General features: G+C 29.7%; 51 protein-coding genes and 1 pseudogene (1 of these 52 running past the window's edge). 8 read left to right on the forward strand and 44 right to left on the reverse strand.

Translation table 11 applies throughout. The features are described from left to right. Positions 1-337: 337 nt before the first annotated feature. From FYJ26_RS07580 to FYJ26_RS07605, 6 genes are all read right to left on the reverse strand, one after another. Complete coding sequence (locus FYJ26_RS07580) at positions 338-1,564, reverse strand: S1C family serine protease (RefSeq protein ID WP_154541189.1); 1,227 nt, start codon at positions 1,562-1,564, stop codon at positions 338-340. A 496-nt stretch (positions 1,565-2,060) separates the two neighbouring features. Next, positions 2,061-2,903 carry a 3-hydroxybutyryl-CoA dehydrogenase gene (locus FYJ26_RS07585; RefSeq protein WP_154541191.1) on the reverse strand — a complete coding sequence of 281 codons (843 nt, stop codon included), beginning with the start codon at positions 2,901-2,903 and terminating at the stop codon, positions 2,061-2,063. 111 nt (positions 2,904-3,014) lie between these two features. Continuing rightward, complete coding sequence (locus tag FYJ26_RS07590; protein ID WP_154541193.1) at positions 3,015-4,352, reverse strand: acetyl-CoA hydrolase/transferase C-terminal domain-containing protein; 1,338 nt, start codon at positions 4,350-4,352, stop codon at positions 3,015-3,017. Between the two features lie 108 nt (positions 4,353-4,460). Then, positions 4,461-5,465, reverse strand: coding sequence for an electron transfer flavoprotein subunit alpha/FixB family protein (locus tag FYJ26_RS07595; protein WP_154541195.1), 1,005 nt, complete (start codon positions 5,463-5,465; stop codon positions 4,461-4,463). A gap of 12 nt (positions 5,466-5,477) precedes the next feature. Continuing rightward, the gene (locus tag FYJ26_RS07600) at positions 5,478-6,290 is read right to left on the reverse strand and encodes an electron transfer flavoprotein subunit beta/FixA family protein (protein WP_154541197.1); all 813 of its coding nucleotides are present in this window, start codon (positions 6,288-6,290) and stop codon (positions 5,478-5,480) included. 35 nt (positions 6,291-6,325) lie between these two features. After that, on the reverse strand, positions 6,326-7,462 hold the full coding sequence (locus FYJ26_RS07605) for an acyl-CoA dehydrogenase (RefSeq protein WP_154541199.1): 1,137 nt from the start codon (positions 7,460-7,462) through the stop codon (positions 6,326-6,328). A 520-nt stretch (positions 7,463-7,982) separates the two neighbouring features. On the opposite strand from FYJ26_RS07605, the gene FYJ26_RS07610 reads away from it, so the two are divergent. Next, positions 7,983-9,407: an FAD-binding oxidoreductase gene (locus FYJ26_RS07610; RefSeq protein ID WP_154541201.1), complete on the forward strand. Its 1,425-nt coding sequence runs from the start codon at positions 7,983-7,985 to the stop codon at positions 9,405-9,407. Between the two features lie 499 nt (positions 9,408-9,906). Here the strand turns inward: FYJ26_RS07610 and FYJ26_RS07615 are convergent, their stop codons facing one another. From FYJ26_RS07615 to FYJ26_RS11060, 9 genes and pseudogenes are all read right to left on the reverse strand, one after another. Next, positions 9,907-10,302, reverse strand: a complete 396-nt coding sequence (locus FYJ26_RS07615; protein ID WP_154541203.1) for an ATP cone domain-containing protein — start codon at positions 10,300-10,302, stop codon at positions 9,907-9,909. A 91-nt stretch (positions 10,303-10,393) separates the two neighbouring features. Then, complete coding sequence (locus tag FYJ26_RS07620) at positions 10,394-12,196, reverse strand: cytidylate kinase family protein (RefSeq protein ID WP_154541205.1); 1,803 nt, start codon at positions 12,194-12,196, stop codon at positions 10,394-10,396. A 378-nt stretch (positions 12,197-12,574) separates the two neighbouring features. Then, complete coding sequence (guaB, locus tag FYJ26_RS07625) at positions 12,575-14,026, reverse strand: IMP dehydrogenase (RefSeq protein ID WP_154541207.1); 1,452 nt, start codon at positions 14,024-14,026, stop codon at positions 12,575-12,577. 20 nt (positions 14,027-14,046) lie between these two features. After that, positions 14,047-17,518, reverse strand: a pseudogene (locus FYJ26_RS07630) (phosphoribosylformylglycinamidine synthase); the annotation flags it as partial. A 21-nt stretch (positions 17,519-17,539) separates the two neighbouring features. After that, positions 17,540-19,045: a bifunctional phosphoribosylaminoimidazolecarboxamide formyltransferase/IMP cyclohydrolase gene (gene purH, locus FYJ26_RS07635; RefSeq protein WP_154541209.1), complete on the reverse strand. Its 1,506-nt coding sequence runs from the start codon at positions 19,043-19,045 to the stop codon at positions 17,540-17,542. Positions 19,046-19,079: 34 nt separating this feature from the next. After that, positions 19,080-19,244 carry a hypothetical protein gene (locus FYJ26_RS10825; protein ID WP_176269668.1) on the reverse strand — a complete coding sequence of 55 codons (165 nt, stop codon included), beginning with the start codon at positions 19,242-19,244 and terminating at the stop codon, positions 19,080-19,082. 98 nt (positions 19,245-19,342) lie between these two features. Continuing rightward, on the reverse strand, positions 19,343-19,810 hold the full coding sequence (locus FYJ26_RS11050; RefSeq protein ID WP_229771226.1) for a DinB/UmuC family translesion DNA polymerase: 468 nt from the start codon (positions 19,808-19,810) through the stop codon (positions 19,343-19,345). Then, positions 19,803-19,994, reverse strand: a complete 192-nt coding sequence (locus FYJ26_RS11055) for a hypothetical protein (RefSeq protein WP_229771227.1) — start codon at positions 19,992-19,994, stop codon at positions 19,803-19,805. Before FYJ26_RS11055 ends, FYJ26_RS11050 begins: the two co-directional genes overlap by 8 nt. Positions 19,995-20,121: 127 nt before the next feature. Then, positions 20,122-20,592 (reverse strand): DNA polymerase Y family protein, encoded by a 471-nt coding sequence (locus tag FYJ26_RS11060; RefSeq protein ID WP_229771228.1) that lies wholly within the window; start codon positions 20,590-20,592, stop codon positions 20,122-20,124. 153 nt (positions 20,593-20,745) lie between these two features. On the opposite strand from FYJ26_RS11060, the gene FYJ26_RS07645 reads away from it, so the two are divergent. Genes FYJ26_RS07645 through FYJ26_RS07665 form a run of 5 tightly spaced genes read left to right on the forward strand, consistent with a single transcriptional unit; the run spans position 20,746 to position 24,216 of the window. Then, positions 20,746-21,147 carry a helix-turn-helix domain-containing protein gene (locus tag FYJ26_RS07645; RefSeq protein WP_154541211.1) on the forward strand — a complete coding sequence of 134 codons (402 nt, stop codon included), beginning with the start codon at positions 20,746-20,748 and terminating at the stop codon, positions 21,145-21,147. Positions 21,148-21,150: 3 nt separating this feature from the next. After that, positions 21,151-21,699, forward strand: coding sequence for an ImmA/IrrE family metallo-endopeptidase (locus tag FYJ26_RS07650; RefSeq protein ID WP_154541213.1), 549 nt, complete (start codon positions 21,151-21,153; stop codon positions 21,697-21,699). After that, complete coding sequence (locus FYJ26_RS07655) at positions 21,665-22,243, forward strand: tRNA (mnm(5)s(2)U34)-methyltransferase (RefSeq protein WP_229771229.1); 579 nt, start codon at positions 21,665-21,667, stop codon at positions 22,241-22,243. Before FYJ26_RS07650 ends, FYJ26_RS07655 begins: the two co-directional genes overlap by 35 nt. Positions 22,244-22,284: 41 nt before the next feature. Continuing rightward, on the forward strand, positions 22,285-23,607 hold the full coding sequence (locus tag FYJ26_RS07660) for a S41 family peptidase (RefSeq protein ID WP_154541217.1): 1,323 nt from the start codon (positions 22,285-22,287) through the stop codon (positions 23,605-23,607). Between the two features lie 54 nt (positions 23,608-23,661). Continuing rightward, complete coding sequence (locus FYJ26_RS07665; RefSeq protein ID WP_154541219.1) at positions 23,662-24,216, forward strand: manganese efflux pump MntP; 555 nt, start codon at positions 23,662-23,664, stop codon at positions 24,214-24,216. A gap of 14 nt (positions 24,217-24,230) precedes the next feature. Here the strand turns inward: FYJ26_RS07665 and FYJ26_RS07670 are convergent, their stop codons facing one another. The 18 genes from FYJ26_RS07670 to FYJ26_RS07755 all read right to left on the reverse strand — a co-directional run bounded on the left by FYJ26_RS07670 (position 24,231) and on the right by FYJ26_RS07755 (position 43,575). After that, positions 24,231-24,983 (reverse strand): iron ABC transporter ATP-binding protein, encoded by a 753-nt coding sequence (locus FYJ26_RS07670; RefSeq protein ID WP_154541221.1) that lies wholly within the window; start codon positions 24,981-24,983, stop codon positions 24,231-24,233. After that, entirely contained in the window at positions 24,980-25,987 is a 1,008-nt protein-coding gene (locus FYJ26_RS07675; protein WP_154541223.1) for an iron chelate uptake ABC transporter family permease subunit, read from the reverse strand. The genes FYJ26_RS07670 and FYJ26_RS07675 overlap by 4 nt, the downstream gene beginning before the upstream one ends. Then, positions 25,980-26,951 carry an ABC transporter permease gene (locus FYJ26_RS07680; RefSeq protein ID WP_154541225.1) on the reverse strand — a complete coding sequence of 324 codons (972 nt, stop codon included), beginning with the start codon at positions 26,949-26,951 and terminating at the stop codon, positions 25,980-25,982. Before FYJ26_RS07680 ends, FYJ26_RS07675 begins: the two co-directional genes overlap by 8 nt. A 3-nt stretch (positions 26,952-26,954) precedes the next feature. Next, complete coding sequence (locus tag FYJ26_RS07685; protein ID WP_154541227.1) at positions 26,955-28,019, reverse strand: siderophore ABC transporter substrate-binding protein; 1,065 nt, start codon at positions 28,017-28,019, stop codon at positions 26,955-26,957. 212 nt (positions 28,020-28,231) lie between these two features. Then, complete coding sequence (locus FYJ26_RS07690; RefSeq protein WP_154541229.1) at positions 28,232-28,657, reverse strand: MarR family winged helix-turn-helix transcriptional regulator; 426 nt, start codon at positions 28,655-28,657, stop codon at positions 28,232-28,234. 83 nt (positions 28,658-28,740) lie between these two features. Further along, positions 28,741-29,277, reverse strand: coding sequence for a phosphoribosyltransferase family protein (locus FYJ26_RS07695; protein ID WP_154541230.1), 537 nt, complete (start codon positions 29,275-29,277; stop codon positions 28,741-28,743). An 8-nt stretch (positions 29,278-29,285) separates the two neighbouring features. Then, positions 29,286-30,341 carry an NCS2 family permease gene (locus tag FYJ26_RS07700; protein WP_154541231.1) on the reverse strand — a complete coding sequence of 352 codons (1,056 nt, stop codon included), beginning with the start codon at positions 30,339-30,341 and terminating at the stop codon, positions 29,286-29,288. Between the two features lie 107 nt (positions 30,342-30,448). After that, the gene (locus FYJ26_RS07705) at positions 30,449-30,967 is read right to left on the reverse strand and encodes a peptidylprolyl isomerase (RefSeq protein WP_154541233.1); all 519 of its coding nucleotides are present in this window, start codon (positions 30,965-30,967) and stop codon (positions 30,449-30,451) included. An 8-nt stretch (positions 30,968-30,975) separates the two neighbouring features. Then, complete coding sequence (locus FYJ26_RS07710) at positions 30,976-31,767, reverse strand: hypothetical protein (protein WP_154541235.1); 792 nt, start codon at positions 31,765-31,767, stop codon at positions 30,976-30,978. A gap of 68 nt (positions 31,768-31,835) precedes the next feature. Then, on the reverse strand, positions 31,836-34,340 hold the full coding sequence (mprF, locus tag FYJ26_RS07715; protein ID WP_154541237.1) for a bifunctional lysylphosphatidylglycerol flippase/synthetase MprF: 2,505 nt from the start codon (positions 34,338-34,340) through the stop codon (positions 31,836-31,838). Positions 34,341-34,541: 201 nt separating this feature from the next. Further along, a complete protein-coding gene (gene tuf / locus FYJ26_RS07720; RefSeq protein WP_154541239.1) occupies positions 34,542-35,738 on the reverse strand; it encodes an elongation factor Tu in 1,197 nt (398 codons plus the stop codon). A gap of 18 nt (positions 35,739-35,756) precedes the next feature. Continuing rightward, entirely contained in the window at positions 35,757-37,829 is a 2,073-nt protein-coding gene (gene fusA, locus FYJ26_RS07725; protein ID WP_154541241.1) for an elongation factor G, read from the reverse strand. A gap of 8 nt (positions 37,830-37,837) precedes the next feature. Next, entirely contained in the window at positions 37,838-38,308 is a 471-nt protein-coding gene (gene rpsG / locus FYJ26_RS07730; protein ID WP_176269672.1) for a 30S ribosomal protein S7, read from the reverse strand. Positions 38,309-38,443: 135 nt separating this feature from the next. Beyond that, positions 38,444-38,854: a 30S ribosomal protein S12 gene (gene rpsL / locus FYJ26_RS07735; protein WP_154541245.1), complete on the reverse strand. Its 411-nt coding sequence runs from the start codon at positions 38,852-38,854 to the stop codon at positions 38,444-38,446. A 291-nt stretch (positions 38,855-39,145) separates the two neighbouring features. Further along, a complete protein-coding gene (locus FYJ26_RS07740) occupies positions 39,146-39,907 on the reverse strand; it encodes a MurR/RpiR family transcriptional regulator (RefSeq protein ID WP_154541247.1) in 762 nt (253 codons plus the stop codon). Next, positions 39,897-40,580, reverse strand: a complete 684-nt coding sequence (locus FYJ26_RS07745) for a MurR/RpiR family transcriptional regulator (protein ID WP_154541249.1) — start codon at positions 40,578-40,580, stop codon at positions 39,897-39,899. The genes FYJ26_RS07740 and FYJ26_RS07745 overlap by 11 nt, the downstream gene beginning before the upstream one ends. Positions 40,581-40,664: 84 nt before the next feature. Beyond that, entirely contained in the window at positions 40,665-41,990 is a 1,326-nt protein-coding gene (locus FYJ26_RS07750) for a 6-phospho-alpha-glucosidase (RefSeq protein WP_154541251.1), read from the reverse strand. 10 nt (positions 41,991-42,000) lie between these two features. Next, positions 42,001-43,575 (reverse strand): alpha-glucoside-specific PTS transporter subunit IIBC, encoded by a 1,575-nt coding sequence (locus FYJ26_RS07755; protein ID WP_154541252.1) that lies wholly within the window; start codon positions 43,573-43,575, stop codon positions 42,001-42,003. Positions 43,576-43,814: 239 nt separating this feature from the next. On the opposite strand from FYJ26_RS07755, the gene FYJ26_RS07760 reads away from it, so the two are divergent. Then, on the forward strand, positions 43,815-44,954 hold the full coding sequence (locus tag FYJ26_RS07760; protein ID WP_154541253.1) for an aldehyde ferredoxin oxidoreductase N-terminal domain-containing protein: 1,140 nt from the start codon (positions 43,815-43,817) through the stop codon (positions 44,952-44,954). 127 nt (positions 44,955-45,081) lie between these two features. Here FYJ26_RS07760 and FYJ26_RS07765 read toward each other — a convergent pair whose 3' ends face one another. The 9 genes from FYJ26_RS07765 to nuoE are packed head-to-tail and all read right to left on the reverse strand — an operon-like array spanning position 45,082 to position 55,698. After that, positions 45,082-46,980: a molybdopterin biosynthesis protein gene (locus FYJ26_RS07765; protein WP_154541254.1), complete on the reverse strand. Its 1,899-nt coding sequence runs from the start codon at positions 46,978-46,980 to the stop codon at positions 45,082-45,084. After that, entirely contained in the window at positions 46,977-48,194 is a 1,218-nt protein-coding gene (locus FYJ26_RS07770) for a molybdopterin molybdotransferase MoeA (RefSeq protein ID WP_154541255.1), read from the reverse strand. The genes FYJ26_RS07765 and FYJ26_RS07770 overlap by 4 nt, the downstream gene beginning before the upstream one ends. Positions 48,195-48,201: 7 nt before the next feature. Further along, positions 48,202-48,906: a formate dehydrogenase accessory sulfurtransferase FdhD gene (locus tag FYJ26_RS07775; protein ID WP_154541256.1), complete on the reverse strand. Its 705-nt coding sequence runs from the start codon at positions 48,904-48,906 to the stop codon at positions 48,202-48,204. Next, positions 48,887-49,507 (reverse strand): molybdenum cofactor guanylyltransferase, encoded by a 621-nt coding sequence (gene mobA, locus FYJ26_RS07780; RefSeq protein ID WP_154541257.1) that lies wholly within the window; start codon positions 49,505-49,507, stop codon positions 48,887-48,889. Before mobA ends, FYJ26_RS07775 begins: the two co-directional genes overlap by 20 nt. Next, positions 49,507-50,004, reverse strand: coding sequence for a ferritin family protein (locus FYJ26_RS07785; RefSeq protein WP_154541258.1), 498 nt, complete (start codon positions 50,002-50,004; stop codon positions 49,507-49,509). The genes mobA and FYJ26_RS07785 overlap by 1 nt, the downstream gene beginning before the upstream one ends. Beyond that, complete coding sequence (fdhF, locus tag FYJ26_RS07790) at positions 49,997-52,693, reverse strand: formate dehydrogenase subunit alpha (protein ID WP_154541259.1); 2,697 nt, start codon at positions 52,691-52,693, stop codon at positions 49,997-49,999. The genes FYJ26_RS07785 and fdhF overlap by 8 nt, the downstream gene beginning before the upstream one ends. A gap of 1 nt (position 52,694) precedes the next feature. Next, positions 52,695-53,645, reverse strand: coding sequence for a 2Fe-2S iron-sulfur cluster-binding protein (locus tag FYJ26_RS07795; RefSeq protein ID WP_154541261.1), 951 nt, complete (start codon positions 53,643-53,645; stop codon positions 52,695-52,697). A 4-nt stretch (positions 53,646-53,649) separates the two neighbouring features. Further along, complete coding sequence (locus tag FYJ26_RS07800) at positions 53,650-55,188, reverse strand: NADH-ubiquinone oxidoreductase-F iron-sulfur binding region domain-containing protein (RefSeq protein WP_154541263.1); 1,539 nt, start codon at positions 55,186-55,188, stop codon at positions 53,650-53,652. Positions 55,189-55,197: 9 nt separating this feature from the next. Beyond that, positions 55,198-55,698 carry an NADH-quinone oxidoreductase subunit NuoE gene (gene nuoE, locus FYJ26_RS07805; protein ID WP_154541265.1) on the reverse strand — a complete coding sequence of 167 codons (501 nt, stop codon included), beginning with the start codon at positions 55,696-55,698 and terminating at the stop codon, positions 55,198-55,200. Between the two features lie 361 nt (positions 55,699-56,059). On the opposite strand from nuoE, the gene FYJ26_RS07810 reads away from it, so the two are divergent. Next, on the forward strand, positions 56,060-56,314 hold the full coding sequence (locus FYJ26_RS07810) for a transposase (protein ID WP_154541267.1): 255 nt from the start codon (positions 56,060-56,062) through the stop codon (positions 56,312-56,314). A gap of 420 nt (positions 56,315-56,734) precedes the next feature. Here FYJ26_RS07810 and FYJ26_RS07820 read toward each other — a convergent pair whose 3' ends face one another. After that, positions 56,735-57,364 carry an ABC transporter ATP-binding protein gene (locus tag FYJ26_RS07820; protein ID WP_154541269.1) on the reverse strand — a complete coding sequence of 210 codons (630 nt, stop codon included), beginning with the start codon at positions 57,362-57,364 and terminating at the stop codon, positions 56,735-56,737. Continuing rightward, a protein-coding gene (locus tag FYJ26_RS07825) for a hypothetical protein (protein WP_154541271.1) crosses the window boundary here: on the reverse strand, positions 57,361-57,671 show its final stretch. Its footprint extends 430 nt past the window's final position; only the last 311 of its 741 coding nucleotides appear in the window; its start codon lies beyond the right edge, outside the window; the stop codon is at positions 57,361-57,363. The genes FYJ26_RS07820 and FYJ26_RS07825 overlap by 4 nt, the downstream gene beginning before the upstream one ends.

Here is a 57,671-nt window from a genome sequence, read left to right on the forward strand (position 1 = left end):
AGTTCGTATAAAATTAAGATAAGCTCCATTCCTATAGGAATGGACAGATATTGATACATAAAAAATTGTATCAACCCTTACCCATTGATCAGGATTTAGGTTGATACACAAAACTATTTACAGACCCATCAACCCTTACCCATTGATCAGGATTTAGGTTGATACACAAAACTATTTACAGACCCCAGGGTCTTGTTAGATATATTATTTTGAATAGCAAAAAGGCTATGAGTTTGAATGCTCATAGCCTTTTATTTTTCGACCTAAAGTTTCCTTATTAAGTTAATTAAGTTTTCATTCTAATCCCTAATTCAGACAGCCTTTCTAGGAGTCTTTATTAAGGTCTTAACCAATCTGGAAGTGTCTCTTGATTTTCTTCATTTTTCTCACTATTTTCTTTGTCTTTAGGCTTTATTTCCTTATATTCATCAAGACTTGATGAATCCAAGGTGAACTTGAAGTCAATTTTTTCTTCTTTTCCTTTTCTAATAACAGAAATATTCGCACTATCTCCAACCCTATAGTTAAGTAAAATTTTCTTAAGTGATGACATATCCTTAACTTTTTTATCATCTATAGCAGTTATAATATCACCCTTTTGGAAATAATCACTGGCGTTATCGGAAACTGATTGAATATATACACCTTCACTTCTCCCAACCTTTTTCTCATCAATATTGTTGGATTTAAGTAAAAGGTCAAGATTTATACCAGTTATACCAAGATATACTGAGTTAAATTTACCAGTTTTCGAAATCTCATCTATAACAGTTTTTGCAAGATTAACAGGAATAGCAAAACCTATACCATCAGAATTACCTGCCTTTGCTGTATTTATTCCTATAAGTTCACCCTTATTGTTTAAAAGTGCACCACCTGAATTTCCTGAATTAATAGCTGCATCGGTTTGCATCAATCCATCCATTTGGGCTCCATTTTGGAATGATACTGTTCTATTTAAACCTGATATTATGCCACTTGTAACTGTAGATTGGAGTTCAAGTCCTAGAGGATTTCCTATAGCAACTGACCTATCTCCTACCTTAACCTTATCACTATCTCCTAAGGCAATAGCCGGAAGATTATTCTCTTCAACTTTTATAACAGCAAGATCAAGTGTGGTGTCATTCCAAATAAGCTTAGCTGGAAGAGTCTTATTGTTTGATAATAATACATTTATCTCACCAGCGTCGCCATCATCTACAACATGAGAATTAGTTAAAATATAACCATCTTTAGTTACTATGGAACCTGAGCCTACTCCTTCAACATAACCTGTTTGAGGACCAAAAATAGTATTTTGTGTAGCCTTAGTCTTGGTTGTAATACCTACAACAGAATTTATAGATTTCTCGACTACTGCTCTTTCCATAGTCATATCATCACTAGGTGATATATTTACAACACTTTCTTTTTCATTGCTATTATTACTCTTTATGGTATTATTGGAATTTTTAATAGAGCTACCTAAGAGTGTAAAAACTAAAAATCCACCCAAAATAGCTCCTATAAGGCCTGATAAAAAATTAGAAAATCCACCAGAACCATTATATCTTTTTCTCATATTTCCTCCTTGTATTTAATTAAACTTTTATTATATTATGTTACAGAAAAATGTAAATAATATGTTATAATATAAATCCATATTTAAAATTATATATAAATAAATATAATCATATCAGTATTATATTAGTTTTATACCTATTTTCAAGTTCTACTTATTTTTTTAGTAACTAGATATTTTAAACAAGGCATCATATAATAAATAAAAAATTATAAACAAAAATAAGAAACTGAATTTAAATGATATTATCGAGTTTTTATTCTAAATATCTAAATGATTGTAAATATGTCTATGGCTTAATTTCATATATAATTTAGTGATATTAACATTCCAACATATTGATTAGGTTAAGATAATTTGCATATCTAGAATTCATTGAAAAATATTTATAATTTTATATTTTACAAATAAAAGCATCGACAAAACCAATAATTAGTAATTGTCGATGCTCTAAGTAACTGCCATAAGCAAGATTCTTATACTATTTTATCTTATCTTATTTTGAATAGTCGTAGAATCCTTTACCAGTTTTTCTACCTAAATCTCCAGCCCTTACCATTTGTCTTAATAATGGACTTGGACGATATTTGCTATCACCAAATTCATTAAATAATACTTCCATTATAGCAAGACATGTATCAAGTCCTATAAGATCGGCTAAAGCTAAAGGTCCCATTGGATGATTTGCTCCAAGTTGCATTCCCTTATCAATGTCTTCTACACTTGCAAGACCATCATATAAAACTCCAATTCCCTCATTAATCATTGGAATAAGAAGTCTGTTTACAACAAATCCTGGTCCTTCTTTAACTTCAATAGGTTGTTTACCTAGTTCTTCTGCTAATTTAAAGATTTTTTCATTTGTATCATCACTTGTATGGAGTCCTCTAATAACTTCAACAAGCTTCATCACTGGTACTGGATTAAAGAAGTGCATTCCAATGACATTTTCAGGTCTATTTGTAGATGCTGCTATATCTGTAATTGATAAAGATGATGTATTAGATGCAAGAATTGCTCCTTCTTTTACTACTTCATCTAATTCTTTAAAAATATCTTTTTTAAGACTTGGGTTTTCTGTAGCTGCTTCGATAACTACATCACATTCAGCTAAGTCTTTGATATCTGTTGTATAACTGATGTTTTTTAAAGCTTTTTCTTTTTCATCTTCGCTCATTCTTTCTTTAGAAACTTGTTTGCTATAGTCTTTTTCGATTCTAGCTTTTGCCTTTTCTAAGAATTCATCTTTGATATCTCTTACTACAACCTCATGGAATTTGGCACATACTTCAACAATGCCGCCTCCCATAATTCCTGAACCAATTACTCCGATTTTCATATTTGCTCCTTTTTTTAATTAAAGTTTCGATTTGTTTGTTAAATTAATAACTTATATTATTATTATAACATGACTTTATTATTTTGACAAGGTATATTGATTTTTTTTTAACTATTTGTTAGATTTTCTCCAAATCTTCATTTTTTCAGCTTCTTTTATAAGTTCATCTCTTACATCTGGGTGGGCAATTGATATCAATTTTTCAGTTCTTTCCCATAAAGATTGTCCTTTAAGATTAACTATACCATATTCTGTAGCAACATAATGTGTATTTGCTCTTGTCCCTGTAGGTTGTGTTCCCAATTTTAAGGTTGGTACTATGTTTGAATGTCTCTTACCTTCCTTATCTACTCTTGATGAAAGAAGTGTTACAAATGATTTACCTCCCTTAGAATTATATGCCCCAAGCATAAAATCTAAAGCTCCACCTGAGCCTGAGATATGTTTAGTTCCAGAACTTTCAGCTGAAACCATACCATTAAGATCAATTTCTAGAGCTGAATTTATTGACATAAAATTATCTAAAGCAGATATTTGTTTCATTCCATTACAGTAATCAACTGGGGCTGCCATTAATTCTTCATTATTGTCTATATAATCATATAATTCTTGGCTACCTGCAGCAAAGGCATAAACTTGCCTACCCCTATCGATGTTTTTCTTATTACCTGTTATAATTCCAGCTTTTGATAATTCAACAAAACTATCTACATACATTTCAGTATGTACTCCTAAATCTTTAAGATCAGACTTAGCTATTTCATTTCCTATAGCTGTTGGAAGACCTCCTATACCAATTTGAAGTGTTGCTCCATCCACTAATTCATCTACTACAAATTTTGCAACCTTTTTATCAAGTTCATTAGGTGTTGGTTGAGGTATTGTTTTCATAGCTGGGTTTGAGCCTTCTATTATATAATCAACATCTTTTATATTTATATAATTTTCAAAACCACCTAGTCCTCTTGGTACATTTTTATTTACTTCAACTATGACTACATCTGAGTTTTCTATAGCTGCATGTAAATGTGATGCTGAAATACCAAAGTTGAAATTTCCATGATCATCTATTGGTGTTGCTTGAGTTATAAAGACATTTGATTTTCTTATAGATGTTCTATAATAATTTGGAAGTTCTGAGTATTTTATTGGTGCATAAAAAGCACGTCCTGCATTTACTAATTTTCTTAAAATACCAAGTGAATGCCATGAATTATAAACAAAGTGTTCATTGTTTGGATCAGCATCAAATATTTTGAACTGTTCGAGTTCTACTCCTGCTCTGACAACGATATCATTTAGATTTGTAATTTCCTTTGCAAAGGCTTCATCAAAATCATGTGGTGTAATAACACCCCAAGAATAATCTACAACATCCCCATCCTTAACAAGCTTAGCAGCGTCTTCAGCACTAATTAGCTTTTCTTTATATTGTTTACTAAAATCCATCTTACTCCTCCTAATCTTAATAAAATTTAAGGATGAGATTGATCTCATCCTTAATCATTTGAGATACCCTTAAAGATATACCCATTATTGAAAAAAATATTTAATTATTTATTGAGCTTTTCTTTTATTAATTGCTTCTGTAAGTTTTGGAACTACTTCGAATAAATCCCCTACTATACCATAATCAGCTCTTGCAAAAATAGGAGCTTCTGGGTCTTTATTAATAGCAATTACAGTATCAGCAGCATTAATTCCAGCCAAGTGTTGGATAGCTCCAGATATACCTACAGCTATATATATTCTAGGTCCTACAGTTTTACCTGATTGTCCTACTTGGTGAGAGTGTGAAATCCAACCAGCATCTACTGCAGCACGGCTTGAGCCAACTGTACCACCTAATGCATCAGCTAAGTCTTTGATTATTGAGAAATTTTTAGGATCTCCTAATCCACGACCTCCAGAAACTATAAATTCAGCTCCTACTAAGTCTACTTCTTCTCCTTCTTCTCTAGGAATAAAATCAAGTATTTTAGTTCTTACTTCCCCATCAAATGTTATATCTTCATCTATAATATCAATTTCATCTTTTGCACCAACAGCCTCTTTTTTAAATACTCCTGGTCTTACTGTACCCATTTGTGGTCTATGTTCAGGACATAAAATCATAGCCATAAGGTTACCACCAAAGGCAGGTCTTGTCCATCTTACATCCTTTGTTTCTGTATCTATATCAAGTTCTGTACAGTCTGCTGTAAGACCTGTATGAAGTCTTGCTGCTATTCTTGGTCCTAAATCTCTTCCTAGGTTTGTAGCTCCAATTAAAATAATATTAGGATTATGTTTTTTAACTAATTTTTCAATTGCATCTGTGTAAACTTCTGTATTATAATCTTTATAAACTTCATTATCAATTGTGATAATTCCGTCTACACCATATTCTTTAACTTCTTCTTTTGCCTTATCAACACCAGAACCAATTATAACTGCATAAAGTTTTTCGCCTATAGCATCAGCCATTCTTCTTCCTGGATTCATAAGTTCAAGGCCTACATTTACAGCCTTTCCTTCTTGATTTGTTTCAACAATTACCCAAAGATTTTTGTTATCTGACATTTCTAAATCCTCCTAAATAAGTTTTGCATCTGCAAGAGCATTTACTAACTTATCTACAGAATCACTAGCATTTTCTTCATTGAAGATTTCTCCTGCTTTATTTTGTTCAGGTGTATAAGATTTCTTAACTCTTGTTGGTGAACCATTAAGACCTATTGCTGTTTCATCAATATTTTCTTTAAGATCTTCAAAAGTAATTTCTTCTATTGTAGCTTTTTTAGCCTTCATTTTGTTTTTGATTTTAGGATATCTAAGCTCTTCATCTCCGTATTTAGTAAATGTTACTAAAGCTGGCATTTTGACTTGAAGATTTCTTGCTCCACCTTCAACTTCTTGTAAAACTTTAATACCTTCGTCATTAACTTCTGCAGTATAGCCATAAGTTACTTGTGGAAGATCTAAATGTTCAGCAATTTCAGGTCCTACTTGAGCTGTATCACCATCTATGGCTTGGAGACCACAGAAGATTAAATCATAGTCACCTTCTCTTTTAGCTACTTCCTTTAAAGCTTCAGATATAATATAACTTGTAGCAAGTGTATCAGAGCCACCAAATTTTCTATCTGTAACTAAGTAAGCCTTATCAGCCCCAACAGCTAATGTATCTCTTAACATTGATTCTGCTTGATTAGGTCCCATAGATACAACAACTATCTTAACATTTTCAGGATCTTTATCCTTTATTCTCAATGCTTGTTCTAGTGCAAAAGCATCATAAGTATTTAGAATACTTGGCACACCCTTTCTAATTAATGTGTTAGTTTCAGGATTAATTTTTATCTCATTAGTATCTGGAACTTGTTTAGCACATACAAAAATATTCATTTCATTCCCCCTAATTTAAAATTCAGTGTAATCTATTATCTTAAAAGTGCTCCTGATACTACCATCAGCATAACTTCTGAAGTACCTTCATAGATTTCTGTAATTTTGGCATCTCTCATCATTCTTTCAACATCATATTCCTTGATATATCCATATCCACCAAGAATTTGAACTGCTCTATTAGCTACAAATGATGCTGTTCTAGATGCTTTAAGTTTTGCTGCAGCAGCTGCTACTGTATAGCTTTCTCCAGCATCTTTTAACTTAGCTGCATTATAAACTAAGTTTCTTGCTGCTTCTATTTCAATAGCCATTTCAGCTAATTTAAATTGTGTATTTTGGAATTTTGCTAAAGGACGTCCAAATTGTTCTCTTTCTTTAGAATATTGAACAGCTTTTTCTAAAGCACCTTCTGCTATTCCTAAAGCTTGAGCTGCTATACCAATTCTTCCACCATCAAGAGTAGCCATAGCTATCTTAAATCCTTTACCAAGCTCTCCTAGTAAATTTTCTTTTGGTATTCTGCAATCTTGAAAGATTAATTCCCTTGTAGATGAACCATTGATTCCCATTTTGTTTTCTAAAGTACCAAAGTCAAATCCCTTTGTTCCTTTTTCAACTATGAACGCAGAAATTCCTCTAGTTCCTTGTTCCTTATCTGTCATAGCAAATATTACATAAACATCGGCATATCCACCATTTGTTATAAATATTTTTGTTCCATTTAATACATATTCATCACCATCAAGCTTTGCAACTGTTTGTTGTCCTGATGCATCAGTACCTGCATTAGGTTCTGTAAGACCAAATGCACCTAATTTTTCTCCACTTGCAAGTGGTGCAAGATATTTTTTCTTTTGTTCATCATTTGCAAATTTATTAATGCAATCTGCACATAATGATGTGTGAGCAGAAAGGATTACACCTGTTGAAGCACAATATTTTGAAATTTCTTCAACTGCTAATATATATGTAAGTGTATCTGCACCTTGTCCACCATATTCTTCATCGAATGGTATACCAAAGAAACCTAATTCTTGCATTTTTTTAATGGTTTCTTCTGGAAACATATGTTCTTCGTCAACTTTTTGTGCTAATGGTTTTACTTCTGCTTCAGCGAAGCTATGAAACATCTCTCTCATTTCTTCATATTCTTCTGATAATTTATACATGTTTTCTCCTAAATAATTTTCCTTATTTTGCGTTCAGTATCAAGAAAGCAATCTCTAGAAACATTTTAATACTCATGTTATTATATTAACAATCGTAACCAAGCTTGTCAAGTCTAAAAGCTAAAATTTTATCAAGTTTTTTAGAAATGACTTGAATTTACTGTATTTTTTTTAACTAACATTACGTCATAGATAGCTAAATCCAAAACCCAATTCATTATTATGATATCATAAATACCTTATCAGTCAAATTATTATCAAATATATAAAAATCAATCTGAAAATGTTTTATATATTATTTTATTATTTGCTATTATTTTATTAGATTACTTTAGAGTTTTCTAAAAATTTTACCTTTTATAATTAAGAAAAATAACATTGTTTATCTATATTTGCCCATGTAATATATTTCTTTATTTTCCTAACATTTAGTACAATTATGTAAAAACTTTAATTTTATTTTATCAAGTGTTATAATCAGTATACAAAATTTACATATCTATATTAGGTAGGAGGATTTATGGATTATAACAAAATCAATGACAATATTATTGAAAAAATTAAAAGTGCAGTCAAAGGAGCAGTTTATGTTGGAGATGAAGTTAACGAAGACTTCTTTCATGATGAGATGCCAATATATGGAGAAGGTATTCCCGAGTGTCTAGTTGATGCTACTTGCAAAGAGGATGTAGCAAATATTATGAAAATCTGTAATGAAGAAAAAATACCTGTCATTGCAAGAGGTGCTGGAACTGGTCTTACAGGAGCAGGCGTGGCAATTAAAAATGGCATCATGATTAATATGCAATCTATGAATAAAATTCTAGAATTTGATGAAGAAAATATGATTGTAAGGGTAGAACCAGGCGTTTTACTTAATGATTTAGCTAAAGCTTGTCTTGATAAGGGCTATCTTTATCCACCAGATCCAGGTGAAAAATTTGCTACCTTAGGTGGGAATGTTTCTTTGAATGCTGGAGGAATGCGTGCAGTAAAATATGGTACAACCAGAGATTATGTAAGAAAAATGGAAGTTGTTCTTCCAACAGGAGAAATTACAGAATTTGGATCTATTGTTTCAAAATCATCTACCGGATATTCTTTGAAAGATTTAATGGTAGGAAGCGAAGGTACACTTGCCATAATTACAGAATTAACCTTAAAAATTGTACCAAATCCAAAATATATTGTTAGCTTAATTGTGCCTTTTGAAAGCTTAAACAATTGTATCTCTACCGTTCCAAAGCTATTCCAAAACAACCTAAATCCACAAGCTATTGAATTTATGGAAAGAGATATAATTATAGCTAGCGAAAAATACATAGGAAAGGAAACTTTTCCTAAAAAACTTGATAGTATTGATGTTGGAGCCTATCTTCTTATAAGCTTTGATGGTGATGATGAAGATTTAATCGATAATACTCTAGAGCAAGCCGCAGAAATTCTAATCAAAAATGGAGCGATAGATGTCTTAGTCGCAGATACTCCAAACTCTATAAAAGATGCATGGGCTGCAAGGAATTCTTTTTTGGAAGCTATTGAAAGCCAATACAAACTATTAGATGAGTGTGATGTTGTAGTTCCTGTTACAAAAATTGCTGATTATATTAACTTTGTCAATAAGGAGAGCAAATCTTATATCTTTGATGTTAAGTCATTTGGTCATGCTGGTGATGGGAACCTTCATATATATACTCTTTCAAATGAAGTTGATAAGATTAAGCAATTTAAAGAAGAAGTTGACAAATTCATGTCTATAATATATGAAAAAGCCTATGAAATGGGTGGTAAAATTTCTGGAGAACATGGTATAGGTTTTGGAAAGAAAAAATATCTTAAAAATTTTGAAGGTGACGTTAATATTAGACTTATGAGAGCTATAAAAAAAGCTTTTGATCCAAATATGATTCTAAATCCTGATAAAGTAATAGCTATATCAGAATGATTACCGATAGATAATTAAGAGAGTTCGCATTTTTACACATATAACTTTCTAAGATATATATAAGTATAAATATATTATAAGGGCTGTTGCAAAATGAATTAATCATTACAAACCCCTCCACGACAATTTGACCTCCATAGGCTGTCAGGCTATTGTCAATTATCTATGGGTAACTTGTAATGGTGGAACATAGAAATTCATAATTTTGCAACATCCCCTTATACATAATATTGCAATCTACAGATAAATTATAATATTAAATATTATACTAAATAATTTATAAAACATTTAAACTTATTTTGATATTAAGTAAATTCACATATTATTTAAATTAATTTCTAATTTTATAATATTTAATTGATTCTTTGTATAGTTTTATTAGATTTTACAATAAGACTCCTATTAAATTACTTTCATCTTTAATTAACTTAATTATAGAATTTATATACAAAAAATTTTTATACTTTATGATAGTAAACTTTAGATTATTAAAAATCTCCTAATTTAGTTTCTTCATATAATTTCTATATGACTCATATACCTTAGTATAGCCATCTTTTTTTAGGATATCTTCTACATAAGCTCTAATGGTTTTAGTTGATATAATTTTTTTCCATTCTTTTTTCACTATCTTTTCTATATCACCTTTTATAATTTCCAAATCAGAACTATTAAGTGGTGACTCTACTTCTTTTGCTGCGTTTTCAACAGATAAAGCTATCTTATCAATGCTAAAGGGTTCAATCTTTGTGCTCTTCTTTTTTACATATAATTCATCATCTATAAAATTTTCTATAACTTCTAATTTGGCCTTATCGAGTTGACTTGACATTTCTTCAATTGATAAGTTTTTTTTATCATAGTAGCTTAAAATTAATTTTGTTATATCTAACATAACTTTCCCCCTTATTTACTTTTTATATATTTACCCTAATTCTAAAAAATGAATGAGTTAAAATAAATAAATTCTAATACAAATTTAATTTCTATCGTTTTTTAGACATATAAATATCTTTAATAATACTTATACAATTATTAATTCCTATAGAAGAACTATCTAAGCAAATATTATAATTATTTGCATCTCCAAATCTTTTTTTAGTATAGTAATTATAAAATGTACTTCTCATTTCATCGACTTTTTCCATCTCTTCTTTAATATTACCCTTAATCTTATATTGGACTTTTACCCTTTCAACCCTACTTGGAAAATCTGCAAATATAAAAACTTTTATTAAGTTGTCCTTATTTTTAAGTATATCATCAGCGTTTCTTCCTAGGAAAATACAATCCTCTTTATTTGCTAAATCTATTATTTCTTTTTCAACATATTGATATTCTTGTTGTTGTATAGCTGACTGTATAGTACTGAGAGAAAGGCTATCTTGAAATAATTGCAAACTTTTACTAGGCTCATTATTTGATTCTATATGTTTTTTATATAGATAGTCTTTATCATAATAAGGTATATTTAATTCTTTTGAAAGCTTTTGTGCAATTTCTAAACCTCCACTTCCATATTTACTACTAATTGTAATAACTACAGAATTATCTTTACTACTAGTTAATGATTTATTATTTAATTCATTTGCCCATTCAAAACCCTTTTTTGCCATTAAAACTGCAATGATTTCATTAATTACTGCTGCAGCTGCTATAGTACCTTGTAGAATCTTTGCACTTTCTGGTGCTGGATTCTTTAAAGCATTAACTGCTATACCAGTAAATACTAAAGAAACTCCTGAATGTGGTAATAAGGTAAAACCCAAATATTTTTTAACCGTATTAGGTAATTTTGTTATGCTCGCTCCAAAATATGCTCCAAAATATTTTCCAATGGCACGTGCAAGAATATAAATTACAGTATACAATCCAGCTCCCGTAATCAAGGCATAATCAAGTGGCATCCCTAAATTAAGAATGACAAATATAAGAGCTATTCCTAATATTGGATTAAAATATGAGATCATATGATCTAACCTATCTTCTTGAACCATATTTGAAAATGTGGCAGAAAACGCCATACCAATTATCATAAAGTTGAGCATAGGTCTTGGCATAATAAAATAATTAAAGAAAAGGCCAATTATTGAAGTTAAAATAATTGATAATATCATTACTATAAGTGTATTTTTTCTATTTGTTTTTTTCTTTAATAGAGGACTAAATAATAATCCACACCCTATCCCTATTATTACAGGAAGTAAAACAGTCAAAACTATAATATATGATGGTAATCCAGTTTGTGAAAAATTGCTCATTACAAACGCCATAACTGAAAAGAAAACAACCACACCTACCATATCATCAAGAACCGCCATTGGAATCAATGTCCTAGTTACTGGTTCATTTGTTTCATATTCACGAACAACAGACAAGGCTGGTGCTGGTGCTGTTGCTAAGGCAATTCCACCAAAAATTATACTCAGATATATAGGAATATTAGTCATATAAAATATAATTGCAAACATTAAAGATACAAATAAAAAAGTTCCCAAAGACTGTGTTAATGTTGTAATAATAATTGATATTCCATACTTTTTTATTCTCTTGAATACCAGTTCTGTCCCAATCATTAAACCAGCTGTACATTCCAAAATATTTATAAAGACCTTATACCAAGTTTGCTCTAATATTGATTCATTCATTAGAGACAAGGCATGTGGTCCTAAAATCATACCTGCAATAAGCCAACCCAATATTGCTGGCATCTTTATTTTTGTAATAATTTTTCCAAATAAATAAGCCAATATAAAAGTAATTAATAATTGCAAAATTGAAATAACCATAAAAACCTCCTAGTACTTACTATCTATATAAAATTATCTTTATTACTTACATCATATTTTTCTAAAATTAATCAATATTTTTCTCTTTAAATAGATTATAAAAAACATAATTAAAATATATTTATAAATGATTAAACAATATATATCACCCTCTATCTTTACTTCTTATCTTATTTACTTTTGATAGTAATATCTTTTGATTTCCATATCTCTTTCTTTAAAGTTTAAAAAGTAAATTATACTATCGAAAAAGTTTCTTTTTTATTATCTATTAATTAATACATGTTAACAATTTTTCATTTTTAGGTCAATATCAAAACAAAAAAGATATCATCATTTTTTGCTATGATGATATCTTTTTTCTTAATTTTTAATTTCTTATTTTTTTGTATAATTCGGTGATTCTCTTGTAATTTGGATATCATGAGGATGATTTTCTACAAGAGTTGCAGGAGAAATCTTAATAAATTTAGATTTTTCTTCTAATTCATTTAAATTAGAAGCCCCAACATACCCCATACCAGAACGAAGTCCTCCAAGTAATTGATAGATTACATCTCCTACAAATCCCTTTAGAGCAACCCTTCCCTCTACTCCTTCTGGAACAAATTTTTTGGTATCATTTTGAAAATATCTATCACTTGAGCCTGATTTCATAGCAGAAAGTGAACCCATGCCTCTATATTCTTTGTATTGTTTACCTTCAAACATTATTGTCTCACCCGGAGATTCTTCTGTTCCTGCAAATAATGAACCTGCCATTATTACACTAGCTCCACAAGCTAAAGCCTTTGTAATATCTCCAGAATATTTGATACCACCATCGGCAATTATTGGTGTATTTGATTCTTTAGCTGCTTTTACACATTCAATTATTGCAGTAATCTGTGGCACACCAACACCTGTTACAACTCTAGTTGTACAAATTGAACCTGGTCCTATACCTACCTTAACTGCATCTACTCCTGCTTTTATTAAATCTCTTGTAGCATCTCCTGTAGCTACATTACCAGCTATAACTTGAAGATCTGGATAAGATAATTTAATCTTTTTTATAGCTTCAAGAACTCCTTTTGAATGACCATGAGCTGTATCAACAGTAACAACATCAACATTTGCCTCTGTCAAAGCTCTAATCCTATCCATCATATCACGAGTTATTCCAACTGCAGCGCCAACTAAAAGCCTGTCTTTGTCATCTCTTGCAGAGTTTGGATATTGCCTAGATTTTTCTATATCTTTTATAGTTATAAGTCCTTTTAATTTATAATTATCATCAACGATAGGAAGTTTTTCTACCTTACCAGATTCCATTTTTTTGACAGCTTCTTCCATACTAATTCCTTCATAACCTACAATTAATTTATCTTTGGTCATTATGTCTCCGATTACAACATTTACGTCATTTTGGAATCTTACGTCTCTATTTGTCAAAATACCCTTAAGGGTCATTTCATCATCAACTATAGGCACACCTGATATTTTATAGTTTGACATTATTTCAAGAGCATCTTTTAACAAGTTCTCAGCTTTTAGATAGAAAGGATCAGTGATTACACCATGCTCACTTCTTTTAACTCTGTCAACTTCTTTGGCTTGTTCTTCTATTGACATATTTTTATGAATTATTCCAATACCACCTTGTCTTGCCATTGCTATAGCCATTTTTGACTCTGTAACTGTATCCATTGAGGCTGACATCAATGGTATATTAAGCTTAATCTTTTTAGTTAAATTTGTTTTAAGATCTACCTCATTTGGTAGGACTTCAGATGGTCCTGGAACTAGTAGCAAATCATCAAATGTTAAACCTTCTCCAATTATTCTCATGTATCCTCCATATTTCTAACTTATTTCTTAAAATATTCTACTGCATTTTAAATAATTCTTGATTATTTTTTTCATAAATATTCTTGTAAAGATCATCATCTAATCTTTCTAAATGACCCATTCTTCCTAATATTTTGCCATCTTTTGATAAGATTCCTTCTATATTATAATCTGAACCATTTGGGTTTATATCATATACTGAAAATATTTGACCATTTTTTAACAGTTCTTTATATTTTTCTTCATTTATTATAAACCTACCTTCTCCATGAGATATAGGTATTTTATATATTTTATCTAATTTTAAGCCTCTTGTCCATTGACTTTGATTATTTATAACTCTTGTATCAACAAATCTTGAAATATGCCTGTTATTAGTGTTGTAGGTTAAAGATGGATCATCTTCTGTAATTTCTTTTATCTTACCATATGGTAAAAGTCCAGTTTTACAAGAGCTTGGAATCCATTGCAAATACCTATTATAAGAGCATCATTCTCATCTAGTAAATAATTAATAGCATCTTTAATTTTTTTATTTCTAATAATATTGGCTAAAAATTTTGCAGATCCATCTTGCTAATCAGCCATAGAAACCCCCAGGAATAGCAAAAATTTGTGAATTTCTAATTGAATCTGCAAGTTTATCTATAGAATTATCTATATCTTTTCTATCCTTATTTCTAAATAAGTTTATAGAAACTTCTGCTCCATTTTCACTAAATACATCCATTGTATCCCATTCACAGTTGGTACCTGTTACAGCAAGTATTGATACTTTAACCTTATCCACTGTTTTCTTTGATTTTAGATTTAAATTCATCTTGTTTTGTTTTATATCAATTGGATCAATCTCTTCTTTTGCTGCAAATATTTCATCTAAAGAATGTAACTAATCATTTTTAAGTTTTTTATCATTTAATTTTTCACCATTTACTATTAAGTCTTTAGAAAATTCTCCAATATTTTCAACAAAATCCAAATCTTCAAGATATTCCACAACAAATAAACCAAACATAGCTTTATAAAGATTATCATATTCTAAACTGAAGTTTGAATTTCCTAAAGCTTGTTCATATATGTTTGCCAAAAGATCCTTATTATCCAAACTTATTGTAGTAATAATAGAGCCTTCTCTCATTACTTTTATAAGCTTTTCTAATATTTTCTTATATTTATTTAAATCAAGGCTTCCATCTTCTTTGTATGGGCTTTTATTATACCTAGCTTTCCCTTAGCCTTAAGGTCATTTGATTTTATATTTTCTATATCTTCATGTGTTACTGCAAATGATATAAGGGTTGGTGGTACTTTTAATTCTTCAAAACTTCCACTCATAGAATCTTTTCCACCAATTGGTGGTATTTTAAAGAAGTTTGTTACTTCAAAAGCACCTAGTAAAGACTTAAGTGGCTTTGCCCAAGCTTTTTCATTATCCATCTTTTCATAATATTCTTGAAATGATAGTCTTATCTTATTAAGATCACTACCTACTGATACAAGCTTTGCAATTGATTCTATTACTGCATAATAACCACCAAGATATTGACTTTTTTCTGAAAGATAGGGGTTAAATCCATAACTCATTATAGATACGGTTTTTGATTTTCCATCCTTTACTGGAATTTTTGAAACCATTGCTTGAGATGGATTTAATTGTTTTTTTCCACCTAAAGGTTTCAATACTGCATTCTTTCCTATAGTAGAATCAAAGATTTCTATTAAATTTCTTTGACTTGTTATATTTAAGTCAGATACTTTTTCATAAAACTTTTTAGGATCATCTTTTTTATTATTTTTTTAGGAATATATTCACTTACAACAAGGACTTTTGCCTTTCTATCTGCACCATTAGTATTTATGAAATCATAAGATATATCTGCAATCTTTAAATCTTTATAGAACATTCTCATCCTATTTGTGTAAGTTACTTTGCCAACTAAAGAGCTTTCTACATTCTCTTCAAGACAATATTGTTCAAATTCTTTAATGTATTTTTTATCTATTACTACAGCCATTCTTTCTTGAGATTCACTTATAGCTATCTCAGAAGGCTTCAATCCTTCATATTTTAATTTAACTCTAGAAAGATCAATATCCATTCCATTGAAGATCTCTCCAATAGCAACAGATACTCCACCCACACCAAAGTCATTACATTTTTTTATAAGCCTTGAAACTTCACTTCTTCTAAATAGCCTTTGAAGTTTTCTCTCTTCTGGAGCATTTCCCTTTTGCACTTGGGCAGATTCTGTTTTTATTGATGAAACTTTATGAGATTTTGATGAACCTGTTGCTCCACCTATACCATCTCTTCCAGTTCTTCCACCAATCAATAAAACAACATCTCCTGGTTTTGCTCCCATTCTTTTTGCCTTATAACCTTCATGAAATATTTCCTTTACAAAGCCAGTAGCAAGACCTATTTGGTTACCATATGATGAATAACCTTTTGTAGCAAGTTTTGTTATTTTTCTTTATGGAAGTTTTCCTTCAATTGTATCATCAACTTTTTCAAGTATATTCCCAGCTCCTGTTATTCTCATAGCTTGATAAACATAGCTTCCTCCAGAAAGTGGATCTCTTATAGCTCCACCAAGGCAGGTTGAGATTCCACCGAAAGGCTCTATCTCTGTTGGATGGTTGTGAGTTTCATTTTTAAACATTAAAAGATAATCTTCAAGTTCCTCTTTGCCATCTTTTTCTACTCTCACCTTTACATAAACCGAGCAAGCATTAATTTCACTTGATATTTCCAGATCATCAAATTCATTCCTACTTTTCATATATTTAGAAAGAATTATACCAAAGCTCATTAAAATTATTGGATTTTTGATATTGAGCTCTTTTCTCATTTCCATATATTTATCAAAAGATTTTTTTATTGCCTTATCAAGAAGACTTTTTGTTTCAAATTCTATATCAAGACTTGTATTAAAAGTAGTATGTCTACAATGATCTGACCAATAAGTATCTAGGATTTTAATTTCTGTTTCATTAGGGTCCCTATTTTCTTTTTTAAAGTAATCCATAACCATTTTCAAATCAGCAAAGTCCATGGCAAGAGATTTATTTTCCAAAAACCTAGAAATTTCTTCATCGCTATAATTTATAAAACCATCAGATATATCACTAAATTCATATATTGTAGCTGTCTTGCAATCTATATGTTCATCAAGGACTAAATTCAAAGTATCTATTACTCCTTGTCTTCTTTGGTCAAATTGTCCTGGTAGGTATTCAACTCCAAAAGCTTTTTCAAAAGAATCTTCGAGTTTAATAGCCTCATCTTTTGTAAAAAACATAATCTAGGCTTCTTTCAGATAGGACATTATTTATAGCCTTATCCAGCTTATCATCTGAAATTTTAATATCATATCTATTGTAAATATTAAGCTTTTCCAACTTGATTTTTTATAGATTTTCTATTTCATTTTTTACTTCCTTTGACTTAGAATCAAACCTATCTTTTTTTCTTACATAAACTCTTTTAACTTATTTTTCCATTTTTAACCCTTAATGTCTAAAATGTCTATTGTTAGTAAATACCATAGATATTCCATATTCATTACACTTATCAATTGAATCTTTATCTCTTATAGAACCACCCGGTTGGATAATTGACTTCACCCCAATTTTGTGAGCATATTCAACACAATCATCAAATGGGAAAAAAGCATCAGATGACATAATTGAATCAGTAAAATCTACATCTGGATGGTTGTTTTTAATGGATTCTAGTGCCCAAATTCTAGAAGTTTGTCCACAACCTACTCCTAAAGTTTTCCCATCCTTAACTATAACTATAGCATTTGATTTGACATATTTCACTACAGTCATAGCAAATTTCAAATCACTTATACAGGACTTTTCTGGAGATTTTTTTGTAACTACTTCAAAATCATCTTCCTTTTTATCCTTATCTTGGACTAGAACTTTTCCATCTAAGTATTTTACATCTTCTGTTGTAGTATCCTTGCTTAAATCAACTTTTATAAGACGAACATTTTTCTTTCTTTCTAGTACTTCCAAAGCCTCTTTGGTAAAGTCATTAGCTGCAATTATTTCAAGGAATATCTCACTCATCTTTGATGCAGTTTTCTCATCAATTATTCCATTTATTACAACAATTCCTCCAAATATAGATAAAGAATCTGCTTCATACGCCTTTTTATACGCATCATATACATCCTCTCCTATTGCTACTCCACATGGAGATTGATGCTTTAGTGCTACACAAGAATTTTCTCCTAACTCTTTAGAAAGTTCTAGGGCAACATTTAAATCATTATAATTATTAAAGCTCATTGACTTACCATGTAAAATTTCTATATCTTTTAAAAGACCTTTAGCATAGGTATCCTCATAAAGAGCTGCTTTTTGGCTTGGATTTTCACCATATCTTAAATCTTCAATTTTTCTTAAACCATATGTCTTATATTGACAATCTTTTTTACTTAAGTCTTTAAAATATCTTGAAATCACAGAATCATAATATGCTGTTAAGGAATAAGCCTTCATAGCTAAATATCTTTTATACTCTATATCAAAATTTTGAGTATTTAATCTTTGTAAAAATTCCTCATAATCATTAGGATCTGTAAGAATTATTACATCTTTATGATTTTTGGCAGCTGACCTTATTAAAGTGGGTCCGCCTATATCAATATTTTCTATAATATTGTCTGAGTCATTAGTTTTAAGTGCTTCTTCAAATTTGTATAGGTTAACAACAACTATATCTATATCCTTTATATTGTTCTTTTTCACAGTATTTTTATGGTTTTGATCATTTCTTTTATAAAGAATTCCACCATGAACATAAGGTGATAAAGTCTTAACCCTGCCATCTAAAATTTCTGGAAAGTTGGTTATCTCTTCAATTTCAATTGCATCAATGCCACATTCTCTAATTTTTTTGTATGTACCACCTGTAGATACAATTTCCACACCAAAGTCGCTTAGGCCTTTGGCAAGCATTCCAATATTTTTTTTATCTGTTACAGATATTAAAGCTCTCATTAATTCCTCCATAGTAAGCTTTTTTGCCTAAACTTTAGACAAGAAAAGGGAAGCCAAAAATTAGCTTCCCTAAAAACATCATAACATCCATATTTACATTTGGGCATAGGTATTCATTAGATAATTTTAGTCTTTCTTTTTTCTTATCTAATAATATTATATTTGTAAACTTTTTAAAAATATTATTTAAAAATACCATAAGTCCCCCCTATTTGAATGTAAAATTATCATATCATATTTTATTTTAAATTAAAAGATATTTTATAAATTTGATTTTCAGTAATCCTATATAGTGCTCTAAATCATTTTGCTATTTGGTAAAGTAACTATCTCCGTTTTATTCTTTGGAAACTTCTTATAATCTTTTAAAGAGGCAAAAGTTACAATATTTCTATCATATTTTTTTCTTATATCATAAATAGCCTTATCTATTCTTTCTTTTTTTATAATCTTCTTATAATCTGAAAATATATCTATTTGAGCAGGTATTCTTGCATCTATAAGATTAATAGCTCTAATTCCCAATGATCTTATAGGGTAAGACCACTTATACTTTTCCTTAAATAATTTAAGGCCTTCTTCAGAAAGAATTATAGATGACTGGGTCGGATTTTTAAAAGACTTTTGAAATTCATAAGAAATTAAATTACTATCCTTCATATAAATTTTAATTCCTTTAGCAGAAAGAGAAACTTCTCTTGGTCTTTTTGAAACATCTAAGGAAAGTATTTGAAAAACATTAAATGCTTCCTCATCACTAAACAAATCTTCTATAAAGAGTTGATGAGTTTCCTATTGTCTGTATAACTTTCTTACAGTTATAGTCTAAAACTGGCCTATTATCATTTGCATATTGCCAAAAATAAATTCCATTAATTCCTATAAGAGATTTTAAAATTTTAGGATCAGAATTTGCTAAATCTCCCAAAGTTTCTATTCCTATCCCCATTAATTTTTCTTTCTGTTGCTCCTCCTATCCCAATAATACGATATACAGCAAGTGGCCAAACTATAGACTTAAAATTATCCTTACTTATTACAGTATTACTTATTACAGTAGTTGAATCTGGTTTTTTTTAATCCGACCCAAGTTTTGCAAAAATCTTATTGAAACTTACTCCAACACTTACTGTTATACCTAATTCTTTTTTCACTCTTTTTCTTATATTATTTGCTATAGTCTCTCCACTTCCAAAAAGTTTATAACTCTCTGTCAAATCAAGCCAACATTCATCAAGCCCAAAGGCTTCAACCTTATTTGTATAAGAATAATATATTTTTCTTACTTTTCTAGAAAATTTAAGATATTTTTCATAATGAGGCGAGACTATTATTAAATTTGGACATTTAAGTTTAGCCTGCCAAATATCTTCTCCTGTCTTAACTCCTAGTAGTTTTGCCTCTTGGCTTTTGGCAAGAATTATCCCATGCCTATTTTTAGGATCTCCCGCAACTGCCATAGCCTTATTTTTAAGACTTGGATTAAGTTTTGCTTCTATTGAAGCATAACATGAATTTATATCTGAATGTAATATTGTTCTTATCATAACTTCTCCTTGATGTTAAAAGACTTTTACTGTATACTTAAGACAGTAAATGGCTTGATTAAAGTTTAGGACATTAAAAGTCTTTTATCAAGACTTTTATAAAATAATTAGACATTTATAGTCTGAGACTTTAATTTATTTTAAGGAGTGTATATGAGTTTTCCAAATAAATTAAAAAAATTACGTGAAGATAAAAAACTAACCCAAGAAGAACTATCAAAACTTGTTGGTGTTTCTCTTAAAACCATATCTAGGTATGAAAAAGGAGAATCAAAACCAAGATATAGAAAAATATATGATAAACTAGCTGAAGTCTTAGATACAAGCCATGACTATCTTGTAACTGATGAAGAAGATTTTATCCTAGATGCAAGAGATAAGTATGGCTATAAGGGTGCAATTGATGCAAAAAAGATGGTAGATGGGGTAATAGGACTTATGGCAGGTGGTGAAATCGATGAATCAGATAAAAAGGCTATCCTTGATTCTATACAAGAAGCTTACTATATAGCCAAAAGTAAAAATAAGAAATATGGTCAAAAAAAGACTAGGTGAGATATGTCATTTTACGATGAAATATTTAAAGATGTTAAAAATATAATAAAAAAATATGATACTAGAAATCCAAAAGAAATTTTAATACAAAGAGGGGTTACCATTTTAGCCTTTAAAGAAAATACAAAACTTTTAGGTATGTATAAGATAATAAAAAGAAATTCCTTTGTTTTTTATAATCCCTTTGTAGATAAGAGAATACAAAATATGGTATTTGCCCATGAACTAGGACATGATATCTATCATAGGACTTATGCCAAAGATTCTAATCTTATGGAATATGAACTTTTTGATATAAATTCTGAAATGGAGCTTTGTGCGAATATTTTTGCAGCTCATCTTCTTTTAGATGAAAATAAATTAATCGAAGATATTAAGCAAGGATATACCTATAACCAGCTTGCCTCACTTTATAATGTAAATGTAAATCTAATGATATTTAAATTAAATGAGATGCACAGAATGGGTATAAAAATTAAGAAAGAAGAAGCCGACTCTAGATTTTTTAAAAATATAAATGGTAAGGACATTAAAAACCATGACCTATACTGAAATAAATAACCCAGTAAAATTAGCTCATCTTATTATAAAAGAAAGAATAGATAAAAATATAAGGGCTTGTGATATGACAGCAGGAAATGGTAAAGATTCAGAATTTATACTCAAAAACCTTAATCCTAGAATGCTTTATTCTTTTGATATACAAAAAAAGGCAATGGAAAATACAAAAAATCTTATAGGTTCCTGTCCTAATTTTAAATTCATCCTAGATAGTCATGATAATATAGATAAGTATATATATGAAAAAATAGACCTTTTTATATTTAATCTTGGCTATTTGCCAAGAGGAGATAAGTCCATCACAACAAATTATAAGACTGTTATAAGAGCCTTAAAAAAATCTCTTAAACTTTTAAATCACAATGGACTTATTATAATTTGTGTTTATCCAGGTCATGAAAGTGGAAGACTTGAGGGAGAGTTTTTAGAAGAATTTATGGAAAATCTTGATCAAAAAATCTATCAAGTTATAAAATACGACTTTTTAAACCAAGTTAATAATCCACCATATTTAATAAGTCTTAGGAAATTATAAGATTAAAGTATATATTTGCTATAATGAAATAGAGGTGAATAATGAAAAAAAGATTACTTTTTATTTTTACTCTTATTTCAGCTCTTTTAATTTTTATATTCTTAAAAAAACTAAGTATAAATGACCCCAAGCAAATAGACTTACCCAGTCTTGAAGAAGGGGATAAAAGAGAATTAGATAAAAAAGAGTATATGGAGGATTTTGAATTTGTATATAATACATTAAAAGAATATTATCCTTACTTTGATATAAATAAAAAAATTTATAATATTGATTGGCTAGCTAACAAGAAAGAATATAAAGATTATATAGGAAAGTCAAAAAATGATATTGATTTTGGGCTTAGAATGAATAAAATTCTTTATGAATTAAATAACGACCATACCCAGCTTATAGACCAAAACCAAGCTCTAGATATGTACCTAACTTATTATAAAGTCCCAGAATATAATTGGAGACATGACATAAGCCATATATATGAAAAACAAAATGTAAGAAAAAGGTATAACTTAACTAATAAAAGAATAAATAACTATCTAAAATATAATGATTATAAGCAAACTTTTAAGGAAAATGAAATCTACAATCTAAAGGGAAATTCCTCAATCAAATCAACTTCAAATGACAATGTTAAGGTTCAAAATATTAATGAAGATATAGGCTATATAAAAATAAATAAGATGATAAATTATGACAAAGCCTATGAAGATCAAAAGCTTATTAAAAATTATTTAAAAACCTTAAAAAATAAAAGGGCCTTAATTCTTGATATAAGAGGAAACCGAGGAGGCGATTCAAATTACTGGCAAGAATTCTTGCTTCCACAAATTATAGATAAACCATATACAAGTAAGTATTATAATTTCATAAAACATGGAAAACTTAACAAGAAAGTTATAAGTCAGGAAAAATATCAAGAAGGAGTAAGTAGGCTCTTAAGTAAAACTGAATTTTCAAATGAAACAGAAGAAATCTTATCAAAATTTGATTATTATAAATACTATACTTCTAATATTAATCCAAGTGAAGATTCTATAAAATTTAGGGGAAATATTTATCTTCTAGTTGACTCTTCAGTTTATTCTTCAGCCGAAATGCTTGCATCATTTTGTAGTGAGACAAAGCTTGCAACACTTGTTGGTGAAAAAACTGGTGGAGATGGTATAGGTTCTGATCCTATGCAAATTGACCTACCTAATTCAGGCTATGTACTTAGATTTCCAAAGGAATTAGGTTTAACTGCTTCAGGTAAAATAAATGAAATTGAAAAAACAAATCCTAACATATTTATAGATTCTAATCCCTATGACAAGCTTTCAGAGCAAGCTATAATAGATAAGATAATAGAGCTTGAAAATCAATAATTTGCTTAAATTTTATTTTATAGTATAATTTTTGGGTTAGTAAAAGGAGTATATATGAGTCTATTTTCAATATTAGTATTGGCTTTCGGCCTTAGCATGGATGCTTTTGCTGCTAGTATATGTCAGGGTCTTCAAATTAAAGAAATTAAATTAAAAAACACCCTATCCATAGGTTTATGTTTTGGAATATTTCAAGCTTTTATGCCTGTATTAGGGTATTTACTTGCTTCAAGCTTTGCTAATTCTATAAGGGCAGTTGACCATTGGGTTGCTTTTGTTTTATTATTTATAATAGGTTTTCAAATGATAAGAGAATCAAGAGATCCAAGCTGTGAAATAAATAAGGGGCTTAGCCTCAAAGATTTAATTTCATTGGGTATTGCCACAAGTATAGATGCCATGGCTGTTGGTGTATCTTTTGTTTTTTTAGATGTAAATATAGTGAATGCAAGTCTAATAATAGGGATAACAACCTTTATCCTATCATCTTTTGCATTTAATATAGGAAGTAAATTAGGTACAAAAAGCAAGCAGATTTCAGAACTTATAGGTGGACTAATCTTGATGTTTTTAGGATTTAAGATATTAATAGAGCACTTGTTTTTATAATACAAGTGCTCTTTTTAATAGCATGCAACAGGTCCGTAAGGTCCTTTTATTATAGAAATATCCGTATCAAAAATTTTAGATAATTTATTATTACACATTATCTCTTCTGGTCTTCCAAATTCTTTAATCTTTCCTTCTTTCATACAACATATATAATCAGAATATTTAGCCGCAAAATTTATATCATGAATCACCATAACAATTGTCTTTTTAAAATCTTTGCTTATATTTTTTAGATGTTCTAACATCTCAACACTACGTCTTATATCAAGATTATTTAAAGGTTCATCTAAGAGTATATAATTTGTTTCTTGACTTAAAACCATTGCTACATACACCCTTTGCCTTTGACCTCCCGAAAGCTGATCTAGGTACCTGTCCTTTAGTTCAGATAAACCAAGATATAATATATATTTATCTACTATTTTTGCATCTTCTTCGTTAAGCCTACCCTTGCTATAGGGAAATCTTCCAAAAGATACCAATTGCTTTACAGTAAGTTTTGTTACAAAATGATTTTCTTGTCTCAAAATTGCAAGATTTTTAGATAGAATATTTGATGGTGTTCTTTTAATATCAAAATCATCTATAAAAATATCTCCCTTATCCATCTCTAAGAGCCTTCCTAGCATAAGTAAAAGAGTAGACTTACCTGCTCCATTAGGTCCTACTATAGATGTAAAAGAGCCTTTTGGAATTTCTAAATCTATAGGACCAATTTTGACCTTACTTGAATATTGTTTTTCTAAACTACTAATCTTTATCATAAGGATTCCTTTCTAAGTATAACAGATAAAAATAAAAGTCCTCCAAATAACTCTATTATTATAGTTACTACTCCTTGAGCTGAAAATACATGAAACATTAAGAAATATGATAAACTAAGGATTGAAAAAGCAAGAAGTATTGCCATAATAAATAAATACTTATGGTCAAAACTTTTACATATTTCATAGGTAATACTTGCTGATAGGAATCCAAAAAATGTCATTGGCCCTACAAGGGCAGTTGATACTGACATTAGTATGGATACTAAAATCAATATTAAGTTAGCAAGTCTTTTATAATTTAATCCAAGATTAACAGCTATATCTTTTCCTAGGCTTAAAACATTTAACTTATTTGCATATAAAAATAAGATAAGACTTGATATAAGCACTATAGGTATAGCTATCTTAAAATATGATGGGTCTGACTTTGAAACTGATGCAAAAAGCTTAGCTTGCAAGATATCGAATTCTGATGGAGATAATATTCTTCTCATGAAAGCAGAAAGTGATCTAAGTCCTGTTCCTATTACAACCCCAATCAAAAGCATATAGTGAATATTTGCATACTTACCATTTAACATAAATCCATAAAGAAGAAGGCAAAGAACCACCATTATAGCTATTTGTAGTACAAAAGATGATACATCTCTAAAAGCTAAAAATGCACTTACTCCAAAAAAGAACATCATAGCTGTATGTATAGTTGAATATACAGCTTCAAATCCTAAGAGTGATGGAGTTATAACCCTATTATTAGTTATAGACTGAAAACTAATAGTTGAAAGAGCTTGACAAACAGAAGCTATAGTAATAGCAATTATTGTATTCATCCTATTTTTAACAATAATCTTATACGAAGAAGAATCCATAGGTACTGGGTTATTATAATTTAACAATAAAAAGCTTAACAATATAGAAATTATTACCATAAAAGTTAATATAAGCATATAATTTTTAAAATCTTTTTTACTTTTAAAAGAACTTCTTATAATATTATACATTTTTCCTCCTTTTATATAAGATTAAAACAATAAATACAAATGAGCCAAATGTTCCCAAAATCAAAGAAACCGGAACTTCAAAAGGCATAATAATAGTCCTAGAAATGATATCTGCTAGACATATTGTTATCATTCCAATTAAAGCAACCCACCAAAGGTTAGTTTTTAAATCATCACCCCTAAAGGTTGATACAAGATTTGGCACTACTAGCCCTAAAAATGGAAGATTTCCAATAACTGATGAAACTATACCCACACATAAAGAAACCAAGCTTGTTCCAATAAGTAAAAGCAGCTCATAGTTAAGACCTAAGTTTTTTGAAATATCTTCTCCCAGTCCTATTATAGTAAGTCTGTCAGCTAGAATAAAGATAAGTATTGAAACTAAAATTATTAAATATAAGTATTCATATCTTCCTCTTTCTACTGACGAGAAAGAGCCTTGAAACCAAATTTCAAGTGACTGACTCATCTTAAATACTAGGGATAAAAAAGTGGAAATACTTGATACTACCGCACCAAGCATTATCCCAATTATAGGTACAATGAGAGATGATTTTAGTTTGATTTTTCTTAAAAATAAGAAAAATACCATGGAACCAAAAAAAGAAAAGATAATAGCAAAGCTCATTCTCATTGTTAAAGAAGGTGCCTTAAAGATTAGAAAAGATACTATTATACCAAGACCTGCCCACTCAATAGTTCCAGTAGTTGTAGGTTCTACAAACTTATTTTGAGTCAAAAGCTGCATTACTATTCCTGACATACTCATAGCAAGACCAGTAAGCATAAGGGATATAGTTCTAGGTATTCTAGTAATAAATATCATCCTAAGTCCATCTTCATTTCCACTTATATCATATGCTCCAGTAAATACTGACAATATGCCTAAGGCAATTGTCAGTATTATAGTTAGTATAAAAGGCTGAGTCAAAATTTTATTCTTCTTAACTCTAATTTTCATAAATTACTTAAAACTTTCTGCAAGTGATTCAAAAATTTTAGTAAAGGTTTGAATTGACTCATTTAAATATGTGTCATTTGGTGCATATACAATCTTTTTATTTTTAACAGCATTAGTGTTGGCTAGTGCCTCAGATTCTTCTATAACATCCTTAGCAGGTTTATTTTCTTTATCTGCCATTGACGCATCCCTATCTAAAACTAAAAGATAATCTGGATTAGATTCTGCTATAGCCTCAACTGAAACATCATCTCCCTTATGATCTGATGATGAATCTTTCACTTCTAAAGCAGGTTTAAAGTTAAAGATATCATAAAGTGGTCCCCATACTCTTCCTGAATGAGGAGCAGCAAATCCTATCTCCCCTCCACTTACAACAAGACTCATTACAGATTGATCCTTATAATTATCTTTAACATCTTTAATAGACTTATCTAATTTCTTAATTAATTCATTGGCTTCATCTTCTTTTCCAAATATTTTTCCCAAACCTTCTGTGGATTCTTTTAAGCCATTTATTAAATTTTCTCCAGAATTTCCTTCTTTTGCTGATACATCATAAGAATAGTCTATAATTGTTGCTTCTGGAAGTAATTCCTTTATTTGATCATAGTATTGAGCAAATCTTTGACCGACTATTACTAAATCAGGTTTTACAGCAGCTAGTACCTCAAGGTTAGGTTCTCTATGGTTTCCAATGTTTTCTACCTTATCATCCTTAACATAGGAACTATCAGATTTCATAACATCCTTTGGTACAGCCTTTAGTTCAACCGACCAAGATTCAAGTGTCTCAAAAGTTCTATTATCTAAAGAAACTACTGATTTTGGATTTTTCTTAACTTCTACTTCTCCATGAATATCCTTAATTTTTACAGTATCATTTTCTTTATCTTTATTTGAATTATCATTTGAAATTACATTAGATTCTTTTACATTATCACTTGATTTTTCATTGCTTACTAAATCAGTATTTTTATTACTTGCTACATCTGCACCCTGACCTTGTCCACAAGCAGTTAATACAAAGGCAAGTATTGATATTGCTATAATATTTTTTATTTTCATATTCTACCATCCTATTATTATTTTTAATATTATCACGCGCGATCAATATTGAAAGTAATTATCATTACAAATAAGATTTTAACATATGATTTAAAATAAAACAAGTTAAAATATTAAAATTATTCTAATATTAATATTATTTTAATATTTACTTTATTTTTTAATCCTAAATATTTATATAATATTATGATTTAAAAAACTTGCTGTTTTATTTATAGCAAGTTTTTTAAATTATCTATCTTTTTTAACAATTTTACAAAGTCTTTCATTTCATTAGAGTTTAAATTATTGAAAGAATCTTCTATAATCTTTTGGTTTCTTGGAAAAATTTCATTAATTAATTCATATCCTTTTTTTGTCAACGAAAGAATCTCTCTTCTCTTATCTTTCTTATCCTTGTATGAAAAGATATAGTCTTTTTTCTTTAAATTTCTAACAATAATTGGCATAGTGCCAGATGTAGATAAAATCTTCTTTTTAACTTCTCCAATACACATATCACCTTTGCTATAAAGAGCTTCCATAACCGCAAACTGAGGAAGACTTAAGTCATATTCTCTCATAAGCTTACTAGATCTTTTATCTATTGAGTTTTTTAATCTGGAAATTCCAATAAAGGCTCTTAATTCATAATTCATAATATCTCCTATAATATATATTATATCTAGTTAGATGTAATTTTGAAATTAAAAACTTCCAAGAAAATCTTGGAAGTCTCTTACTATACATAAAATAGAGGTAATTTTTCTAAATATACAATATCATCTCTTTTGCTAGCATCACCTTCAGCAAGTATTGAAAGCTTTTTGACTATCTTACCTCCTGCCTTTGTAACTAAATTAGACAAAGCCTCAAGTGACTTACCTGTTGATATTACATCATCAACTAAAGCCACCCTTTTTCCTTTGATTTTATCTAAATCTTCTTTATCTAGGTATAATTTCTGAATATTCTTAGTAGTTATAGAATCTACATCAACGTCTATAGTTTCATTCATGTAAGCTTTTTTAGATTTTCTAGCTACAATAAAATCTTTCATTCCAAGATTTTTTGCTATTTCATGAGCAAGAGTTATACCCTTAGCCTCGGCTGTAACAATAATATCACACGAAAGATTCTTACTCAATTCATAAGCCGCCTTAGTAGCAAGCTCACAATCTCCAAGAAGCACGAAAGATGCTATCTTAAGATTATCAGATATTTGAATTATAGGTAGTCTTCTTTTAAGTCCACACACTTCTAAGTTATAATATTCCATCTTATCTCCTATAAAATTATAAATTTAAGAATAGTTCCTGCCAACAGTCCCATAAAAGGATCACTCGCAGCTGTGGTTGCCATTGCAATACCTGCTACAAGTATTGTATCACCACCTGCTGCAAAAGCAAGATTTGCATTTGTTGGTACGGTCACTAATGCTCCTAAAACAAACAAAAAACCATGAATAGACTCACCTGGAACATACTTTCCAAGTTTTGGTAAAAGTCCCATAAACATAATTACACCTAAAATCACCATCATCAAAACACCACTATTTACAGGATTATCACTTGCGCCTGTTGCAGAAATTATTGCCTCTACTGGTGCACCACCAAAAAGTGATGATACAGAATCTGCAAGACCTGAATAAATTGTTAAATGATCAATATTTGCTTGAAAGCTTCCTAGAGATGCAGTTATATTTCCAAAGGCAATATTAGCTCCTATTGTAAGACATGCCAATGATAAGGCACCCCTTAAAATATCTTTGTTCATTATAGGTTTTTTTATGGATAATTTTCTCTCTTCTTTTTTTAAATTTTTACCTATTTCCATTTTCTTTACATTTGCATAAATAGATGAAATTGTTACTGATACTATAATTGTATAAACCAAATCCCTATTTGAAATAAAATAAGTAAATAAGGCTGTTAATATTGATATTAAACTTACCATCTTAGTTTCAAGCTTAAGCCCATCTACAGCAATTTTTGCAAGTATAAGTCCAACCCCTGCCATCATACCGTTAAGTACATATTCACCTGCAAGATTTACAATAAAATTTAAACTTCCTGTGATACCTAAAATGGACATTATAATTCCTGCCCAAAATACAACAGAAAGCCTTTCTCTTATATCCTTTCCATAAGAGCCTGCCAAGGCAATAGTCTCAGCCTGCATGGATATAGGTATAGGAGATTGTAATAAAAGACAAGCAATTACTCCAATTGCAAATCCAAGAGATGTAGGAAATGCAGCAAAACCAACAGATAGGCCCAAGAGTGCTTGTGGTATACCATTTATCACAACACCTATAGCAGCCAATAAATCATTAAATGTCATAATTCCTCCAATAATTTTAAATTGTCAACGAATTTATTATACCTTATTATTTTAAATTTCTATAAAAAAAAGAGACTTTTACAATTTTTTTGTAAAAGTCTCTTGCCTTATATTTTTTCTACTTCTTTATAATCATAATCCTTGGTATCAACTGTGATTTTTTTTATTTTTACATCTTCAAGAGGTTTATCATTCATATCTGTCTTAACTTCTGCTATTTGATCTATTACTTCAATACCTTGAATAACTTTTCCAAAGGTAGCATATTCACCATCTAAGTGAGGAGATTTTTTATGCATTATAAAAAATTGGCTTCCAGCAGAATCTGGCATGAAAGATCTTGCCATCGATAAAACTCCTTTATCATGTTTTAGATTATTCTCATATCCATTGTGGGAGAATTCCCCCTTAATTGAATAACCAGGTCCTCCCATACCACTTCCCTCAGGATCTCCACCTTGAATCATAAAATCCTTTATCACTCTGTGAAAAATAAGACCATCATAGAAACCAGATTTTACTAAAGAAATAAAATTATTAACTGTATTTTCTGCAACTTCTGGAAAAAGTTCTGCACTAAAGCTTTTACCATCTTCCATTTCAAATTTTACTATTGGATTTTCCATATATCCCCCTATTTTTTATTCTTAGTTCTTTCTTTTCTATCTAAGTCAATATCCCTCTTATCACTTGACATAGTAGATCTAGAAACATGGATGCTTGACATATCAAAAGAGTCATCAAAATCCATCATTTTATCATTATACTCTTTTTTCTTTCTTTTTTGTTCTAGATATTCTTCTATCTTTGAAATATCAAATCCCTTAACTAAATTATTGATATCAATTTTCTTTTCATAGGAATAATTATTTTTAACTTTTATATTTTCTTTTTTTGTATTTATCTTTATATAAATGGAATCATCTATGTATTTTAGATTATATCCATTATTTTTCTTGATTTTTTCAAACTTATTTGTAAATAGCTTTATTAGATCATTAGGATAGTTTCCATCTCTTATTATCTCTAATTCAGATTTTATTTTCTTTAAGATTTTTTTACTATTTTCTTTATATTCATTACTTAGATCCTTCTCTAAATATTTATTTAAGTTTTTAAAATCATCCTCATCTATATCATCATAATCAAAATGGCTTATAGCATAAGCATCAATTGCGTTTTTGGAATTTTGATCAAGCTCAACCCAATCACTCGGCTTGTCATTATTTATTATCCATGAATACTTAGTGTCTATTTCTATACTCTCACCTTCAAGCTCTTTTGAAATCCTAAGTCCACTATATTCTCCTGACTTATAATCAATAAGTAAGTCTACAGATGTCTTCTTATCCTTAAATATAGTACTAATTTGATTTTTATCGGTAATTTCTTTTATTTTGTTTTTTACTTCTAAAACCTTGTTCATAAATCCCCCTTTATATTTGCTTTTTAATAAATCTACCCTTAATGAGAGTTTAATTTGTAAAATTAATTTTACTTTCTATTTGAAGCATACATTAAAGAAAGAGCTGAAAAGAAAAGTGAAGAGCCTCTTGAATATGAAAGATATCTCTCATCCCATTTTGTAGCATACTTATCTTTATATGATTTTAACCCCTCAAAGGAATAAAAAAAGTCACCAAATTTAAATATCAAATAAACGAGTTTTTCTTGTAAAAAAGAATGTCTCATAACACCAACATTGTATAAGGGTGCCATTCCTAAGTCAAAGTATTCTATATCATTTTGCTTACAATAGTTAAAAATATTTATAAATAAAAAGTCCATAAGCCCATCAGGATTTGCATCCTTCTTATAGCGCATTAAATCAACAGTCATCCAATTTTCAATATTTCCATAAGGAAGATTAGCAAACGCTATAATGTTTCTATCTCTATCATAAACTACGGCTATATCTGATTCATTAAGGTAAGTTCTATCAAAAAAGCCTAAAGAAAATCCCTTTTCTTTTTTACCATCAAGCCATGAATCTGAAATCTTCTTTAGTTGTTGAAGGAATTTTCCCTTATGTGGCTTTTCATAGATTTCAAATACATACCCTTCTCTATTTAGCTTATTTATAGACTTCCTTAAATTCTTGTTCTTCTTGCCATCTAAATTAAAGCTACTTAGATCAACTCTAGCACATTCACCAAATTTCATAAAATTAAATCCATATTCATGAAGCTTTAAAGTGATTTCTTTACTTACCTCATAAAAGACGATATTATAGCCATAATCATCTGCTTCATTAATAAAGGAATCTAATAGGTTAAAAAAGAAAGTTTTATCCCCAATGGGATCTCCCATTACTATTAATTTGTCTGAAACTCTCCTAAATTGAAGGCATGCTAAGTCTTCATCATCTTTCTTGTACCAATATAGATATTTATCATTTAAGAAGGCTAAAAAGGCTTCTTTTGATCCACCTTTATTTTCACAAAGACTTACAAATCTATCTCTATCAAAGTCCTCACCTATAATAATTTTTTTACCTTGAAGATATTTTATTATAATAAACACAACAAAATAAATTAATGAGATACTTACTACTATAGAAATAAAATTATACTCAAAAGGTACTACCACAAAGTCACTATTTTTAGCTATGTAAGCATCAATTATGGAGCCTGACTTTAGTATGCCTCCAACATAGATTATAAGCATAGTATTGGTTAGGATAAAATCAACAAGTCTATCTTCATTTGCATAGAGGAATTGTTTTGTATACATACCTTTTCTTGTAAATATCCAAATAATAAGCATTAATAATATATAGACCATAGTAGATATGCTATAGCCTGTAAGATAGGTATAGATTAGGACTAAGGATAATACTATAGGATTTAGAATATTTGATTTTTTTTGCCTTGATATATAGGCCCTTGCCATAATTATAAAAATAAAACCAAATAGAATTGATGGAAACTGGTAAATTGCAGATGCTTTTATAGGATTTAATCTTGCAATAATTCCTGACCCATAGGCCTTACTTGGAAGAGTTGCAGCAAGAATCATAAAAAGACCAAACACATACATCAAAACCGAATTTACTATAATAAGGATATTTCTTGTAAGTCGTCTTATAAATTTTTCATCTTTTATATTAAATACTTTACTTAAATTTTTAATAAAAAATCCAGATGCTATTAAAAATGGAAGTAGGTAATAAAATATCCTATAAAGTAGAATCCATGTGAAAGCCAGCTCCTCATCTATTCCTTGACTTGATAATGCTAGAAGAATTACCAAATCAAATGACCCAATAGAACCTGGAATCATAGAAATATATCCAATAATATTTGCAATTACTACAAGTATAGCAAGTTTAAATATATTAAATTTAACCCCCATTAAAAGTCCTATAACTACAAAGGAACTCATTACACCAAACCATTCAGAAATCGAGATCAAAAATAGACTAATTTGACTTGACTTACTAAATTCAATCTTTTTTAAAATTGAAAGACCCAGTACAAATAGTAAGTATAAACTTGCTCCTATAAGAAGAATATAATAATTTTCTAATTTTTCATTAGGATGAAAATGTAAAGAAATTAAAGACAAAAGTGAGAAAAACCCCAATCCAGTAGGAAGAAAGACTAAAAGCTTCATAATTTTTCCAATCATTTCAGATGAATTTCTTCCCTTGCCATAGTAGGTCTTTCTTAAACCTATTGAAATGAGCCCTCCAAGACCTAGTACATCATTAAAATTATTAATTGTAAAAGCAGTTTCTCCTATATATCTTTTATCTAAATCACTATTTATCTCCTTATTAAAAACAAAGTCATATAAAACTTGGGGAAGGTTGGCACAAATACCGTAAATTGCCATAAAAATTAGTGATATGAAGGACTGTTTTCTAAAAATATTATTTACTTCATCAAAACTTAATTCCTTAGAGATTTTTCTAAATTCTAAAACTATTAGTATTAGCACAGATATAAAAAATATATTTTTAAATACCTTTTTTAATGTCTTAAATTTTTCATTCATAATTACTCCTTAATACCTAAAATTTTAGAATATACTTTTAATATTCTTTAGAAATTTATTTACATATATTATAAATATCATTTTTTTATAAATTTATTTAGGTATTTACTATTTTATCATTATTAACTTATTTAAATTTATGTACTTTAAAAAATCCCAGGCTAAGGCCTGGGATAAATCAAAATATTAATTCTTATTTAATTAAGCTATAACTTTTGTTACAACTCCTGAAGCAACTGTTCTTCCACCTTCTCTTACTGCGAATCTTAGTCCTTCTTCAAGAGCTATTGGTTTTTGTAATGTGATTTTGAATGTTGCATTATCTCCTGGCATTACCATTTCTGTTCCTTCTTCTAATTGGATGTCTCCTGTTACGTCTGTTGTTCTAAAGAAGAATTGTGGTCTATAGCCTGAGAAGAATGGTGTATGACGTCCACCTTCTTCTTTGGTTAGTACGTATACTTGGCCTTCAAATTCTGTGTGTGGGTGTACTGAACCTGGTGCTGCTATTACTTGCCCTCTTTGGATTTCGTTTCTTTGAACTCCTCTTAGTAGTAACGCACAGTTATCTCCTGATTCTGTTACTTCTAGTGATTTGTGGAACATTTCTATTCCTGTTACTACTACTTCTCTTGTTTTGTCAGTTAATCCTACAATTTCTACTGTTGAGCCTAGTTTTAGGGTTCCTCTTTCTACTCTTCCTGTTGCTACTGTTCCACGTCCTGAGATTGTCATTACGTCTTCTACTGGCATTAGGAATGGTTGGTCATTGTCTCTTTCTGGTATGTCAAAGTATTCATCTACTTGTTCCATTAAGTTTAGGATTTTATCTGACCATGGTCCTTCTCCACCTTCTTGGATTGCTTTTAATGCTGATCCTACTACTACTGGTGCTCCATCTCCGTCGAAGTCGTATTCGTTTAGTAAATCTCTTACTTCCATTTCTACTAGTTCGATTAATTCTGGATCATCTACTTGGTCTTCTTTGTTTAAGAATACTGCGATTTTTGGTACTCCAACTTGTCTTGCTAGTAGAATGTGTTCTCTTGTTTGTGGCATTGGACCGTCTGCTGCTGATACTACTATGATTGCTCCGTCCATTTGGGCTGCTCCTGTTATCATGTTTTTAACGTAGTCAGCGTGGCCTGGTGCGTCAATGTGTGCATAGTGTCTGTTTGGTGTTTCATATTCTACTACAGATGTGTTGATTGTGATTCCTCTTTCTCTCTCTTCTGGAGCTTTATCGATTTTATCATAATCAATTGATTCACCTGTTCCGTATTTTTTATTTAATACTAATGTGATTGCTGCTGTTGTTGTTGTTTTACCATGGTCAACGTGTCCTATTGTACCAATATTAATATGTGGTTTACTTCTTTCAAATGTTTCTTTACTCATTTCATCCTCCTGTTTGTTTTATTTATTTAATACTTCTTCTTTTACACTTTCAGGTACTTGTGCATAGTGGTCAAATGTCATTGAATATGTTGCCCTACCTTGAGTTTTACTTCTTAAGTCTGTTGCATATCCAAACATTTCTGAAAGTGGAATGAATGCATTTAGCACATGGATTCCATCTTTAGGATTCATTCCATCAATCTTACCTCTTCTTGATGAAACATCTCCCATTACATCTCCTAGGTATTCATCAGGTGTTGTAATTTCTACTTTTTCCATTGGTTCAAGTAATATTGGTTTAGCCTTAGCTACTGCATTTTTAAGAGCCATAGAACCTGCTACGTGGAAAGCTACTTCTGATGAGTCTACTTCGTGGTATGAACCATCAAATACTTCTACATGCATATCAACCATTGGATATCCACCAAGTATACCTTGAGTAGCTGCTTCCCTAACACCTTCTTCAACTGGTTTAATATATTCTTTAGGAATTGCTCCTCCAACAATTTTGGATTCAAATGTAATTCCTGAGCCTTCTTCGCCAGGCATAATTCTAAGAACAACGTCACCATATTGACCAGAACCACCAGATTGTCTTACAAATTTACCTTGTGCTTCTGCAGGAGCTGTTATAGATTCTCTATATGCTACTTGTGGATTACCTATATTTGCTTCTACTTTAAATTCACGAAGCAGTCTATCTACGATAATTTCAAGGTGTAATTCTCCCATTCCTGAAATTATTGTTTGTCCTGTTTCTTCATCTGTCTTAGTAACAAATGTTGGATCTTCTTCAGCAAGTTTTTGAAGTCCTAAAGCCATCTTATCTTGTGAAGCTCTTGTTTTTGGTTCAATGGCTACCGAGATAACTGGGTCTGGAAATTCCATATTTTCAAGAATGATTGGATCATCTTGAACACATAAAGAATCTCCTGTTGTTGTATTTTTAAGTCCTAGAAGAGCTACAATATCTCCACAATAACCTGTTTCGATTTCCTCTTGTTTGTTAGAGTGCATTTGTAGTATTCTTCCAACTCTTTCTCTTTTACCCTTTGTTGCATTATAGATGTATGAACCTGATTCTATAACTCCTGAATAGATTCTTACATAAATTAACTTACCTACATATGGATCAGTTACTACTTTAAATGCTAAAGCAGAAAGAGGCTCTTCATCTCCAGGGTGTCTTTCAATAACTTTTTCTTCATCTTTTGGATCTGTACCTTGGACATCTGGAATATCAAGTGGACTTGGCATGTAATCAACTATTGCATCAAGTAGTGCTTGAACACCCTTATTTTTGTATGCGGATCCACATAGACATGGGAATATTTTCTTTTCGATTGTTCCCTTTCTTATAGCAGCTTTCATTTCATCTTCAGTTACTTCTTCACCTTCTAGATATTTCATCATGATTGTATCATCAATTTCTGACAATTCTTCTAAAAGATTAGATCTGTACTCTTCTGCTTTTTCTTTCAAATTATCTGGGATTTCGCCTTTGATTGGGTGTGCTCCTAAATCTTCTGTATTGTATGTTACAGATTCCATTGTTACTAGGTCAACTACACCTTCAAATTCAGATTCTGCTCCTATAGGTATTTCTATAGGTACAGCATTTGCTTTTAACTTTTCTTTGATAGTATCTACAGACATGAAAAAGTCAGCACCTGTGGCATCCATCTTATTTATAAAACAAAATCTTGGAATATCATATTTATCAGCTTGTCTCCAAACTGTTTCTGATTGTGGTTCTACACCACTTTTGGCATCAAATAAGGCAACAGCACCATCTAGTACCCTTAGAGATCTTTCAACCTCTACAGTAAAGTCAACGTGACCTGGTGTATCTATGATGTTAATTCTGTGATTATTCCAGTAACATGTTGTAGCAGCAGATCCTATTGTGATTCCTCTTTCCTTTTCTTGCTCCATGGAATCCATTACTGCTGTACCATCGTGAGTATCACCTATTTTATATATCTTACCAGTATAAAATAACATTCTTTCTGTTACTGTTGTTTTACCAGCATCGATATGAGCCATGATACCTATATTTCTGGTTTCTTTTAATGAGACATCTCTTGCCATCGATCCCCCTAATATCTATAGTGTGCGAAAGCTTTATTAGCTTCTGCAGCTCTGTGCATTTCTTCTTTACGTTTAACACTTGCACCAGCATTATTTGATGCGTCTAAGATTTCTTTAGATAATCTTTCAACCATAGTTTTTTCACCACGAGCTCTTGAGAAATTAACTAACCATCTTAAGCCTAAAGTTTGTCTTCTTTCTGGTCTAACTTCCATAGGAACTTGATAGTTTGCACCACCAATTCTTCTTGCTTTAACTTCAAGTGTTGGCATAACATTCTCTAAAGCTTGGTAGAATACTTCTAATGGATCATTTCCAGAAGTTTCTCCAACTATATCGAAAGCATCGTAAACTATTTTTGTAGCAACACCTTTTTTACCGTCAAGCATAACGTTGTTGATAAGTTTTGTTACAACTCTATCGTTATACTTAGCATCTGGCATTACCTCTCTTTTTGGTATATGTCCTTTTCTTGACACTTTGCTTCCCTCCTTTACCAATTTAGTAATATCTTTAGTACTCGACCCTAAGGCCTTAAACGACCTTAAAGCCGTTTGTGTGCACATATACTTTATTTTAAGCTTAGTACATTATGCACTACATCTAAATACTAATTATTCGCCTTTTTTAGCTCCGTATTTAGATCTACCTTGTTTTCTTCCTTCTACTCCTGCTGTATCAAGAGTACCTCTTATAATATGGTATCTAACACCTGGAAGGTCTTTTACTCTTCCTCCTCTTATAAGTACAACTGAGTGTTCTTGAAGGTTGTGTCCAATTCCTGGTATATAAGAAAGAACTTCTGCTCCATTTGTAAGTCTAACTCTGGCAACTTTTCTTAAAGCTGAGTTAGGCTTTTTAGGTGTTACTGTTCTTACTGAAGTACAAACTCCACGTTTTTGTGGTGATTGAACCTTAGTTTGTCTTCTTTTAAGTGTATTGAAGTTGTAACCTAAAGCTGGTGTAGCTGACTTTTCTTTAATTGTCTTTCTACCTTTTCTAACAAGTTGGTTAATTGTAGGCATAATGCACCTCCTTTTCTTTTAAATTTTTTAATGATAATTAATAGGACTGACCTTATGCCAATCCTTATTAATTTTACTATCTAATGTCTCTAATGTCAAATATTTGAAACACTTTAATAAAATATTTCTTTTTATTTATTTTACAAAACTTAATAATTGATTTTTGAATGTCTATAAATTATTAAAAAAATCTTAATCATAGCTATTTATAAAGGTATTTACTAAGATATAGTCCATATAATTATTTATAAAGAAAGAGTCATATTTTTCTAATTTATCAAATATTTTACTTTATGAAGTATTTTTTTTACTTTTATAATTGATATATTTAAGAACTAAAAAATCTATAATAACATAATATTGACTTACTGGAGATATGGATGTGTTTTTTTCATACCTATAGACCTCATGAGATATAAAGTTTAAATTTACATCAGATATCTTTGAAAGTTTATTATTAGAAAGCTTTGTAATTGATACAACAAAGACTTTTTTCTTAATATTATTTAAAAAGTTTATAACTAGCTTATTATCTCCTGAAAAAGATAAGGCAAATATAATATCTTTTTCTTTTATATTCTCATTAATTAAGGCTATATCTCTTCTTGCATCAATGATAATTATAATTTTTCCTATATTAAGAAAATTTCTTTTAAGCTCTTGGGCAAGATTCCTTTGGATAAAGCCTGAATAAATTACATATATGTTTTCAGCCTTGTCTAGATTTTCAAATAAAAAGTCGAGATTTCTATTTTTAATCATATTCATACTTATTAAAATGTCATTATAGGTAAACTCTATTTCGTTTTCATCAAAATCTACAATTTTCCCATCTTCCCACTTTATTAGATACTTAAGTTCTGAGTAACCATCAAGTCCTAATTTTTTAGCTAAATTTACTATAGAGCTTGTTGAAAATTTTGTATTTTTAGAAAAGTCTTTTAAGTTCTTTTCTACAAAATCATCCTTATTTTGAGTTATATAAGAAAATAGTTCTATATCTTTACTATCTAAATTTTCATAAGATTCTTTTACTAAATCACTAACTTTCATTACTTATCCTAAATTCTCTATATTTTTTAAAAAAATCTTCTATCTTCCCTAAATTTTTTGTTATTAGATTTAAACTCTTATCATGAATTTTTTCTAAATTTATAAAATAATCACAAAGAAATGCATTCTTAATTCCATCGCTTATAAGAATCTTTAGACAATCTATATTTGATATTATTGACAAAAGCTCTAGAGCATACTGATCTTTTGATAAATCTATTACAAATATTGTCGAATTTTCTAATAATTTCTTATTAAAGGTTGATAGTTCATCCCTTCCCTGATAACTCTCTGAAAATTGACCAAAATCTTTTAAATATAGTTTAATGGAAGAACACAAAACTTCTTCATATTGTCCATTGCCGTATATAAAGATATTGTTAGTATTAATAAGTTTTTCAAAAATTTCACTTAAGTCTTCTTTAATTTTACTTTCATCTATGCTTTCAGCATTTCTATCCTTATTGATATAAAATTTAAGTTCACTATATCCATTAAATCCTAGTTTTTTAGAAAATCTTAGTACACTTGTCCTTGATGTAAAGCATAGTTTTGCCAAATCATTAATAGATTGGTCTAAAACCCCTCTATTATTTAATATAAACTCTGCAATCGTTAGGTCAGTTTGACTTAGCTTTTTTTTATTTTTACTTATCAATTTTTCTATTGTCATGGAACCTCCAAAAAAATCCTAGTAACATTATACTGCTACTAGGATTTTTATTTCCTATATTATTCTAATTTTCAAAAAATTTAATTATTTTAACTCTGGCCAATAATCTTTATTAGCATTGATTAAGTCATCTAAAATAAGCTTTGCAACTTTTGCACTTGGAACTGTCTTTGAAAGTGTAAGTGCTTGCCATAATTTTTGGTAAGATCCTTCAATCCAAGCTTCTACTGCAAGTTTTTCCACAGATACTTGCTCTTCCATCATACCTTTTTGAAATTGTGGAATTTTTCCTTGGCAAATTTTCTTATATCCAGTTTTATCAACAATACATGGAACTTCTACCATAGCTGTCGGATCAAAATTTGAAATTGCCCCATCATTTGGAACTATTAGCAAGAATACTTCTTTTGTATTTTCAGCTAATGCTATAGCTAAGTCTACTATATATGATGCGTGAGCGTCTATTTCAAAGTCTATACCTTCTGCTGTTCCTCTTTCGGTAATAGTATTACATAGACCAAATACTTCTTTTTCTCTACCTTCTTTAACTTCATCTACCCTGGTGTGCTTGATATCTGTATGCTCCATTACGAAGTCTGGATATAGGTAGTATTTTAGGTAAGTATTTGGAATTGTTTCTGGATCTAGGGCATATACATCTTTTGCCTTTGTAAATGTTTCAACCCATGATTCATCTAGATGTTGAGCTGTTCCTATTCCATCTGCAAAACCATTTTTAGAAACATGTTCTTTAATTTGTGGCATTAAGTCATTTCCTTCTTGATCTCTTATATCTGTAAACCAACCAAAGTGGTTAAGTCCATAGTATGAAAAGTCGAGATCTTTCCAGTGGCTTAATCCAACCATATCTGCCATCTTATACATTAAGTCAATTGGCATGTCACATATATTTATAATCTTTGAGTCAGGTCTTAATCTTCTTGTTGCTTCTGCAACTATAGCTGCAGGATTTGAATAATTAAGCATCCAAGCATCTGGTGAGTATTTTTCCATATAATCAAGGATTTCTATAACCCCGCCTATTGATCTAAGACCGTAAGCTATTCCACCTGGCCCACAAGTTTCTTGCCCTATAACACCATATTTTGGAGGAATTTTCTCATCTTTTGATCTCATTTCATACTTACCAACCCTTATTTGAGCCATAACAAAATCAATATCAGTAAAGGCTTCTTCAGGGTCTAGGGTGTGGATAAATTCAATATCCGGATGTCTTTCCCTCATGAATATATCAAAGGCATTACCAATTTTATCCTGTCTTTCTTTATCGTTATCATAAAGCTTAATAGCTCTTATTGGAAACCTATCAAGGTTGTCCATAAGCATTAGAATCATTCCCGGTGTAAATGTAGATCCACCACCTGCAATAGTTATAGCATATTTTTTCATTTTTCTCTCCTTAATTTTCTTCTAGTATTTTTCCAAATTCATCTGCCACATATTGAATATTTGTCCCAACTATAACATGGACTGATTTGCCATTTCTACTTGTTCCGTAAGTTCCTATTTCCTTAAAATAATCATTTTCCATTATTTTTTCTGGATCATTGACATTTACCCTTAGTCTTGTAACGCAATTTGTAAAATCTTTAATATTTTCTGCCCCACCAAGTCCTATTAGGATTTCATCAGCCATTACTTGAAATTCGTTAGCTTGAGACTTTTTATTTGTATTCTTTTCTCTATAGTCTTTTTTATTATAAAGTTTTATATCAGATTTAACTTCCCTACCTGGAGTTTTAAAATCAAACTTCTCAATTAAGAATTTAAATACTAAATACCAAACTCCAATAGCTACTATTCCTATTATTAACATCTTAACATAAGCTGGCCAATGGTTAGCCATAAGTGGTATCCAGTTAAGCGACGCCATTTCTATGGCACCTCCCGAGAATATTCCTATAACTCCAAAGAAGTACATTATTGTTGATAGACATGCAGCTAAGATAGCATGAACTATAAATAATGGTGGAGCTATAAATAAGAATGTATACTCAATAGGTTCTGTAACACCACACATAACAGCTGATATTGTAACCGGTATTAAAAGTCCTGCTACTTTCTTTTTATTTTCAGGTTTAGCTGTCTTATAAAAGGCAAGTGCTATACCAACACAGCCAAATAACTTTGACCATCCTGTTGAAGTGAAGGCTGCAAATGGTGCAAGTTCTATAAGTGGTTTAGAACTTGCTGCTATTTCTGGCAAAGCTTTTGCCCACGCGGCATATATACCACCAGATACCAATACTGAATCATAATAAATTGGTGCATAAAGTAAGTGGTGGAGTCCAAATGGTATAAGTAATCTTTCGAGTAAGATAAATATCCAAACACCTAGTCCACCTGCATTTGTTACAAATCCTTGGAATGATGTAATAATCATTTGAATCTTAGGCCAAATAAAACACGCAAGGACTGCCACTGGAATCATTACTATAAAACCAAGTCCTACTACAAAAGCAGAACCTCTAAAAACACCTAACCATTCAGGAAGCCTTGTGTCAAAATATCTGTTATGTAGAAAAATTGCTAATCCTGAAATTAGTAAGGCTCCCATCATACCCATATCTAAAGTTTTAATATTAGCAACACTTGCAAGCCCCGTATCAGCTCCAGCTTCTAATGAATAATCTACACCAAAAACACTCCCCCAAGTTCCAAGTATTGAAGCTACATAATAATTGAAAATTAAGTATATAACTAACGATTCCATACATGCTCTTGCATTTTGTTTGCTAGCAAGTCCAATAGGTAACGAAACCGCAAATAATAGCGGCAATTGGTTAAATACTGTCCAACCACCATTTAGAATCATATCCCAAAAACCACGCCAAAATGTACCCTCAGCTGCGATAGATCCTAATATTTGTTCATTTGTAAACAATATTCCAAATCCAATAAGTACTGCAGATACTGCAAATAACATTACTGGGGTAAACATCGCTCCTCCAAACTTTTGAATCTTTTCCATCATTTTTATCACCCTCCTTAGGTAAACGATATCTATATATTGATATGATATTATTATTTTTAGTGATTGTCAATAGATATTGAAATTTCGGGATATTTTGTTATTTTATAAATATATTTTTAAAATGTGAATATTCTCCTTTAATATTTTCACAGATCAAGTACAATCATGAAAACAATTTTAATGAATTAACTTCTATAACTACAAAAAATAAATTTTGAAATAAAGAATTTGAGGTAAGTATGACTTTATATAAATTATTAATCTTGGATTTGAAAGAAAAAAAGAAAAAAATTGAATATATAGATAAGCAAGTAAGTGATTTTTATATGGGAGGTATTTCTCTTTGTCTTTATTGGATAAATAAAAATAAGCAAGTAAAAGATTTTTGGGCTATTTTTACATCTGCTCTTATTAACTATAAGAATCCAATTAGTAAATATATAATTTGTAAAGGAAAAAATTCTAAAATCAAATCATATGCTAGCATAGGAGGAGATTTTTCATATTTTTTAAAAAGTAACTCCTATGACGCATTGATTCTACTAAATAAGGCAGATAAAATATATGACTTATATATAGATGGTACAGATATAAAATTTAATAAAATATCTAATGATAACAGTAATAATGATACTTTCACCTACCTTAAAAATACATATGGCAATGATACATCTTCTATTTATATAACTTCTTCTACAAAAAGAGGAGATAAATTGTCAAGGCTAATTGTTGATAAGTATCGTGGATGCTCTAGAAATCTATCAAATTTTCTATATGAAAAAAATCTAAGATCAATTACAATAAGAAAAAATAAACTTAAATCCATCTACTTAAATTTATATAAAAAATCTTCAAGTCCTTGTGAAGGCTGTCTTATATCATGTAAGTCAAGGAGTAAAAAAGAAGAATCTAGTAACCTATTTTCTAAAAAAGATTCTTATCTAAAAGGCGATTTGAATAAATTAAAAGAAATAAAAGAAAGACTTAACCAATATGGTATAGATATTTTCGGCTTATCTAAAAGCATAGAATTCTCGTTTAATCATCTAAATCACATCTACAATTTCAAGGATTTAAGTCTTAATAGCTTAGATAATATCGTAAAAAAAGTAACATCAGATAGAAGAGATAAATTATATGCTGACCTTTCTAATGGTAGGGAGTTTTTAAAAGATAAATATGGTATAAAAACACTGGAAAAAATGAAAAAAACAGACAATTACTCATATAATAAAAAGATAATTGATTCTATTTGCATTTGTTTATTTGCAGTAAACATAAATGACATAGAAGATATAGTGGAAACAATAAATATAGTTTCTATGAAAAACTTTAAAAAAGATAATATTTATTCTTTAATAGCTGAAATAAAAAAATGAATGCTTACTATAAAATATAGCTAGCATCCACTTGTACTTAACTAATTAATATTGTGTCAAGTTTGATTTTTATCTTATATAAGTTTTAAATTGATATACAAAATATTTTAACTCCCATTATAGACCTTTATATTATTATAGAGCCACTTTTATCAGTATTGTATCCTCCAAGTTTTTCCATAGTATCCTTGAATTTTTTTGATTTAAGGATTTCAATAATGTCCTTAATTGAATTAAGTTTCAAATTTTTTTCCTTTACTATAAATTGATATTCTTCATCCTTTAAGTAAATAAAGTCAATGTCCATTTTTATGGCAGCCGACTCAACTCCAATAGAAAAGTCACAGTCCCTATTTTTTACAGCAAGAGCTGCTGAAAGATGGGTTGTTACTTCATTGTCATAGCCCTTTATTTTATATTTATCTATATTTTTCTTATCCAATAAATAATCAAATAAAAGTCTTGTTCCAGCTCCCCTTTGCCTATTTATCATGGTCTTATCAAGCAAATCTTCTATAGTTTTTATACCTAAAGGATTTCCCTTTTCTACATATATACCTTGCCTTCGACCAACCACATTTATTTTTCCTACCTTTTCATTTTTAAAAAATAACTTTATAGCATCATTATTATAAGTACCATTCTTATCTAAAAGATGGCTAGGAGCTATTAATGAATCCCCTTCACTTAAGGCCTTAAAACCTGAAAGTGATCCAACATGAGAAGATGATAATCTTGTATTTTTATTTTCTATAGCAAGTAAATCATTTATCACATCCAAAACTATATCATGTGAGCCTATTGACACTATCCTATTTTCTAAAACGTTTTTTGGAATAGGTCTATGAAGACTTACATTTACAACATCTCCCCTATTATAACCCTCAATATTTCTATCTATAATTACATATCCATCAGATTCTGATAGGGAATATAGGCTTCCTGCTTTTCTATCTAGAGGTGTTGCTATGAGCTTTCCATCGACTATCCCAATCTTTATCCTTATATATTCCCTATTTTTAAGAGATGATATAATTGGCCTAGTAAGCTTAGCCTTTAATATTAGCTTATCTTCTATATTTACTCTCATTTTTTTAAGTATTGTAGAAATCACAATTTTATCAAAGATTATATGAGCTGATACTGGATAACCAGGTAATCCTACAAAAGGTGTTTCTCCTATTTTCCCCAATATTGCAGGCTTTCCTGGTTTTATTGATAATCCATGGGCATAAACTTCACCCATTTCTTCCAAAACTTCTCTTGCATAGTCTTTACTTCCTGCAGAAGTTCCTGCAATAAGTGTTATAAAATCACATTCATTTAAGGCTTTTTCTAAGACTGTTTTTATATCATCTTTATTATCTTTTACTATTGGATAAAGCAATGTATCAATTCCATTTTCCCTTGCCATGCTTATAAGCATGGCAGAGTTTGACTCTATAATTTTACCAATTTTTAGCTCATCTTCTTCTCCAATTATTTCATTTCCAGATGGAATAATAGCTAGTTTAACTTTTTTTAATACTTCAACTTCAGTTATTCCACTTGCTATAAGAACAGAAAGATCTACCGATGAAAACTTATGAAATGATGTAAATAAGAGATCTTTTTCCACAACATCTTCCCCTTGTATTCTTATATTCTCCCAAGGATTTACTGCTTTCATTATAGTAATTCCATCTTTTTCAATTTTTACATCCTCAATCATTATCACTGCATCATAACCTTTTACTAGGGCAGAACCTGTATTACAAAATATAAAATCTTCATTTTTTAAAAATAATGGTCTATTTTCTCTAGCATATTTGGTCATCTCACTTTTTACCATTACTCCATCCATAGCAGATGAATGATAGGCAGGAGATGAATATTTTGCATAAATTGCATTTCGACTTACTCTTCCAAATGCATCTTTTGAACTTATAGTTTCAGATTCTAGTTTATAAAAAAATTTTAATATATTTTCTTGGAAAATCTTTAAAGCTTTTTCTAATTCCTGAGTATCTAAATATATATTTCTCATTTAATAAGGCTTACCCACACATATTCATTTTCCCTAAGTCCTTCACTGTATTCATCAATTAAAATATATCCCCTAACTTTCTTTAGTAAGGAAATATTATTTGAAAATCCAAATATAGGTATGGCGATAAGCTCATCCTCCCTTCTTTCTATGTCTACTAATTGAATCAAGGTTTTGGCAGATTTAGCATGAATATTTCTAACCAATCTGCATTTAATTTTAAGACTATCTTCTATATTATAATATCTGTTGTAGGCCTTTTGAAATACACATTTAAAAACTGTATAAGCACTTATTGGATTTCCAGGTAAACCTAGAATTATCGTTTTATTATTTAAGCTAAGGCTTGTTGGTTTTCCTGGTTTTATAGAAACACCATGATATATTAGACCAGGTTCTAAATCTTTTGCTATAAATGGTATAAAATCTTTTTTTCCCTTTGACGATGATCCAGATACTATTATTAAATCAATATCTTCTAAAAGCTCTTTTCTAATAATCTCTTTATCATCTTTTAAATGTTTCATAGAAACTACATTTATGCCCATAGAATTTAGCAATGAGTAAAGCATATAAGAGTTTATATCCCTAGTCTTTGCTGGATAGAGTTCAGATGATACTGGAAGAATCTCATCTCCAGTTGATATTATTTTGCAATTTATCTTATCATATACCTCAATCTTATCATAACCTAAGCTTGCAGCCATTGCTATAGTTTCTGGATCTATAATTTTGCCACTTCTCTGATAAAGATCTCCCTTGCTAGAATCTTCTCCTATATCTATAACATTATCCATAAAGACTATGGGCTTATTGATAGAAATTAAATCATTAGAAAATTTTTCTGTAAATTCTATTGGTATTACTGAATCTGCCCCTTCAGGAAGCATTCCTCCAGTATAGATTTTTGAAGCTTCTCCATTTTCTATCCTACACTTGGGTTCAAATCCCATTTCTATCTCTTCAACAATTCTTAAGATTGTTGGTATAGTATCGCTAGCTCCTTGGCTATCCTTATATTTTATTGCATATCCATCCATAGTTGATTTTCTAAAACTAGGCAAATCATCTCTAGATACTAAGTCACTAGCTAGTATATAGCCTAAAGAATTTTTTGTTTCAAGTAAAATCTTTTTCTTTAATGGAATTTCTTCCATAACTTTTACTTGAAGGTTAACAGCTTCATTTATTGTTTTTACATCTAATAAATCCATAATATTTTTATTCTACAATAAGATTTTTATTCTTATTGTAGATATTAAACCTTTCACCTCTTGCAAAGCCTATTAAATTTATATCCTTACTTCTTGCAATTTCAACTGCCCTACTTGTAGGAGATGATTGAGATACTATCAAAGAAAAACCGACTTTTTCTATTTTTTCTATTATTTGCTCATTCACCCTACAAGATGTAAAAATAAATTTATCGCTTATATCTATCTTTTCTTTTAAAATATGTCCTATAAGTTTATCTACTGCATTGCTCCTAGATACATCTTCTACAAATTTAACTATTTTACAATCTTTAATGAGACCTACAGAATGGGCTCCACCCGTACGTTTGAAAATTTCTGATTTATTTTGAAAGATTTTTGAAAGTTTAAATAAGTCATTTTTTTTGATTCTAAGTATTTTTGTATTATAAACAATTTCTTTTGATAGTTGTGTATTTAAAATTACATAAGAATCTTTATCTTCTATCCTTATACAATTTATATCATCAATTGAACTTATATATCCTAAGTTATAAAGATAACCTATAGTTAGATTTTCAATATCTTTTGGACTTATTAAAAGCCTTGCTATAATCTCATCTTTTATATGAATATTAAGATCTTTTTCAACTATAACCTCATCTATCATAAAAAATGATTTATCTTTATTTATTTTTTCTATCTTAAAATTTCTAATCAAATCTTTTTCCATTTTCTTCTAAATAATTTTTCCAATCTTGAGGATAATTTAAATTTCTAAAAACTTTATTTATATTTTCTATATTTTTAATTTCTTCATATTCAACCGTATATGCAGAAATTTCATTTAAAAATCCATTTATACTTCTTCTACCTTTATTTAAATAAATCTTTATATTTTCAAACAATTCTTTTTTATATAAGGCAAAAAATGGCTCTAAATATTTTCCATTATCATATACTAAGGCTTTCTTATATTCTTTATTTTCTAAATATTCTAAATATTGACAACTAAAATAAGGCATATCACAAGCCATCAAAAAATTATCTTCATTCGATGAAGAAATAAGACCTGTATACAAACCAGCACATGGTCCTATATTTTTTATTATATCTTCCCTTATAATTATATTATTATCATAAGAATTATACCTATCTTTAAAAAAGTCTACTTCATTACTTACTATTACAATCTCATTAAAATATCTAGCTAAGTTTTCTACAATGGTATCTATCAAGAATGAGCCTTTATAATTTAGTTTTTTTTTATCTTTTCCCATTCTAGTTGATTTTCCGCCAGAAAGTAAGATAGCTGTCAATTCTTTTTTATCCATTAACCACCCCAACTAATATTCATATACTTATCCATCAACCTATCATACTCATCCTTGAAAATCTTAGCATGATTATCTTCCCATCCAGCAAAATGACTTAGAATTTCTCTTAATTGTTCATCTTCCACTTTTTTTGACATACTATAATAATCTCTAAAATCTTCTTCTATGAGATAATCCATACGAAGTACATTCATATCTTGAATCATAGATTGTTCAAGATTTTGAGCTAAATTCTCACTTTCTTTTCTTTTTTCGAAAAAGATTTCTCCCTTATCTTCAGGTAGATTCAATTCTTCACTGACAGTTTCTCCATCCTTATATTTTTTAAGCAATTTCTTAAGATATTCATAATGCTCAAGCTCTATTTTGGATAATTTTTCAAAGATTGCTTTTGTTTGTAAATTTCTACTTTTTATTGAATTATCTTTGCAAAAGTTATAACCATGCAATTCCATAGCCATGACAAGATTTATTACTTTTATAGAATTATACATAAGATTTCCTTTCAATCTTTTCTATAAGAACACTTGATACCTTTAACTCAGGTATTTTCGCTATAGGGTCCAAAACAGGATTTGTTAGTAGGTTTGCAGGTCCATCTGCATAATGAAATGGCATAAATACTACACCAGGCTCTACCTTTTCGGTTATTTTTACAAAAGATTCAACAGATCCTCTCCTTGACTTTACCCTAATTTTTTCACCATCTTCTACATTATAAATTTTTGCAGTCTTTGGAGAAATTTCTATATAAGATTTCCCTGCTATTTCATTTAAACCTTCGATTTTCCCTGTCATAGTTCTTGTATGATATTGATAAAGCATTCTACCGGTTGTAAGAATTAATGGATAATCCTCATCTGGTAATTCCTTACTTTCCTCATATTCAATAGCTTTAAAAAGCCCCTTTCCCCTTGCCATAGTATTTTTGTGCATATACTTTGTTCCTGGATGTTCTTTGCCTACACAAGGCCATTGCAAAGACTCTTTTTCTAATCTTTTGTAACTTATACCACTATAAGATGGGGTGCAAAGAGCTATTTCATCCATAATTTCACTAGGAGAATTATAATATTCTTCATATCCTAGTAAATTTGATATCTCCATTATAATTTTCCAATCTGCTTTAGACTGACCAATAGGATTTATAGCCTTATTTACTCTTTGAATCCTTCTTTCAGTATTTGTAAATGTTCCATCTTTTTCTGCAAAAGAGCTGGCAGGTAAGACAAGATCTGCAAGTTCTGCTGTTTCTGTTAAAAATATATCTTGTACGAGGAGAAAATCTAAGTTTTCAAGTGACTTTTTAACATGCTTTAAGTCTGGATCTGAGATCATAGGATTTTCACCCATTATATATAAAAATTTAATATCTCCCTTGCCAGCACTATTTATCATTTCTGTTAAAGTAAGACCCTTTTTGCTTGGAAGATTACTTTTCCAAAAACTTTCCATACTCTCTCTTACAGGATCTATAAAAACTTTTTGATATCCTGTATAGTCTGTAGGAAGAGCTCCCATATCACAAGCTCCTTGAACATTATTTTGTCCTCTTAGTGGATTAATCCCTGTAGATTCAAATCCAACATTTCCTGTAAGCATCTGTAAATTGGATGTTGACATAACTCCATTTGTTCCGCTTGAATGTTGAGTTATCCCCATTGAATAATATAGGCTTGCCTTATTGGCCTTGGCATATATTCTTGCAGCTTTTATTAAATCATTCTTATCAATACCACAAATTTTCGAAACTAAATCTGGCTTGTATTTTTCAATTGTTCTTTTAAATTCTTCAAATCCTTCTGTTCTTTCATTTATGTAGTCCATATCATGAAGATTTTCTTTCAAAATTACATTCATAATACCGTTTAAAACTGCTATATTGCTGCCAGGTTTTATTTTTAAAAAGACATCTGCATATTTAGCAAGTTCAATTTCTCGAGGATCTATAACTATTAGTTTTGCTCCATTTTTAACCCTTCTTTTTATCTTGCTCCCTATAACAGGATGATTTTCAGTTGTATTTGTTCCTATTATCATAAAAGCATCAGTTCCATCTATCTCTTCTATTGAGTTTGTCATAGCTCCACTGCCTAATGTATTAGCAAGTCCTGCGACTGTAGATGCATGGCAAAGTCTTGCACAGTGGTCAACGTTATTTGTTTTAAAAACTGTTCTTACAAATTTCTGAAAGAGGTAATTTTCTTCATTAGTACACCTTGCTGATGAAAAACCTCCGAAAGCATCTGGTCCATTTTCTTTCATAATTTTAGAGTATTTTTCTTTTATAAGCCTATAGGCTTCTTGCCAGCTAGCTTGAACAAATTTACCATTTCTTTTTATAAGTGGCTTAGTAAGTCTATCTGTATGATTTATAAATCTATATGCAAATTTACCTTTTACACATAATAATCCATCATTTGGTATGGTATTTATAGGTTCAATTTCTACTATACGATTGTCCTTACTAAGTAAATTCATCTGGCATCCTACTCCACAATATGAGCAAGTAGTTTGAGTCCTTTTAACTTCCCAATACCTAAATTTATCCTCTATATATTTCTTTTTAGGATTTAAGGCTCCCACAGGACATGCTGAAACGCAATTTCCACAAGATACACAATCGCTATTTCCAAATCCCTTATTAAATGGCGTTTCTACAATTAAATCAAATCCCCTACCTGTAAAACTAATGGCTTGACTATTTTGAAGATTATTGCAAATACTTACGCATATACCACATTTTACACACTTATTTGGGTCATAGGTGAAAAATTTGTTTGTCCTATCTATGGGTAAATTACTTTCTTTATTTTTAAAAGTTGCACTTACTATTCCATACTCATAGCAATAATCTTGTAATTTACACTTACCTGACTTATCACAATTTAAACAATCATTTGGATGGTTTGAAAATAGCAAATCTAGAATTTGTCTTCTTAATGATTTTATCTTTTCACTATGGGTATAAATTTTCATTCCATCTTTCAATTTCTCCGAACAAGAAGTGACAGGATTTTTGTAGCCTTCTATTTCAACAATACAAAGCCTACAAGCTCCATTTGGTAAAACTCTTTTATCATAACATAGGCTTGGGATATCAATTCCTTGTTTTTTACAGAAGTTAAGAATAGTCATTGGCCTATCTATTTCGTATTCTATATCGTTTATATAGACTCTCATATTATTCTCCTTCATTTTTCTTTTCTAATTTTGAAATTTTCTTAAAGACATTTTTAAATCCTGTTACTGTTATCCAATCACTTTCAATAAATTCTCCACTTGTCTTTATATAAGGTGTATCAGGATTATCTAAGTATAAAAGTTCTGTCATCATTCTTCCCTTAAGGCATAGTGGTCTTCCGTCACTTGGTTTTTTGGCAATAACCGCAATATTATTTCCATTTTTTGAATAAATTTCAAAATCACATCCAAACTCACAAACTTTACACTTAACAGTCTTTTTATCAGAATCAAAACTTCTAACTTTTCCTAATATCCTCTTATCTGTTAAGGCTCCTACTGGACATATAGAAACACACCTATTGCAAGATATACAATATGAATGAGCAAAATCTTCTCCCAAATCACAAGCAATATATGTATCATATCCTCTATTTGCGAAAGATAAGATAGACCTATCTTCTATTTGTCCACAAATTGATACACACTTCCCACAAAGAATACATTTAGCATTATCCTTCATTATATAAGGACTAGATAAGTCATAAAATTTTTCTCTTTTTTCTCCATCAATGTCCCTAAAATTAACATCATAATCATAAGCATATTTTTGAAGCAAACACTCCCCTGCCTTTTGACAAGTTAGGCAATCATTTGGATGTGAATCTAATAAAAGTTGTAAAATGCCCTTTCTTTTCTTGATTAAATTTTTACTACTTGTCTTAATCTCCATACCATCTTTAACTTTCGTTGAACATGAAGTGTCGATCTTTGTCCAACCATTATTTGTAATTTCAACTATACAAAGTCTACAACCACCAAACTTTTCAAGACTTGGGTCATAACACAAACTTGGAATTTCAATGCCATTTTCTCTAGCAACATCCAAAACAAAGCTATCTTTTTGAGCTTTTATTTCTTTACCATCTATTTTGATACTTACATAACACATAAAATCACCCTTTAGCTACAGCTTTTGGCTTGATTGGACATACATCTAGACAAGTACCACACTTAATACACTTTTCTTGATCTATTTTATGAATTTCTTTTTTACTTCCACTAATACATGAAACCGGACAATTTCTCTTACAAGTCCCACATCCTACACAATTATTTTTTATACTAAAATGTATAAGATTCTTACATGTACCAGCAGTACAATGTTTATTTTTTATATGATCAATGTATTCATTTTTAAAATATTTCAACGTTGAAATTACAGGAAAAGCTGCTGATTTACCCAAGCCACAAAGAGAAGTTTCTGTAGTTAATTCACAAAGTTCCATTAATTTGTCTATATCTTCACTTCTTCCATCACCATTAACTATTCTTTCGAGTATTTCTAGAATTCTTTTAGTGCCTTCTCGACAAGGGACACATTTACCACAAGATTCATCACATGTAAATTCCAAAAAAAATCTTGCTATATCAACCATACAGGTATCCTCATCCATAACTACCATTCCACCAGAGCCCATTATGGAATCTAGTTCTTTAAGCGTCTCATAGTCAACCGACTTGTCTAGGAATTTAGCTGGTATGCAGCCTCCAGATGGGCCTCCAGTTTGTACAGCTTTAAGCTTTTTATCATTTTCTATTCCTCCGCCTAAATCATATATAATCTCTCTTAGGCTAGTTCCCATACTTACCTCTATTAGGCCACTTTTTTTTACATCTCCTACTAAAGAAAATACCTTGGTTCCTGGAGATTTTTCTGTACCAATACTTCTGTACCAGTCCGAGCCATTTAAAATAATTTGGCAAACATTTGCTAAGGTTTCAACATTATTAATTACGGTAGGTTTTTGCCACAAGCCCTTAAAAGCTGTTCTGTGAATCTTAACCCTTGGCATCCCTCTTTTACCTTCTATCGACTCCATAAGAGCAGTTGATTCTCCACATACAAAAGCTCCTGAACCTAACCTAAGTTCTATAGTAAAATTAAATCCAGAATCCATAATATTTTCACCTAAAAAGCCCTTCTCACTAGCCTCTTTTATAGCATAATTAAGACTTTTAACAGCTTTTGGATATTCTGCCCTTACGTATATAAATCCTTCATCACTACCAATTGCATATCCTGCTATAATCATAGCCTCTATTACTGAATGTGGATCATACTCAAGTATGGACCTATCCATATAGGCACCAGGGTCTCCCTCATCGGCATTACAAATAATATATTTTTTATCAACATCATAATCAAAGGCAGTTTGCCACTTGCGACCCGTTGGAAAACCTGCTCCACCCCTGCCTCTAAGCTTTGAATCCTTTATAATATCAATAACTTCTTGTTGACTCATCTCTTTTAGCACCTTATAAAGGGCAAAATAACCATCTCTTGCTATGTACTCATCAATATTTTTAGAATCTATAACTCCTAAATTTCTTAAGGCTATTTTAACTTGAATATCATCTTTTTTATCTAAATTTTCTGGATGACTTATTTCTGTATTTTCTTTTATATTTCTAAGATATTTTAAATCAATCATTTTTATCGCCTACTTATATTTTTCCAAAACTTTTTTAACATCTTCTTTAGTAAAGTGAGCAAGCTGCTTACCATTAATCTCAACAACAGGAGCCTTCCCACAATCTCCTAAACACCTTGTTTCAGATATTGAGAATTTTCTATCTTCTGTTGTCTCCCCTTTTTTTATATTAAGTCTTTTTTCAAACTCCTCTAAAATATCTGCCCCACCCTTTACATAACAAGCAGTTCCAAGGCATATATGTATATCTGTTTTTCCCTTAGGTATAAATGTAAATTGCGAATAAAAGGTAGCCACTCCATAAATCTCAGCCAAAGGAATATTTAGTTTACTTGAAATAAGCTTTAATATTTCTTCTGGCAAATATCCAAAAACATTTTGACCTTCTTGCAAAATTGGCATCAATGGTCCTTTTCTGTCCTTATTTTTTTCAATAAATTTCTTAAATTCATCAATCTTTTCTTTATTTTCTTCTTTATCAAATATAAAATTTCCCTTAATTGTTTTCATATAATCCTTTTTTTAGCTAAAACTTAAAGCTTTTAAAATAAAAAATATAAAACTCTTAACTTCAAAATATAAAGCTAAAAATACACATCTTTATTATTATTTTAGCATATATATATTAATTTATTTATAATTGTAAAACGTTTTTCTATCTATGTCAAAGCAATATAGATAAAGTCCATATAATTGTGTCAAAAGAAAATGTCATTTGAAAGCTTAACTAGTACAATGTTTTTAACTAAAAAAATAAACTAGGAGGTATCAAATGACTCAATTACATTTTTCAATTAATCAGGAAGATATTCAAATTTTAATTAACTCGTAAGTTAAAATTATATGGAAAATTCTCCACAAAAGTCTTTGAATGATACCAGAAAAATTAAAAAACACTGCTATTACTATATTAGAAATGTACATCCAAAGAGTATCTACTAGGAAAGCATCTAAAGTAATAGAGAATATATGTACAATAACATATTCTAAATTATTTGTATCATCACTAGCTAAATATCTTGAAAAAGAGGTTAAGCTATGGAGAAATAATGACCTAAGTATAATAAAGTATCCATATTTACTTGTAGAATTAGTTTATATAAAGTCAAGAGAAAATTATAGATAAGATGTTTTTTCCATAATTGATAAATGATATGATTAATAATAGACTTGAATTGATAATTTCTTTAGAAAGACTAAAGAAATTAGAAGACTTGAAAAAGCAATAAAAATATTCGCTAATGAAGAATCAGATATTAAACTAATAGGCGAAATCCTCATTTATATCAATGAGGATTGGATTATATCTTATAAATTATATATTAGAATGAAATAGTAGATATTGGACTAGTAATTTTATGCAAGATTTTGGACTTTACAACCTTTAATAACATTGAAATTATAAAAAACAATATATCATGTATTGCTATTATTAATTTATATTTTTTAACAATTTTCATATTTACTTCAATAATCTAGGGCTAATACAAAAATTATCCATCTAGTATTTCACAATTTATATAAAACTTTAAACAATTAAAATTTCTTAACTAATTTCACTTAAGCTACCATTTTCCATAAAAAAAATCTTATCACAAAGCTCTTCTATTATATTTTTTTCATGAGAAGATACTAATATTGTTTTTCCTTTTTCTTTTTCTTCTTTTATTATATCTATTAAAGAATCCACTCCTTTTTGGTCTAAAGCTATAGTTGGTTCATCAAATATTAATATCTTTGGATCTTCTAATATTACATTTGCAAGTCCTAATCTTTGTTTCATCCCAAGTGAATAAGTCTTATAATTTTTATTCATAGCATGTTTTAAACCAACTTTATCCAAGACTTCTATTATTCTATTTTTGTCGGCAATTTTTCTTATTGATGCTATCATTGCTAAATTGTTAAAACCTGAAAGTTCATCTATAAAGGACGGATTTTCTAAAAGCAATCCTATATCATTATAAATCGCATTTCCATCAATTATTAAATCATCAATTTCTATACAACCACTATCTAGTCTAATAAAACCACAAATCGCCCTAAATAACATTGTTTTTCCTGAACCATTCTCCCCTTGAAAACCATATACTTTTGCTGATTCAAGTTCTAGATTTATTTCACTTAATACTTGATTTGATCCAATCTTTTTAAAAGCTTTAGTAACTTTTATCATTCTTCCCTCCCATAGTAATCATAATATTTTGGCAAAAAATATAATAATAAAATAATAATTATAAAGTAAATTAAGATAAACAGCAAATTTACTTTTAAGTCGAATTCTCCTCCATAAAAATCTTGCTTCATAATAAGTGATCCTTGCCCTAGGATAAATCTTACGTTAGATAGGATTGCAATAAGGAGATTTATTATAAATACAGACAATGCAAATAAATATTTTGTAAATAAGGCTATCATAAAAATCATATTAGTAAATAAAATATTTTCTAATATATAGAAAATAGCAACTCTCACAAAACCTT

It is taken from the genome of Anaerococcus porci (genome assembly GCF_009696575.1).
In the GTDB taxonomy this organism is placed as follows: domain Bacteria; phylum Bacillota; class Clostridia; order Tissierellales; family Peptoniphilaceae; genus Anaerococcus; species Anaerococcus porci.

Coding starts and splice junctions, on each gene's coding strand:
- FYJ26_RS07580 (WP_154541189.1), bottom strand. CDS start 1,564: ATGAGAAAAAGATATAATGGTTCTGGTGGATTTTCTAATTTTTTATCA.
- FYJ26_RS07585 (WP_154541191.1), bottom strand. CDS start 2,903: ATGAAAATCGGAGTAATTGGTTCAGGAATTATGGGAGGCGGCATTGTT.
- FYJ26_RS07590 (WP_154541193.1), bottom strand. CDS start 4,352: ATGGATTTTAGTAAACAATATAAAGAAAAGCTAATTAGTGCTGAAGAC.
- FYJ26_RS07595 (WP_154541195.1), bottom strand. CDS start 5,465: ATGTCAGATAACAAAAATCTTTGGGTAATTGTTGAAACAAATCAAGAA.
- FYJ26_RS07600 (WP_154541197.1), bottom strand. CDS start 6,290: ATGAATATTTTTGTATGTGCTAAACAAGTTCCAGATACTAATGAGATA.
- FYJ26_RS07605 (WP_154541199.1), bottom strand. CDS start 7,462: ATGTATAAATTATCAGAAGAATATGAAGAAATGAGAGAGATGTTTCAT.
- FYJ26_RS07610 (WP_154541201.1), top strand. CDS start 7,983: ATGGATTATAACAAAATCAATGACAATATTATTGAAAAAATTAAAAGT.
- FYJ26_RS07615 (WP_154541203.1), bottom strand. CDS start 10,302: ATGTTAGATATAACAAAATTAATTTTAAGCTACTATGATAAAAAAAAC.
- FYJ26_RS07620 (WP_154541205.1), bottom strand. CDS start 12,196: ATGGTTATTTCAATTTTGCAATTATTAATTACTTTTATATTGGCTTAT.
- guaB (WP_154541207.1), bottom strand. CDS start 14,026: ATGAGAATAATTGGAGAAGGTTTAACATTTGATGATTTGCTACTAGTT.
- purH (WP_154541209.1), bottom strand. CDS start 19,045: ATGAGAGCTTTAATATCTGTAACAGATAAAAAAAATATTGGAATGCTT.
- FYJ26_RS10825 (WP_176269668.1), bottom strand. CDS start 19,244: ATGGTATTTTTAAATAATATTTTTAAAAAGTTTACAAATATAATATTA.
- FYJ26_RS11055 (WP_229771227.1), bottom strand. CDS start 19,994: ATGGGGATAGGAATAGAAACTTTGGGAGATTTAGCAAATTCTGATCCT.
- FYJ26_RS11060 (WP_229771228.1), bottom strand. CDS start 20,592: ATGATAAGAACAATATTACATTCAGATATAAATTCATGTTATGCTTCA.
- FYJ26_RS07645 (WP_154541211.1), top strand. CDS start 20,746: ATGAGTTTTCCAAATAAATTAAAAAAATTACGTGAAGATAAAAAACTA.
- FYJ26_RS07650 (WP_154541213.1), top strand. CDS start 21,151: ATGTCATTTTACGATGAAATATTTAAAGATGTTAAAAATATAATAAAA.
- FYJ26_RS07655 (WP_229771229.1), top strand. CDS start 21,665: ATGGTAAGGACATTAAAAACCATGACCTATACTGAAATAAATAACCCA.
- FYJ26_RS07660 (WP_154541217.1), top strand. CDS start 22,285: ATGAAAAAAAGATTACTTTTTATTTTTACTCTTATTTCAGCTCTTTTA.
- FYJ26_RS07665 (WP_154541219.1), top strand. CDS start 23,662: ATGAGTCTATTTTCAATATTAGTATTGGCTTTCGGCCTTAGCATGGAT.
- FYJ26_RS07670 (WP_154541221.1), bottom strand. CDS start 24,983: ATGATAAAGATTAGTAGTTTAGAAAAACAATATTCAAGTAAGGTCAAA.
- FYJ26_RS07675 (WP_154541223.1), bottom strand. CDS start 25,987: ATGTATAATATTATAAGAAGTTCTTTTAAAAGTAAAAAAGATTTTAAA.
- FYJ26_RS07680 (WP_154541225.1), bottom strand. CDS start 26,951: ATGAAAATTAGAGTTAAGAAGAATAAAATTTTGACTCAGCCTTTTATA.
- FYJ26_RS07685 (WP_154541227.1), bottom strand. CDS start 28,019: ATGAAAATAAAAAATATTATAGCAATATCAATACTTGCCTTTGTATTA.
- FYJ26_RS07690 (WP_154541229.1), bottom strand. CDS start 28,657: ATGAATTATGAATTAAGAGCCTTTATTGGAATTTCCAGATTAAAAAAC.
- FYJ26_RS07695 (WP_154541230.1), bottom strand. CDS start 29,277: ATGGAATATTATAACTTAGAAGTGTGTGGACTTAAAAGAAGACTACCT.
- FYJ26_RS07700 (WP_154541231.1), bottom strand. CDS start 30,341: ATGACATTTAATGATTTATTGGCTGCTATAGGTGTTGTGATAAATGGT.
- FYJ26_RS07705 (WP_154541233.1), bottom strand. CDS start 30,967: ATGGAAAATCCAATAGTAAAATTTGAAATGGAAGATGGTAAAAGCTTT.
- FYJ26_RS07710 (WP_154541235.1), bottom strand. CDS start 31,767: ATGAACAAGGTTTTAGAAGTAAAAAACAAAATAAAAGAAATTACCGAT.
- mprF (WP_154541237.1), bottom strand. CDS start 34,340: ATGAATGAAAAATTTAAGACATTAAAAAAGGTATTTAAAAATATATTT.
- tuf (WP_154541239.1), bottom strand. CDS start 35,738: ATGAGTAAAGAAACATTTGAAAGAAGTAAACCACATATTAATATTGGT.
- fusA (WP_154541241.1), bottom strand. CDS start 37,829: ATGGCAAGAGATGTCTCATTAAAAGAAACCAGAAATATAGGTATCATG.
- rpsL (WP_154541245.1), bottom strand. CDS start 38,854: ATGCCTACAATTAACCAACTTGTTAGAAAAGGTAGAAAGACAATTAAA.
- FYJ26_RS07740 (WP_154541247.1), bottom strand. CDS start 39,907: ATGAAAGTTAGTGATTTAGTAAAAGAATCTTATGAAAATTTAGATAGT.
- FYJ26_RS07745 (WP_154541249.1), bottom strand. CDS start 40,580: ATGACAATAGAAAAATTGATAAGTAAAAATAAAAAAAAGCTAAGTCAA.
- FYJ26_RS07750 (WP_154541251.1), bottom strand. CDS start 41,990: ATGAAAAAATATGCTATAACTATTGCAGGTGGTGGATCTACATTTACA.
- FYJ26_RS07755 (WP_154541252.1), bottom strand. CDS start 43,575: ATGATGGAAAAGATTCAAAAGTTTGGAGGAGCGATGTTTACCCCAGTA.
- FYJ26_RS07760 (WP_154541253.1), top strand. CDS start 43,815: ATGACTTTATATAAATTATTAATCTTGGATTTGAAAGAAAAAAAGAAA.
- FYJ26_RS07765 (WP_154541254.1), bottom strand. CDS start 46,980: ATGAGAAATATATATTTAGATACTCAGGAATTAGAAAAAGCTTTAAAG.
- FYJ26_RS07770 (WP_154541255.1), bottom strand. CDS start 48,194: ATGGATTTATTAGATGTAAAAACAATAAATGAAGCTGTTAACCTTCAA.
- FYJ26_RS07775 (WP_154541256.1), bottom strand. CDS start 48,906: ATGGAAAAAGATTTGATTAGAAATTTTAAGATAGAAAAAATAAATAAA.
- mobA (WP_154541257.1), bottom strand. CDS start 49,507: ATGGATAAAAAAGAATTGACAGCTATCTTACTTTCTGGCGGAAAATCA.
- FYJ26_RS07785 (WP_154541258.1), bottom strand. CDS start 50,004: ATGTATAATTCTATAAAAGTAATAAATCTTGTCATGGCTATGGAATTG.
- fdhF (WP_154541259.1), bottom strand. CDS start 52,693: ATGAGAGTCTATATAAACGATATAGAATACGAAATAGATAGGCCAATG.
- FYJ26_RS07795 (WP_154541261.1), bottom strand. CDS start 53,645: ATGTGTTATGTAAGTATCAAAATAGATGGTAAAGAAATAAAAGCTCAA.
- FYJ26_RS07800 (WP_154541263.1), bottom strand. CDS start 55,188: ATGATTGATTTAAAATATCTTAGAAATATAAAAGAAAATACAGAAATA.
- nuoE (WP_154541265.1), bottom strand. CDS start 55,698: ATGAAAACAATTAAGGGAAATTTTATATTTGATAAAGAAGAAAATAAA.
- FYJ26_RS07810 (WP_154541267.1), top strand. CDS start 56,060: ATGATACCAGAAAAATTAAAAAACACTGCTATTACTATATTAGAAATG.
- FYJ26_RS07820 (WP_154541269.1), bottom strand. CDS start 57,364: ATGATAAAAGTTACTAAAGCTTTTAAAAAGATTGGATCAAATCAAGTA.